The sequence below is a fragment of the Roseofilum sp. genome (assembly GCF_982964205.1).
In genome coordinates this window covers 1-51,459 of the sequence record NZ_CEZBFX010000023.1, presented here as the reverse complement: position 1 = coordinate 51,459, position 51,459 = coordinate 1, and the positions used below count along the sequence as shown (strand labels likewise).

Annotated in this window: 42 protein-coding genes and 1 tRNA gene; 21 read left to right on the top strand and 22 right to left on the bottom strand. The window is 45.4% G+C overall.

The window, feature by feature from the left end; genetic code table 11:
- Window positions 1-84: 84 nt before the first annotated feature.
- A complete protein-coding gene (locus tag AC3A14_RS08615) occupies window positions 85-1,986 on the bottom strand; it encodes a sensor histidine kinase (protein WP_318732073.1) in 1,902 nt (633 codons plus the stop codon).
- A 78-nt stretch (window positions 1,987-2,064) separates the two neighbouring features.
- Window positions 2,065-3,555 carry an FAD-linked oxidase C-terminal domain-containing protein gene (locus AC3A14_RS08610; RefSeq protein WP_318732072.1) on the bottom strand — a complete coding sequence of 497 codons (1,491 nt, stop codon included), beginning with the start codon at window positions 3,553-3,555 and terminating at the stop codon, window positions 2,065-2,067.
- Window positions 3,556-3,822: 267 nt separating this feature from the next.
- Between AC3A14_RS08610 and AC3A14_RS08605 the strand changes: the two genes are divergently transcribed.
- Genes AC3A14_RS08605 through AC3A14_RS08595 form a run of 3 tightly spaced genes read left to right on the top strand, consistent with a single transcriptional unit; the run spans window position 3,823 to window position 6,658 of the window.
- Window positions 3,823-4,374: a DUF4344 domain-containing metallopeptidase gene (locus tag AC3A14_RS08605; protein ID WP_318732071.1), complete on the top strand. Its 552-nt coding sequence runs from the start codon at window positions 3,823-3,825 to the stop codon at window positions 4,372-4,374.
- 48 nt (window positions 4,375-4,422) lie between these two features.
- A complete protein-coding gene (locus AC3A14_RS08600) occupies window positions 4,423-5,205 on the top strand; it encodes an ABC transporter ATP-binding protein (protein WP_318732070.1) in 783 nt (260 codons plus the stop codon).
- A gap of 40 nt (window positions 5,206-5,245) precedes the next feature.
- The gene (locus AC3A14_RS08595) at window positions 5,246-6,658 is read left to right on the top strand and encodes an MlaD family protein (RefSeq protein WP_318732069.1); all 1,413 of its coding nucleotides are present in this window, start codon (window positions 5,246-5,248) and stop codon (window positions 6,656-6,658) included.
- Between the two features lie 91 nt (window positions 6,659-6,749).
- Here AC3A14_RS08595 and AC3A14_RS08590 read toward each other — a convergent pair whose 3' ends face one another.
- The gene (locus AC3A14_RS08590; RefSeq protein ID WP_318732068.1) at window positions 6,750-7,046 is read right to left on the bottom strand and encodes a DUF3288 family protein; all 297 of its coding nucleotides are present in this window, start codon (window positions 7,044-7,046) and stop codon (window positions 6,750-6,752) included.
- A 159-nt stretch (window positions 7,047-7,205) separates the two neighbouring features.
- Here AC3A14_RS08590 and AC3A14_RS08585 point away from each other — a divergent pair, with 159 nt between their 5' ends.
- Window positions 7,206-7,835 carry a hypothetical protein gene (locus AC3A14_RS08585; RefSeq protein ID WP_318699915.1) on the top strand — a complete coding sequence of 210 codons (630 nt, stop codon included), beginning with the start codon at window positions 7,206-7,208 and terminating at the stop codon, window positions 7,833-7,835.
- 106 nt (window positions 7,836-7,941) lie between these two features.
- Window positions 7,942-9,729 carry a peptidoglycan D,D-transpeptidase FtsI family protein gene (locus tag AC3A14_RS08580; protein WP_318732066.1) on the top strand — a complete coding sequence of 596 codons (1,788 nt, stop codon included), beginning with the start codon at window positions 7,942-7,944 and terminating at the stop codon, window positions 9,727-9,729.
- 14 nt (window positions 9,730-9,743) lie between these two features.
- Here the strand turns inward: AC3A14_RS08580 and AC3A14_RS08575 are convergent, their stop codons facing one another.
- The gene (locus AC3A14_RS08575; protein WP_413039031.1) at window positions 9,744-10,514 is read right to left on the bottom strand and encodes an HAD-IA family hydrolase; all 771 of its coding nucleotides are present in this window, start codon (window positions 10,512-10,514) and stop codon (window positions 9,744-9,746) included.
- A gap of 187 nt (window positions 10,515-10,701) precedes the next feature.
- On the opposite strand from AC3A14_RS08575, the gene AC3A14_RS08570 reads away from it, so the two are divergent.
- Window positions 10,702-11,712, top strand: coding sequence for a potassium channel family protein (locus tag AC3A14_RS08570; protein ID WP_413038566.1), 1,011 nt, complete (start codon window positions 10,702-10,704; stop codon window positions 11,710-11,712).
- A 14-nt stretch (window positions 11,713-11,726) separates the two neighbouring features.
- Here AC3A14_RS08570 and AC3A14_RS08565 read toward each other — a convergent pair whose 3' ends face one another.
- The 3 genes from AC3A14_RS08565 to AC3A14_RS08555 all read right to left on the bottom strand — a co-directional run bounded on the left by AC3A14_RS08565 (window position 11,727) and on the right by AC3A14_RS08555 (window position 13,923).
- The gene (locus AC3A14_RS08565; protein ID WP_318732064.1) at window positions 11,727-12,347 is read right to left on the bottom strand and encodes a J domain-containing protein; all 621 of its coding nucleotides are present in this window, start codon (window positions 12,345-12,347) and stop codon (window positions 11,727-11,729) included.
- 220 nt (window positions 12,348-12,567) lie between these two features.
- Complete coding sequence (locus AC3A14_RS08560; protein WP_318699910.1) at window positions 12,568-13,164, bottom strand: ATP-dependent Clp protease proteolytic subunit; 597 nt, start codon at window positions 13,162-13,164, stop codon at window positions 12,568-12,570.
- Between the two features lie 69 nt (window positions 13,165-13,233).
- Window positions 13,234-13,923 carry an ATP-dependent Clp protease proteolytic subunit gene (locus tag AC3A14_RS08555; protein WP_318732063.1) on the bottom strand — a complete coding sequence of 230 codons (690 nt, stop codon included), beginning with the start codon at window positions 13,921-13,923 and terminating at the stop codon, window positions 13,234-13,236.
- Window positions 13,924-14,125: 202 nt separating this feature from the next.
- Between AC3A14_RS08555 and AC3A14_RS08550 the strand changes: the two genes are divergently transcribed.
- Window positions 14,126-14,686, top strand: a complete 561-nt coding sequence (locus AC3A14_RS08550) for a 3'-5' exonuclease (protein WP_271942915.1) — start codon at window positions 14,126-14,128, stop codon at window positions 14,684-14,686.
- 6 nt (window positions 14,687-14,692) lie between these two features.
- The gene (locus AC3A14_RS08545; protein ID WP_318732062.1) at window positions 14,693-16,108 is read left to right on the top strand and encodes a 2-succinylbenzoate--CoA ligase; all 1,416 of its coding nucleotides are present in this window, start codon (window positions 14,693-14,695) and stop codon (window positions 16,106-16,108) included.
- A 17-nt stretch (window positions 16,109-16,125) separates the two neighbouring features.
- On the opposite strand, the gene AC3A14_RS08540 is transcribed toward AC3A14_RS08545, so the two are convergent.
- The 3 genes from AC3A14_RS08540 to AC3A14_RS08530 form a co-directional block, all read right to left on the bottom strand.
- On the bottom strand, window positions 16,126-16,464 hold the full coding sequence (locus AC3A14_RS08540; protein WP_318699906.1) for a hypothetical protein: 339 nt from the start codon (window positions 16,462-16,464) through the stop codon (window positions 16,126-16,128).
- 143 nt (window positions 16,465-16,607) lie between these two features.
- Entirely contained in the window at window positions 16,608-17,987 is a 1,380-nt protein-coding gene (gene mnmE / locus AC3A14_RS08535; protein WP_318732061.1) for a tRNA uridine-5-carboxymethylaminomethyl(34) synthesis GTPase MnmE, read from the bottom strand.
- A 162-nt stretch (window positions 17,988-18,149) separates the two neighbouring features.
- Complete coding sequence (locus tag AC3A14_RS08530; RefSeq protein ID WP_318732060.1) at window positions 18,150-18,605, bottom strand: hypothetical protein; 456 nt, start codon at window positions 18,603-18,605, stop codon at window positions 18,150-18,152.
- A 320-nt stretch (window positions 18,606-18,925) separates the two neighbouring features.
- Here AC3A14_RS08530 and cobS point away from each other — a divergent pair, with 320 nt between their 5' ends.
- The 3 genes from cobS (at window position 18,926) to AC3A14_RS08515 (ending at window position 23,177) form a co-directional block, all read left to right on the top strand.
- On the top strand, window positions 18,926-19,684 hold the full coding sequence (gene cobS / locus AC3A14_RS08525) for an adenosylcobinamide-GDP ribazoletransferase (protein WP_318732059.1): 759 nt from the start codon (window positions 18,926-18,928) through the stop codon (window positions 19,682-19,684).
- 118 nt (window positions 19,685-19,802) lie between these two features.
- Window positions 19,803-22,460: a DUF3769 domain-containing protein gene (locus tag AC3A14_RS08520; RefSeq protein WP_318732058.1), complete on the top strand. Its 2,658-nt coding sequence runs from the start codon at window positions 19,803-19,805 to the stop codon at window positions 22,458-22,460.
- A 27-nt stretch (window positions 22,461-22,487) separates the two neighbouring features.
- Entirely contained in the window at window positions 22,488-23,177 is a 690-nt protein-coding gene (locus AC3A14_RS08515; protein ID WP_318732057.1) for a hypothetical protein, read from the top strand.
- A gap of 110 nt (window positions 23,178-23,287) precedes the next feature.
- Here AC3A14_RS08515 and AC3A14_RS08510 read toward each other — a convergent pair whose 3' ends face one another.
- The 7 genes from AC3A14_RS08510 to AC3A14_RS08480 form a co-directional block, all read right to left on the bottom strand.
- Window positions 23,288-25,987 (bottom strand): EAL domain-containing protein, encoded by a 2,700-nt coding sequence (locus AC3A14_RS08510; RefSeq protein WP_318732056.1) that lies wholly within the window; start codon window positions 25,985-25,987, stop codon window positions 23,288-23,290.
- Window positions 25,988-26,434: 447 nt separating this feature from the next.
- Window positions 26,435-27,478 (bottom strand): META domain-containing protein, encoded by a 1,044-nt coding sequence (locus tag AC3A14_RS08505; protein ID WP_318732055.1) that lies wholly within the window; start codon window positions 27,476-27,478, stop codon window positions 26,435-26,437.
- 2 nt (window positions 27,479-27,480) lie between these two features.
- Window positions 27,481-29,133: a two-component system response regulator gene (locus AC3A14_RS08500; RefSeq protein ID WP_318732054.1), complete on the bottom strand. Its 1,653-nt coding sequence runs from the start codon at window positions 29,131-29,133 to the stop codon at window positions 27,481-27,483.
- A gap of 114 nt (window positions 29,134-29,247) precedes the next feature.
- The gene (locus AC3A14_RS08495; RefSeq protein WP_318732053.1) at window positions 29,248-30,342 is read right to left on the bottom strand and encodes a hybrid sensor histidine kinase/response regulator; all 1,095 of its coding nucleotides are present in this window, start codon (window positions 30,340-30,342) and stop codon (window positions 29,248-29,250) included.
- 44 nt (window positions 30,343-30,386) lie between these two features.
- Window positions 30,387-32,156: an EAL domain-containing response regulator gene (locus AC3A14_RS08490; protein ID WP_318732052.1), complete on the bottom strand. Its 1,770-nt coding sequence runs from the start codon at window positions 32,154-32,156 to the stop codon at window positions 30,387-30,389.
- Complete coding sequence (locus AC3A14_RS08485) at window positions 32,134-33,270, bottom strand: hybrid sensor histidine kinase/response regulator (protein WP_318732051.1); 1,137 nt, start codon at window positions 33,268-33,270, stop codon at window positions 32,134-32,136. The genes AC3A14_RS08490 and AC3A14_RS08485 overlap by 23 nt, the downstream gene beginning before the upstream one ends.
- A 13-nt stretch (window positions 33,271-33,283) precedes the next feature.
- Entirely contained in the window at window positions 33,284-35,440 is a 2,157-nt protein-coding gene (locus tag AC3A14_RS08480) for a PAS domain-containing sensor histidine kinase (protein WP_318732050.1), read from the bottom strand.
- Between the two features lie 249 nt (window positions 35,441-35,689).
- Between AC3A14_RS08480 and AC3A14_RS08475 the strand changes: the two genes are divergently transcribed.
- The 4 genes from AC3A14_RS08475 (at window position 35,690) to AC3A14_RS08460 (ending at window position 39,296) form a co-directional block, all read left to right on the top strand.
- Window positions 35,690-36,757, top strand: coding sequence for a CAP domain-containing protein (locus tag AC3A14_RS08475; protein ID WP_318699892.1), 1,068 nt, complete (start codon window positions 35,690-35,692; stop codon window positions 36,755-36,757).
- Between the two features lie 305 nt (window positions 36,758-37,062).
- A complete protein-coding gene (locus AC3A14_RS08470; RefSeq protein ID WP_318732049.1) occupies window positions 37,063-38,007 on the top strand; it encodes a glycosyltransferase family 2 protein in 945 nt (314 codons plus the stop codon).
- A gap of 3 nt (window positions 38,008-38,010) precedes the next feature.
- A complete protein-coding gene (gene ispE, locus AC3A14_RS08465) occupies window positions 38,011-38,958 on the top strand; it encodes a 4-(cytidine 5'-diphospho)-2-C-methyl-D-erythritol kinase (protein WP_318732048.1) in 948 nt (315 codons plus the stop codon).
- Between the two features lie 35 nt (window positions 38,959-38,993).
- A complete protein-coding gene (locus AC3A14_RS08460; protein ID WP_318732047.1) occupies window positions 38,994-39,296 on the top strand; it encodes a DUF3082 domain-containing protein in 303 nt (100 codons plus the stop codon).
- An 88-nt stretch (window positions 39,297-39,384) separates the two neighbouring features.
- On the opposite strand, the gene AC3A14_RS08455 is transcribed toward AC3A14_RS08460, so the two are convergent.
- From AC3A14_RS08455 to AC3A14_RS08435, 5 genes are all read right to left on the bottom strand, one after another.
- Window positions 39,385-40,179: a ParB/Srx family N-terminal domain-containing protein gene (locus AC3A14_RS08455; protein WP_318732046.1), complete on the bottom strand. Its 795-nt coding sequence runs from the start codon at window positions 40,177-40,179 to the stop codon at window positions 39,385-39,387.
- Window positions 40,180-40,298: 119 nt separating this feature from the next.
- Window positions 40,299-41,948: an adenylate/guanylate cyclase domain-containing protein gene (locus tag AC3A14_RS08450; RefSeq protein WP_318732045.1), complete on the bottom strand. Its 1,650-nt coding sequence runs from the start codon at window positions 41,946-41,948 to the stop codon at window positions 40,299-40,301.
- 93 nt (window positions 41,949-42,041) lie between these two features.
- Window positions 42,042-43,031 carry a hypothetical protein gene (locus AC3A14_RS08445; RefSeq protein WP_318732044.1) on the bottom strand — a complete coding sequence of 330 codons (990 nt, stop codon included), beginning with the start codon at window positions 43,029-43,031 and terminating at the stop codon, window positions 42,042-42,044.
- A 13-nt stretch (window positions 43,032-43,044) separates the two neighbouring features.
- The gene (locus AC3A14_RS08440; protein WP_318732043.1) at window positions 43,045-44,376 is read right to left on the bottom strand and encodes a diacylglycerol/polyprenol kinase family protein; all 1,332 of its coding nucleotides are present in this window, start codon (window positions 44,374-44,376) and stop codon (window positions 43,045-43,047) included.
- A gap of 91 nt (window positions 44,377-44,467) precedes the next feature.
- Window positions 44,468-45,391: an NAD(+) kinase gene (locus AC3A14_RS08435; RefSeq protein ID WP_318732042.1), complete on the bottom strand. Its 924-nt coding sequence runs from the start codon at window positions 45,389-45,391 to the stop codon at window positions 44,468-44,470.
- 305 nt (window positions 45,392-45,696) lie between these two features.
- Here AC3A14_RS08435 and ndhN point away from each other — a divergent pair, with 305 nt between their 5' ends.
- The 6 genes from ndhN to AC3A14_RS08405 all read left to right on the top strand — a co-directional run bounded on the left by ndhN (window position 45,697) and on the right by AC3A14_RS08405 (window position 51,230).
- Window positions 45,697-46,164, top strand: a complete 468-nt coding sequence (ndhN, locus tag AC3A14_RS08430) for an NAD(P)H-quinone oxidoreductase subunit N (RefSeq protein ID WP_318699883.1) — start codon at window positions 45,697-45,699, stop codon at window positions 46,162-46,164.
- Between the two features lie 68 nt (window positions 46,165-46,232).
- Complete coding sequence (locus AC3A14_RS08425; RefSeq protein ID WP_318732041.1) at window positions 46,233-46,856, top strand: VWA domain-containing protein; 624 nt, start codon at window positions 46,233-46,235, stop codon at window positions 46,854-46,856.
- A 56-nt stretch (window positions 46,857-46,912) separates the two neighbouring features.
- A complete protein-coding gene (locus tag AC3A14_RS08420; RefSeq protein ID WP_318732040.1) occupies window positions 46,913-47,656 on the top strand; it encodes a salt stress protein, Slr1339 family in 744 nt (247 codons plus the stop codon).
- Between the two features lie 152 nt (window positions 47,657-47,808).
- Complete coding sequence (ldpA, locus tag AC3A14_RS08415) at window positions 47,809-49,005, top strand: circadian clock protein LdpA (RefSeq protein ID WP_413039090.1); 1,197 nt, start codon at window positions 47,809-47,811, stop codon at window positions 49,003-49,005.
- A gap of 99 nt (window positions 49,006-49,104) precedes the next feature.
- Complete coding sequence (locus AC3A14_RS08410; protein WP_413039091.1) at window positions 49,105-50,913, top strand: R3H domain-containing nucleic acid-binding protein; 1,809 nt, start codon at window positions 49,105-49,107, stop codon at window positions 50,911-50,913.
- A 230-nt stretch (window positions 50,914-51,143) separates the two neighbouring features.
- Window positions 51,144-51,230 (top strand) — tRNA-Ser (locus AC3A14_RS08405).
- Window positions 51,231-51,459: the final 229 nt, after the last annotated feature.

Genomic DNA, 51,459 nt, shown 5'->3' with positions numbered 1-51,459 from the left:
TCAAGTTGAAACCAACATAAATCCCTATGAGGGATTGAAAAAAGATGGGACAAAGATAGAGAAGACAGAAGTGTGATAACCCACTCATTTACTGCTACAACAGCACAAATCGCTGTAAGTTGATGGTAAGTGGAGATAAAACTCACTGCCTTGATTTAAGGTTGAATGATAATCCAAAATACCTTGATGTTTATTGACCACAATTTGATAACTGGTTGCCAAGCCTAACCCTGTCCCTTTACCTACTACTTTAGTGGTAAAAAATGGATCGAAAATTCGTTCTCTAATCCGATCCGGAATCCCCACTCCATTATCTTTGATTGTCACTTTAATTCCCCCGGATTTTAGGACTTCGGTTCTAATCTCAATTGTGGGTTGTTCCACATCTTTGTCTGACCATTTTCCTTGTTGCATAGCTTCTTCAATCGCATCAATTGAATTGTTCAAAAGATTAAGAAAAACTTGATTGAGAAGCCCAGGATAGCACTCAATTAAAGGACATTCTTGATAGTCTCGAATCACCAGGATTTTTTGACTACTTACTTTGGGATTTAAACGGTTCACTAGAATACTTAATGTAAGATCTAAATGCTCATTCAGATTGACCAATTTACGACCTTCTTCATCTAAACTAGAAAAAGTTCTTAACCCTTTCACTAACTGTCGAACTCGCTCAGTACCTGATTTCATCGAATTCAACAACTTGTGCAAATCTGGCTCTAAAAAATCCCAATCAATTTCCTCTAGCTTTTGAGTAATTTCTTCAGGAGGATTAGGCGTATAATCTTGATAAGTTTTAACCAATTCTGTTAGATCGTTAAAATATTGATGGGCGTAAATCAAATTTCCATGAATGAAATTGACTGGATTGTTGAATTCATGGGCAACTCCAGCGACCAACTGTCCCAAAGAAGACATTTTTTCCGTTTGAACTAATTGTGCTTGAGTCCATTGCAATTCAGCTAAAGCTACGCTTAACTCATGGGCATTTTTATCTGATTTTTCTTTGGCTTGACGCAGATAATTTTGTTCCCAGTTTTGCGCTCGCCAGACAACGAATAGCATCAACAGGACAACGGCAACTATCATAAACGCCAGAATATTTAAAGGTCGCAAATCTTGGTCAATATTTTGGCGAGGGATAACTAAAGCAACAGAAAAATTGGCTTCTTTTAGGGGTACATAGGCAAGATAGTATTTCCGATCTAACCAATTGACTAAATTAATTCCCTGATTCCCATTAACCATTTGTTGTGCTAAGAGCCTTAGTACTGGATCTTTATTTTTGAGTAATGAGGTAGGTTCATTGCTTTCAAATCCAAAGATTTCCAGATCGCGAGGAACAATGGGAAGCCCCTGAGAATCCAGCATAAATGCATAACTGTTTGGGCCATAGGATAACTGCTCAATGACTTGTGTTAAACGTTTTAGGGGGACTGGAGCAGCGATCGCCCCTTGTGGCTGATAATCTAAAGGTTCATCTGGAGCGATCGGAGCAATGACCATAATCTGCAATAACCCTGTAGAACGGGAAATGAGAGGATCGGAAACATTCACTTTCCCCTGCATGGCTCGCTGGAAATACAGGCGATCTTGAGCCTGATTCGTCTTCCCTTGACTGGTATGAAAACGTCCTGTTTTCTCAAAAAAGGCTCCAAGATTAAACGGCTCAATTCTTTCGGCTTCTTGGACTAAATAAGGCTTAATCCGATCCCAATCTAATGAGCGAGCCGTGGGACTGTTGGCGATTGTTTCGACTTCTGTCTTGCGCTGACTAATCCATTGATCGACCTCTTGTACCCCATCCTTAACCTCTTTCAGGGCATGATTCTGAAGTTTCTTGAGCAGAGCATCATAAGCTCTTTGATAAGTGTAGTACCCAATAATAGCGGAACTGGCGATCGTCGCCATGACGATCGCCGAAATGAAAATACGATGCCTACTGAATGCCGATAATTTGATTGCAGAGCGGATCATAGTGAACATAGAGACAATACTCGGTATCGCTGAGGCGATCGCGAGCCATAAACATTAACATACTTACCCTAGGAATTCATTTTAGACCTAAAATAGATCCACTTTGAGATTCTCCTGCGCCAACTGAGATTTTAACTGAGCCGCTTCACCACAACTTTTGGGAGTTGGAAACAACTTACCAGGATTTGCCAAACCGCGGGGATTAAACACACTTCTCACCCATTGCATCGTTTCCAGATCTACGGGTGTAAACATCTGTTCCATATAACAGAGTTTATCAGCCCCAATACCATGTTCTCCTGAAATACTGCCCCCCACTTGCACGCAGATTTTGAGAATTTCTCCGCCTAATTTCTCCACCGTTTCTAAAGCTCCAGGGATAGAATTATCGTAGAGCAATAGGGGATGAAGATTTCCATCTCCGGCATGAAATACATTCGCCACCGGATAGCCATAGATTTCACTCAGTTTCTCAATTTCTCCCAGAACATAGGGCAATTGAGTTCGAGGAATGACCCCATCCTGGACATAATAATCCGGTTTAATCTTACCCACCGCCGCAAACGCTGATTTACGACCTTTCCATAATTTTAGACGTTCCTCTGGATCGGTCGCTGTTTTGATCTCTCTGGCTCCATTTTGGCGGCAAATTTCGGCAATGCGTTTAGCATTTTCTGCCACTTCTACCTCTAACCCATCTACTTCAACTAACAGAATGGCAACCGCATCTCTGGGATAACAATTGCTGGCCACCACATCTTCAACCGCATTAATACTAAAGTTATCCATCATTTCCATACCAGCCGGAATAATACCGCTACTGACAATATCAGAAACCGCAGCTCCTGCGGCTTCAATACTGGTAAAATCAGCGAGCAGGACTTGAATGGCTTCGGCTTGCTTAATAATCCGCAATCGAATTTCTGTGGCAATGCCTAGGGTTCCTTCCGAACCAACAAACAATCCTGTTAGATCATATCCAGGCATTTCGGGTACTTCTCCACCCACATCAACGATAGAACCATCGGGAAGCACCAGTTTTAAGCCAAGAACGTGGTTGGTGGTGACTCCATATTTGAAACAATGGACTCCTCCTGAGTTTTCCGCTACATTCCCACCAATGGAGCAAATAATTTGACTGGAGGGATCGGGGGCATAATAGAACCCGGCACCACTGACTGCTTCGGTTACCCAGTTATTAATGACAGCCGGTTGCACCACCACTTGTTGATTTTCCAGGTCAATATCTAGGATATTACGCATAAATGCCGTAGAAATTAAGACTCCATTTTCTACGGGGAGAGCGCCCCCAGAGAGTCCCGTGCCTGCGCCCCGTGCTACCCAGGGAAGTTGGTAGCGATCGCATAATTTGACGGTTGCTGCCACTTCTTCCGTATCCCGCGGCAGTAATACCAGTTTCGGCCGCACCCGATAACTGGTCAATCCATCACATTCATAGGTTAGAAGTTCTTCCTTGCGCTGAATGACGCTTTTACGGCCAAGGACTTGTTCAAAGTCACGAATAATACGTTTCCAATCTGAGTTAGTGCGGGAGACTTGGGGAGGCGAACTGAGCATGGAGATCCAGAAAAAAAAGTCACTGTTTCTACTTTAACCAAGATCGAGGAGTTGTTGTTGCCTTAAAATAATTCTTTTGGTCTCTCTAGAGACTGTTGTTATTCGTAAAGCGATCGCCCTTTTGTCACGGTTTGAGATGCTGACGTTTCCGCGATCTGCGACAGGGAACGGGGAAGAGGGAACAAAGTTAAGTCCTTTATTGATGCACCAGACGCTGCCACTATACTCTATATAGCCTCTATTCCATCGAGGGATTGCCCTCACCCCATGACCAATGTCACTAAATTAATGATGAATCCTGTTCATAGAGTATGCCAGCAGAGCTATCCGTATTTAGCAAAAAGTGTACTCTCATTAGCTTTATCAGGCGGTTTAAGCAATTGCACGATGGGCAACACAATTATATCTGATGCCTATGACTCCCCATCTCAGATCGAAGATAGGGGTGACATTATTATGAGTTATGAGGAAACCGACGACGAAGTATGGGCGAATATCCGCACCGCATTGATTGAGACTGAGTTTTATGACGATCTGGCAAGTGATTTAAACGAAATACTTGTATTTCCAACAAATATCACTGTTGTTTTCACCACTTGTGATGAAGCGAATGCTTATTACGATCCAAATGCAGTGACCATTACGATATGTTATGAGTTGATCGATGAATTTCTATCAATTTTCACAGAAAATAGTGAAACTGAAGAGGATTTTGCAGATGCAGTTATTGATGCGAGTTTATTTACCTTAGGCAATAGGCAATTACAAGACTATCCCATTCCCGACATTCTTCACACTGTGCATCACATTGGCAAATAGCCCTTAATCGAGTATACTGCCAAAAGCCAGCCAAATTATGCATATTTCATGGGTGAACCCTTAATTGAACTGCGCGGTATTTACCAAACCTTTGGTCAAAGCAGGATTTTAGATAACCTTAACCTGACGATCTACAAAGGAGAAGCATTAGGGATTATCGGGCCCTCTGGGACAGGGAAATCCACGATCCTAAGAATTATTGCGGGTTTACATCAACCGGATACTGGCGAAATTTATGTCTCGGGACAAAAGCGCGAAGGGTTAGTGGGAGATATCCAAGACCCGATTACCATTGGTATGGTCTTTCAACAGGCGGCCTTATTTGATTCGTTAACTGTGGCGGAAAATGTCGGATTTCGACTCTATCAAGAAGGCAAAATTCCTCAAAAACACATCCGGGAAATGGTGGAGACAAAACTGGAATTAGTAGGATTATCGGGAATTAGCGATCGCTTCCCCGCTCAACTTTCGGGAGGAATGCGCAAACGAGTCAGCTTTGCCCGCGCCATTATGGAAAATCCCCAAGATGCCCAAGACCATCCCGAAGTCCTGCTCTACGATGAACCCACGGCTGGACTCGATCCCATTGCCTCCACCGTAGTGGAAGACCTGATTCGCTCCCTCAAAGAGAAGCAAGGAGGGTGTAGTACCTATGTGATGGTCACTCACCAAGAAAGTACCATTCGCCGCACCACAGATCGGATCGTCTTCATGCATCAGGGTAAAGTCCAATGGGATGGCAAAATCGAAGAAATTGATGACACGGATAATCCCTATATTCGTCAATTTGCCGCCGGGAGCTTAGAGGGCCCGATTCCCGTCATCAGTTAAGATAAAGCGGGTACGATCTTGTAGGGAAGCGAAAACCATCATGCGTCAACGGACAATTCGAGAAGGTTCAGTTGGGTTACTTATCTTAGTTGGGATGGGACTTTTTGGCGGTCTGATCCTTTGGTTACGCGGAGTAACTTTTAGCAAACAAATTTACTCCGTAATTGTGGAATTTGACAATATTGAAGGAATGCAAATTGGGGCAGAAGTTCGATATCGTGGGGTCGAAGTGGGTTCCGTGGCAGCGATTAATCCAGGATCAAATGGGGTTGATGTCACGGTCAATATTCATCAAGGGGATTTGGTGATGCCCAAAAATGCGCTCATTGAAGCCAATCAATCCGGTTTAGTTGGCTCCACAACAATCGATATTATTCCCTTATCTTCTGTGCCAGCAAATATGACTTCTGCTCAGAGTCAGGAGTGCGATCGCACCGTGGTTATTTGCGAAGGAACTCGACTTTCTGGCCAAATTGGAGTCAGCTATGTTGAACTCCTACGCAGGGGTTTAGATATGGCAGAACTCTTTAGTTCGGAAGAATTTTATACTCGTCTGATGTCTACCCTGGACGGAGCGACATCTGCGGCTGAAAATTTTACAGTTCTGAGCGCTGAACTAGCAGAACTAACGACCCTAGCTAAGGGAGAAATTAGTACGATTTCTAATGCAACTGAATCCGTAGGCGCGGCAGCGGATCAAATTCGTCAATCCACCCTGCAAGCAACTACCCAATTTACTGAAAGTAGTGCCCAACTGACTAGACAAGTGGAAAGCACCAGTGCCGAACTAAAAACTGCACTACAAAATATGAATGGTTTGATTGCTCAAAATCGAACTAATATTACTAGCACCTTAGCCAATTTAGAGCGCACATCCGAGGAGATGAAAATTGCGGTATCTACGTTGACCCCGATTCTCAGTCAAGTCCAACAAGGAGAGTTGATCAATAACCTAGAAACCCTTTCAGCCAATGCTGCCCAAGCTTCTGCTAACTTAAAGGATTTATCCGATGACATTAATAATCCTACGACTTTGTTGATGCTCCAGCAAACCTTAGATTCAGCTCGATCAACATTTCAAAATGCCCAAAAACTCACCTCAGATATGGATGATTTGCTCGGCGATCCCCAATTTCGCCAGAATATTCGTAATTTGGTGAATGGTTTGGGTCAATTGGTTTCTTCTACAGAACGTTTAGAAGAACAAGCGGAAATTGCCCAGGTTTTAGAGCCGATTAAAACCCAAATGCAATCTCCCAAGCTTCAGCAACAGTTGCCACAAGTTGAGGCATTCAATGCTCCAGAGTTAACGGACTGGGACATAGCCCAGGATATGGACTCTAATATCAAAGTAGATTTTAAGATTGAACCCAAAACCCTTTTTGAACTGAATCGAGAGTTTCCCTCTGCGGATTTTTCCCCTTCTACACCATCACTGGATTTCAATCCATAGGGAGATATGGGGAATGGACGACACAGAGACACGGAGATCACCTATTCCCTATTCCCTATTCCCTATTCCCTAGCGCACAGCGCACAGCGCTCTAACTCCAATCTTCTTGTTGATTGCCTCCTCGTTTATACACCAATCCTTGGATATGAATGGTACGGGTTCGCTCAAATAAGGCTTCCTCATTCAAGTTCCACTGTTGCATGGCGCGGTTTAAATCCTGTTGTAGCGCTCTAGCACCTGGAAAGTCTTGGTAACGAATTCTCAGACGCGCCAATTCTACTAAATGAAAATCTGTCGGTTCCCCAGAATGTTGGAGCAATTGATCCACAATCAGGCGATCGCGATCCTCACGCGGATGCTTTTGATCCTTTCCAGATTCACGATCCATAACGCTCTATCCTGAACTTCAATTAACCGGCAAAAGGGAGACAGTACTATCCCATCTAAACCATAATATGACTAAACGGAATCCTTGACCTATGAGTTAAGCCATTGATTCTGAGCCTCGAGCATTAATGTTAAACTACTCCCAAATTTATTCAATTCCATGGTTGCTCTCAAATCCTTTCCCGATTCCTCCCCTCGTCGCCAACCTCGTTTACACAACCCGAATCGTTCCAGACTGCGGTTAGTTTCTTCCCAACCTCAAGCTCCTAAAATAGCACCCACTTCGCCATCGGCTAGTTCTTCTAGAGTGCCTTCACAGATGGCTCGAAATGACCACTTTCAGCAACAGGTTGTCGATAAAGCCACGTCAGTTCAGGGATTAACTCAATCAGGAACCGTTAAACGCTTAGATCCAAAACATAACCAATTACCAAAGAGTGTAGTCGCTCTACGGGCGATCGAAAAAGTCCTCTTTTTTTGTACCCTAGGTTTAGGTGCAGCTACCATGGGAATTTATAGTCTAACGGTGCAAACGCAGCAAGAATGGATGAAAAAATACGATCATCTGCAAAATCTAGAACGTTATGAGCGTCAATTAGTTACGGCTAGTGAAATCTTAAAAAATCGGATGGCATCCCAAGCAGAAACCGAAGATACCGGTTTAGTTCCTCAAAATCCAGAGACTACGATTTTCCTTGAGCCGGTGGAACAACGTTCGGTTCCTGCTATTTCTGAGTCTTTGCCTAATTTAGCACCGGAACCGTTACCCTCTAAACCTTGGGGATATTAAGCCTTCCAATTAGAAGACCTAATACCATGAGTCTATGAAGTTATACTTAACAAGTGGCTTAGAGCCACTTGTTTTTCAGGGATTGATTTAATTTATTTCAGAAATTATGGCCTCAACTTTTCGGCCGAGCAAACGTAAAGCGATTGCCACGGGTTCTTTCCCTAGAAAGCCGGGCAGAAAAATGGCTGCTGTACCTCAGATGCGATCGGTAGTCGTCTGGGGGGTGCTGATTGCTGGTTTATTGGGACTCAGCCTAAAATTATTAAGCTTACAGGTCATTCAGAGTGCTGAGTTACGCCAAAAGGCACAACAGCAACAACGCAGTCAAGAACAGAAGGCGACTTCCCGTCGGTCTATTGTCGATCGCCAAGGACATTTTTTGGCAGTCGATCAACCCCGATTTACCTTATACGCCCATCCCATCATGTTTAAGCGACCTATGCCAGAGATTGCTAACGCACTCTCTGGTATTTTAGGTATACCGGCCAATCAAGTCATGCAACGCTTTTCTGAAGGGCCGACAGGAATTCAGATTCAGTATAGTGTGCCGGAAGATGCTGCCCGTCGGATTCAAACTCTATCTCTTGATGGCTTAGAGTTCAATGCCTATCAAGAGCGGATTTATCCCCAAGAAGATCTGGTCTCGGAAGTGGTGGGATATGTGAATATGGAGCGGATGGGACAATCTGGAATCGAAGCTGCCTATGAAAATATTCTAGAGCGCTCTAGTGAGTGGGTCGAAGTGACGCGCACGGGAGAAGGCGATATTTTACCCAATCAAGGATCGACTCCCTTGTTGAATATGGATGCCCTGCAATTGCAATTAACCTTGGATACCCGGCTGCAACGGGTTTCCCGGTTAGCCCTTTCTGAGCAGATGAAACAATATCAGGCCAAGCGGGGTACGGTGATTGTGATGGATGCATCCGATGGGTCGATTTTGTCATTGGTGCAATATCCGTCATTTGATGCCAATACTTATTGGAAAGCCGATTTAGGCTTATTAAAAAACTGGGCAATTACCGATTTATATGAGCCAGGATCGACGTTTAAGCCGATTAATGTGGCGATCGCCTTAGAAGCAGATGCGATTGAACCTGACGATCGGTTTTACGATCCAGGACAGATTTATATCGGTGAATGGCCGATTCAGAATTATGACTTTGATGCGAATGGAGGTAGAGGCGTATCAAGTCTAACCGATATTATAAAATATTCCAGTAATGTCGCCATGGTTAGAGTTGTCCAGCAGATGAAGCCAGAAGTCTTTTATGACTGGCTGGAAAATCTGGGACTTTCAAGTGTTATGGGAATTGATTTACCAGGAGAAACCGCGAGTTACCTCAAACCGAAAGAACATTTTGTCAATATAGCTGTTGAGCCTGCTGTTGTCTCCTTTGGTCAAGGGTTATCCTTAACTCCCCTGAAACTGGCCCAACTCCATGCCACTTTGGCCAATGGGGGATTTTTAGTCACTCCTCATGTAGTTAAAGGACTTAGGGATGTGCAAGGACAATTGCACTATACTCCAAGTATTGAAGCTCCCCGCCGAGTGTTTTCTCAAGAAACAACTGAAGCTGTTTTAGCTATGATGGAAGCCGTAGTGGATGGGGGAAGTGGAAAAGCTGCCCAGATCCCCAATTATAGAGTGGCAGGTAAAACTGGAACGGCTCAGAAGGCTTATGCTGGTGGTGGGTATTATGAATCAGCAAAAATAACCAGTTTTGTTGGTATTTTGCCGGATGGCCCCTATGTGGTCGTTGCAGTGGTTGATGAACCGAAAAGTGCAGGGGCTTTTGGGGGTACGGTATCGGCTCCAATTGTAAAATCTGTAATGGAAGCTCTCATTCCAATGGAGAAGATTCCTCCGTCCACTCATCGACCTAATGAATAATGGGTATACTGCTTCTAAGGTTTAATGGATATGACCTGCTGATGGAGAAAGTTTAAAGTTGCTAGGGTCGTATACGTATAAATTCCCAGATCGCCGCGAATGACGGTAAACGGAGCATCCGGTTCGCCTAGATCGCTTAAAACGGCGATCGCCCCAGGAAAGTCATGATTTTGAGTATATTCATTTTGGGTTACTAACGTGGGTAAACCGACTTCAGTCGCTGCTTGCACCCCCGCTTGGGAATCCTCAATCACCAAACACTCTCTAGGCGATAAATTCATTTGCTCTAGAACATAATGATAAATATCAGGCGCAGGTTTTTTCTGGGGTACAATATCACCGGCTGCAATCAATTCAAACGTAGTTGGGTGAAAAAACTTCTCCAATAAGGCCATGGTATTGGGTCGGGCGCTAGTTGTAGCGATCGCCAATCGTATATTTTTTCTTATAGCCTCTTCAATTAACCGTTGAACACCCGGTCGTAAGGGAATCGAACCTTTGGAAAGAAACTGTCGATAATACTTCGTTTTATGGCGATGTAATTGGGCAGCCCATACTTCCAACTCCACTGGAGGCTCAAACTGGGGATGATACCGGCGAACATAAGAAACCAGGCGCTCTTTTCCTCCCGACACTTCTAAAAGTGGCCCATAAAACTCAGCAGACCATTGCCACGGTAACCCGGCATTAGAAAAAACCTGATTAAATGCTACACGATGACCATCCCGTTCTGTTTCTGCCAGGGTTCCATCCACATCAAAAATAATCGCTTTGAGTTGCCCCATTTCACCCATCACTTTCCCCACTTTATACAAACCTTAAGTTTCCGATTAATTTTACACCACAAGTGTAAGATATTATTGGACTGTAAAGATCGGTGGCATATAGGAAAGTGGGGGCATAACCCATTGCCTATTACCCATTACCCATTACCCATAAAACGTGTCTTCCATCGAACAACAGTATCAGCGAATGCAACGGGAACTCCTGGTCGGTGTTCTTGCCCTAGGATTCGTTTGCATATGGGGAACCATCGGCTATATGGTTCTAGAAAAATGGTCTTTTCCTGATGCCTTTTATATGACCATTATTACTCTAACAACGGTGGGTTATGGCGAAGTAGAGCCAATGGAATCACGGGGGAGAATCTTTACCATCGCCCTGATTTTTTTTGGAGTGATTAGCATTGGGTATATTGTCAATCGGTTTACAGAAGCCTTCCTGCAAGGCTATTTTCAAGATGGAATACGTTTGCGACAAAAACAGAAAGTGCTGAAAAACTTGATCAACCATTATATTATTTGCGGTTTTGGTCGTACTGGGCAACAGATTGCCCTAGAATTCCATGAAGAAGGCGTTCCCTTTGTAATTGTTGACTCTTCACCAGAGGCTCTAGAAGCGGCTCAAAGTTTAGGGTATCTTATCCTCCAAGGAGATGCCACCTTAGATGATACGTTGCATAGAGCAGGCATTAATCAAGCGTGTTGTTTGGTTGCTGCTCTACCTTCTGATGCACAGAATCTCTACACGGTTTTATCAGCGAAAAGTCTCAATAGCCAAATTAGGACGATCGCCCGCGTTAGTACGGATGAAGCAGCACTGAAACTCTATCGAGGAGGAGCAGATGCCGTCGTTTCTCCTTATACGACGGCTGGACGCAAAATGGCGACTGCTGCCTTACGACCTCAAGTGATGCATTTCGTTGATGGTATGATCACGGGCAAAAATCGCTCCTTATTGATTGAAGAATTCGGGATTGATAGCGATCGCTGTCCCTATATTGGCCAATCGCTTCAACAAATGCAACTGCGATCGCGCTCTGGTGTTCTGGTCCTCGCCATCCGTCGCCAGGATGGAACCGTGATCGGAGCGCCAACGGGAGAAACCCTATTACTCCCCCAAGATTTACTCATTTGTATGGGAACCTCGGAACAAATTCGGCGCTTAAAACAACTGCTCTCTCCCCTGAATCCTCACAATTAATTCATCATTCATGATTACACTTGTTGATGGGAGGATTGGACTCCCAACCGGTTGAGGTCTTGTTCAACTTCTAGGCACAAACGGCGGTTGTGGGGGTCCGTGCGTCTGGCTCTTTGCAGATAGAGTTGCGCCTTTTCGAGTTGATTTTGTTTGAGTAAATGTTGACCGTAGGATTGATAAGTAATCGCCTGCCATTGACGCACTTCTGGATCGATGGGGAGGCGATCGCGCAGAGCTTCCACTAAGGCGATCGCCCGGGGAAAACGCTTCGTTTTTAAAAACTCTCGTAATTGCTCATAGGCACTTTGCTTTAACCGTTTATCCTGGGGGTTTAAGGGAGGAATTTTCACCTTCCGGGGAGCAGGCGCAGGGGAGGGAGTAGGCGTTACGGTGGGTTCAGGGGAAGAGTGAGAAAACGCTTCAAATCCTATTTCTGTATTGGCTACCTCAGAAATTTCTTTTAAGAGAATTTCGTAGGCTTGCGTGAGTTGAATAAACTTCTCCTTGGCTTGTCTATCTCCCGGATTAACATCAGGATGACATCCTCGCGCCAAACGTCGATAGGAAGCTTTAACCTCCGCAAACGAGGCCCCTGGTTTTAAGCTCAAAACTCGGTAATAATAGGCAATATCCATCCACAAACAGTGAAAATAAAAACACTCCTCATCCTCTCAAATTGAGGATAACAGACTATACAGCATGTACAGCATATATAGTATTTTTGAATAGACCTCTTGCATCAGTGAGCAGAAAAGGAATAGTAATGCAGTCATCCTATATTCTGATTGACTATTACCTATTGCCTAACTTCTACCTAGCTTCTGCAAGAAGTCTACTCTGTTATCCATCACTCAACTAAACCCGGTCTACGATCACCTTATCGATGAGACCATACTCTTTCGCTTCTTCAGCAGACATGAAATAATCGCGATCGGTATCCTTTTCAATTTTCTCTAGGGGTTGTTTGGTGTGTTTCGCCATTAGTTCATTCAACTGGGAGCGAGTGCGGAGAATTTGTTGAGCTTCAATTTGAATATCCGTCGCTTGTCGTCTCCCTACACCACCGAGGGGCTGGTGAATCATGATCCGAGAGTGGGGCAGTGCCAACCGTTTACCTGGACTCCCCGCCGCCAGTAAAAAGGCTCCCATGGAAGCGGCTAACCCCACACAGATGGTGATCACTTCTGATTTAATGTGCTGCATGGTATCGTAAATGGCCATGCCTGCGGTCACCGAACCACCAGGAGAATTAATGTACAAGTAAATGGGCTTATTCTGGTCATCGGAGTCTAAATAGAGCATTACCGCTACCAGTTGGTTGGCTAAACTATCCGTAACTTCACGGCCGAGAAAGATGATCCGCTCTTGATAGAGGCGATCGTAAATATTAATCCACCGCTCATAAGGACTTCCAGGGAGACGATAGGGAACACTAGGAACACCGATAGGCATAAGAAAATACCAAAAAATGAACAACAAAACAAAAGGATAAACGTCAATCAACGTTCAATTGCCCAAGGGTTAAGAACTCAGGGCAGGCATGGGTTGGGGAAGATCCTTGCTACTGGTTAATACTTTATCAATCAATCCATATTCTTGGGCTTCTTCAGGAGTTAGGTAGAACATGCGATCGGTATCTTTGGCAATTTTCTCTACAGTTTGGCCCGTATTTTGGGATAAGATCGAAAGCAGGGTCTGTTTATTGTCGATCACTTCCTTCGCCCGAATTTGAATATCCGTGGCTTGCCCTTGTGTACCTGTGCGCGGTTGATTGAGGACGATGGTAGCATGGCCCAGACTTGCGCGACAGCCTTTAGTCCCTGCCGAGAGGATCATCGATGCAGTTCCCATGGCTTGACCAATGCAAATAGTATGCACAGGAGGTTTAATGTAACTGAGGGTATCGCAGATGGCGAAGGCTTCGGTTTCAAAACCAACGGCTTCTCCTCCATACCAGGAGGTTCCAGTGGAGTTGATGTAGAAGTAGATCGGTTTTTCGGGACTGTCAAACTGTAGATACAACAGTTGGGCGATAATCAGTTCGGTGACATCGATACCAACTTGTTGTTTGACTTGATCGTCGGAAAATAGGGGCATCCCTAAATAAACGATGCGCTCCTTGAGGAGTAAGGAGGCTAGATCTGGGGGGGGTGTTCGATAATAGGCATCTCCGTAATAGGGAGATTGTACGGCCTTAATCGGTGTATCCATAGACTAGGATTGCTATTGAATGGCTATTTGTTAATATTTCTTATCCTAGCGCGATCGGGCGTTACGCGCTGGTAATGGGGATGGGGAGATGGAGAGATGGGGAGATGGGAAGAGTAAACAAAAGAGGTATAGGATGGGAAACTAGAAACCCAGTTTGTGAAAAGATTAGATCCTAGATTATTGGATAACTCACTTTTAAGGTATGCCTAAACTCGATCGCATTGTTGTTATTGATATTGAAGCCACCTGCTGGCGTAAACGATCGCCACCTGGCGAACACCATGAAATTATTGAAGTGGGAATTGCTACGGTTGATTTAACCTTGGGTAAACCTTTAGAAAAGGATAGTATTTTAGTTAAACCGACGCTTTCTAAGGTGAGTGAGTTTTGTACTCAACTGACTACATTAACTCAAGAGCAAGTGGATACGGGAGTGAGCTTTCGGGAAGCGTGCGATCGCCTGCAAAGTGAGTATCACACTCATAAGCGAGTTTGGGCAAGTTATGGTAACTACGATCGCACTCAGTTTGAGAAGCAATGTGAAATGCTGGAAGTGCCCTATCCTTTTAGCACTCGACATATTAATATTAAAACTCTCTTGACGGTTCTCCACGGTTTACCGAAAGAAGTGGGGATGGCGCAAGCCTTAGACTTGCTGAATCTTCCTCTGATCGGAACCCACCATCGAGGGATTGATGATGCGTGGAATATTGCCCATATTCTGGCCCATTTAATGGCAGCCTATAGGAATGGTAATGGGTAATCGGTCATGGTTGAGACGGCGATCGCTGATTTAGTCCAATCCTTTCATCTGGTTTGTCCCCAGGGCGATCGCCTTTATCCCCTATTCTGGGAAAAATATCAGCATTTGGGCCAATATGCCATTCCTCCCAGACTGCTGCTCAATGAATCTGAACCCGTTCCTTTCCTGGCTGGCTTTTTCGCTGCTATTGCTACCCAAACCCCGGTTTTTCTCGGTAACCCCCAGTGGAAAGCTCCAGAATGGCGACAAGTGTGGGAACAGGTTCAACCCCAACTGGTGTGGGGAACTGTCCCCTGTTCCCCAATAGAAGCACCGCCGCCGCCGTCATTTCCTGGTACTGTAATGATTGCGACAGGAGGATCGTCGGGAAAGATTCGCTTTGCAATGCATACTTGGGGAACCCTAAGCGCCTCTGTTGAAGGGTTTACCCGCTATTTTAACGATTCAAGATATATTCATTCCCCTCAATCGCCCTTAAAAAAGGGATCAAAGTCCTCTTTTACAACAGAGGAGTTTGTGCTATCTGATGCTATTGACTGCTGTTGCACGCTTCCCCTCTATCATGTCAGTGGACTGATGCAAGTGATGCGAACCTTGCTCACAGGAGGAACTCTAGCCCTTGTGCCGTATCTGTCTCTGACGGGTTTCCTTCCTTTTAATCCGCAAAATTATTTTATTTCTCTGGTTCCTACCCAACTTAAGCGCTTGTTATCCAATTCTTGCTCTTGCTTATCTCAATTTCGGGCGGTTCTGTTGGGAGGAGCGCCGGCTTGGCCAGAATTATTGCAACAGGCAAAACAGGCTAAAATACCTGTGGCGCTCACCTATGGCATGACGGAAACGGCTTCCCAAGTGGTAACCCTGAAACCGGATCGCTTTTTTGCGGGTAATATCAGTTGCGGTCAACCCCTACCCCATGCTCAGATTACGATCCAAGATGAGAAGGGGAACCCCTTACCCACGCTGCAACCGGGACGAGTGGCGATCGCCTCCCCATCCCTCGCTTTAGGGTATTTTCCCCATCCCTTTCCCGGCGATCGCTCCTTCTTAACAGATGATATTGGTTATTTTGACAGCGAAAAATATCTGTATATTCTCGGTCGCCACAGTCAGACGATCGTGACTGGGGGAGAGAAGGTTTTTCCCCAGGAAGTGGAAGCGGCAATCCGGGCAACACAATTGGTTCAGGATGTGGCAGTCCTGGGTTTTCCTGATGCAGACTGGGGGGAACGGGTAACGGCGGTGTATGTGCCCCAGGATGAATATGTAACTTCAGATACTCTAAGAGAGGCGATCGCACCCCATCTCAGCCGTTATAAGCAACCCAAGACTTGGGTTGCAGTTAAGAAACTCCCCCGATCTCCCCAAGGCAAGCTCAATCGAGCTGCCTTGCACAAGCTAATCGCACGAATCAACCATTAATCATTGTTAACTATTGATTATTCATGGACAGGCGCTTGGGCATACTCTTGGGTATAGACTTGCTGCCACAAATACTTAACATAAGATTTTGTGGCAGGTAGCAGTTGACCTTGAGTTGCCAAATCAGTAGCTGTGCGGTCTAAAATCCGTAAATCAATAGCACTGAGCCGTTTCCGTCTGCTGGTGGAAGATAGGAGCCACACCAGTTTGTACATGGTGCCAGGATCTCTGGTCAAATTCGGATTTGACCACGCTAAGGCCAAGGTACTCTGGCGATCGCAAGCCGATAATCTCTCGGTCTGATCCCAGTATCCTCGCTGACGGAGTTGCTGGTAAAACGATTGTTCAATTGTCATAGGGCAATTCCCCTCTAGCAATCCCCTGTGGCAACTTGACCCAGGGTACTTATGGATTATCTTAACAATTTATTAATATTTTAGCAAAAAACCTACATGAATAGAGCCATCATAAGATGGGGTTAATGCAACCCTTCATGTCCCTATTTCCCGATACAAAACTGACTAAATATCCGATCTAATACAGATTCAGTAACTTCTTCTCCCGTGACTTCACCCAAGGCTTGAATTGCTCCTCGTAAGTCAATCGTCCAGAAATCGAGGGGGAGCTGTTCGGCAATGGTAGCTTCAACTTGTTCTAGGGAGACTTTAGCGCGGGTAAGGGCGGAAGTTTGGCGCTGGTTAATGGCAATATCAAGATTGGCTGCTTGCAAGCTCCCTCCATTAACAGCCGTGATCATTGCTTCTTCTAGATCTTCAATGCCTTGTTTGTGGGCGGCTGCGGTTTTGACGATCGCCACAATATCGGCAGGCAAACCAGAGGGCAGATCGCCAACTAAATCGATTTTATTGAGGATGAGGATCGTTTTTTCGGGGGGCAGTTGCTCGTAAATAGCTCGATCTTCCGCCGTCCATCCGGCAGCAGCGTCGAGGGTAAACAGAATCAGATCGGCTTTTTGCGTGGCTTGGCGCGATCGCTCGACACCAATTTTTTCTACGCGATCGCCAGTTTCCCGAATGCCTGCGGTATCTAAAACTTGGATCGGAATTCCCCGCACCACTAACTGGGTTTCCACAATATCACGGGTGGTTCCCGGTAGATCGGTAACGATGGCGCGATCGCTCTGACTCCAAGCATTGAGTAAACTCGATTTTCCCACATTGGGGCGACCGACAATCGTCACCTTTAATCCACTGCGGAGCAGTTCCCCCTGATTAGCCGTGGCTAAAATATCCGTTAATTGATCTAATACTTGGTTGATTGCACGGATGATGTATGGTTCATCCAAAGGGGGAAGATCGTCTTCAAAATCAATCCTCGCTTCAATTTCCGCCAACAGATCCACACAGGTGTTGCGTAGCTGACGAATGGGAGAAGCTAACTTTCCCTGAATTCCGGCTAAGGCTAATTCCGCGGCTTGAGGCGATCTCGCCCCCACCAAATCTGAGATACTTTCCGCTTGAGTTAAATCAATACGTCCATTGAGAAATGCTCTGAGGGTAAATTCGCCCGGTTGCGCCAGTCGAGCGCCTTGCTCTAAGCAAAGTGTCAGCACCTGTTGCACCACCATGATGCCCCCATGACAGTGAAATTCCACCACATCTTCACGGGTGTAGGAGCGGGGCGCTTTCATAATCATCAATAAGGCTTCATCCACCGTTGAACCCGTTTGCGGATCGCAGATATAACCATAAAGGATACGATGGCTCTTCCAAGGCTGATTTCCAGGAGCGTCAAAGAGCAATTGAGCCATCTCTAATGCTTGGCTTCCCGATAGTCGAACAATTCCCACGCTACCCGTTTGCGGCACAATAGCAGTGGCGATCGCGGCGATCGTCTCTCTTTCTGGGGGATGATTCATCTTTGGATTCCCTTGAGAAAACGCTTACTTGAACTCGCCAATTATAAAGTTACCAAAAAACGAATAGAATGTGGCATTGAATTTACGCTGCCAGAACCGAACGCGTATGTAGAATCTCCAGTCACCCTTTAAATCTTTGTCACTTCAACCCATTTCCGAATCTTAGGCTAAGGGTTCGTCATCGTCCATTTGTACATCTAAATTAGCCGCTAAAACTTCTGCCATCATCACTTCTAGAGCAGCCGTATTTAAGGAACTAACCGGTTGGTTTTGCAGGGGATTAGAGAGAGGAATTAACCGCAGGATACGATTTTCTTGAACTAAATCAAAATAGGTTTCTTGGTCGTCAGATTCTTTCAGTTCTAAATAATCAAAGCTTTGAATATTTAGATATAACGTATGATTCGCCAGGATAGTCGATCGCAGTGGATCGGTAAACACTTCTTGGATATACGCTTCGCCAGTAGCTTGGGTTTGCCGATCGAACAGTTCAACATAACGGACACGATGGAGATCCCCAATCACTTTCTGAATATCCTGTGGATTCACAACGATCCCTCTGTTGAGAATACAAGGAGCAGGTAACCGTGTATTGCCAGGTAATTGATCGTAACTCATGGGAAAAACTCTCTAATTTCAAAAGAGGACGACAAGACTACTGACGATTTGACATCCCAAGACTGCACCCTAAGATAGAATGGCCTATTGAAGTAGCCTATGAGACAATTCTATCCTAACTCTTTGGCCGATACTTGCCAGATTCTACGGATTTTTTGATCGAATTAGAAGTATCGATCGCGTAAGTAAAATGGCAGCTATCTAGTCGCCGTTTTTCTGATGACACTCACCTCTGAATAGAGGGAAAATGCAGATAAACGACCAAGAAAACAGAGTAGATGTCTATTGGCAGATTAACATAGAGCATGGGGGGAGTGGCAATGATATGGATCTGGCGAATCAGTGGGGCAATTGTTTTTTATACAAGTGTACCGATTCCTCGCTCTTGGCCCTTAGAGTTTTCCGGAATAGCCAGGTTTGCGACTCTAGTAGGAATGCTGATCGGGACAATATTAGGGGTGATGAATTGGTGTTTATGGTCTGTAGGAATGCCCAATTTTACCCGTAGTTCCGTAATTATTGCCCTCTGGGTTGCCATCACTGGGGGATTACACTTAGATGGAGCGATGGATACGGCTGATGGTTTAAGTGTGATGGATCGCGATCGCCGTTTAGAGGTGATGAGCGATAGCGTGACGGGGGCATTTGGAGCGATGTCCGCCATCCTGATTCTATTACTGAAAACGGCGGCTATGAGTTCCTTAGCCCCCCAACACCTGTGGATAGCGATCGCCATTCCTGCATGGGGAAGAGCCGGACAACTTTGGGCAATTTGGCGCTATCCCTATCTCAAACCGACGGGAAAAGGAGCTTTTCATAAAGCAGCGATTCAATCCTATAAAGATGTTTTACCATCCTTGATTCTGCTCATTGCTCTGAGTGGTGGACAAGCAGCGCTCAATCCCCAACAGAGTATCGAGATTCTCAGCTTAACATTAGGCTGGGCGGCGATCGCCGGAGGAAGCGCATGGTGGTTCAATCATCAACTCGGAGGACATACCGGAGATACCTATGGTGCAGTCGTGGAATGGACAGAAGCATTGAGTTTAGTTTGGGCGATTTTGATAGGCAATCGGTAATATAGCGCGCGTCCCCGTGTCCCCGTGTCCCCGTGTCTTCGCATCCCCGTGTCCCCACGTCCCCGCGTCAGCCTGTAGCGCTATACTGGGCAAGGTGTTGGAGTGAATCATCGAATCTATGCCCTATCCTGTCCCCCCTGAATTGCCGCCAGTTGTTCATGCTATTCCCCATCAAAGCATCAGTGCCACCGAGCCAACTGAAGGGATAGATTGGGTTGCTCCTGCACCAATGGCTATTGTAGAAAGTCCTGCATTGATTCCCCCAACCCCCCTAAAACAAGAGGTGCAGCAGGAGCAAGTCCTCCTTGAAAAGAGGAATGTTCCCCAAGCCAACAGGAAAGGGGGATTGAGTGGACTCGACAAGAGCGAACAATGCTGTACTTTAGAGACTGTATATAGTCCTGAACTCATTTCAGCTCCAGAAGGCGCTGTGGTTAAACCAGAACAGTTGAGTTGGGTTGGTGGAGAGACGCTATCACCCATTGCCCCTCCGGAACTCTCTTCTCCAGAAGATGAACGCTTAGTTGCCAGTACGGAGGCTTCAGCGTTAGGAGGTCGGTTATCGGTAAGTTGGGAGGAGAAGGTTGCACCGGTTGCCGATGCTTATGGAGTTAGCGATCTGAGTCTGGAGCCAACAGTTGAGCCAGAATTACCGCTGATTGAACGTCACTCCCCATGGCAAACTACACCAGTTTCTGAGGCAATTGAAGAAGCCTTATCGGAAAAACGGGAAGCGATCGCCCAAACCCCTGCATTGGATGCTCTTCCTGCTTCCGAAATTTCGCCCCTGAATGACGATCGGCCCTCGCTATCCACCGATGAACCCGAGTCTAGCTCAGAAACGCCCATCCCGATTGAATCAGCCGAACCGGAAGAGATTGAGATTCCGATCGCCCCTCCAGGACAAGACGCGGTAATTGAATTAACCGCCGATCGCCAGGAGTTTGATGATGAACGGCAAATTTTCACGGCTGAGGGCAACGTGGAAATGCTCTTGGATGATGCAATTTTGCGATCGGATAAGCTACAGGTTAACCTGATTAACCGCTTGGCTCTGGCAGTAGGCAATGTATCTTTAGTCAGTGGCGAACAAATTTTATTAGGCTCTCGCTTTCTCTATAACTTTGTCCAAGGGACAGGAACCATTCAAGAGGCAAGGGGCGTAGTCTATATTCCCACCGCTGGAACGGATTTCGATTTTAGGGACGATAACCCCGATTCCCAACTTCTTCCTCCAGGAGAAAGAATTCTCCTCGATCAACCCCCTACGGATGTCACGGATGCTGGAGGTGTGATTATTAATGTCGGGGGTGGAGGGAGCGCTGCAACTACCAGCGTACAACAAGGGGGACAGGTCCGACGGGTGCGGTTTGAGGCAGAACAGTTGGATTTTACGCCCGAAGGTTGGCAAGCCACGAATATTCGGTTTACGAACGATCCCTTTTCCCCCCCAGAGTTAGAGGTACGAGCCGATCGCGCTCAATTAACGCGCATTTCTCCCCTAGAGGATGAAGTGTTAATGACTCGCCCCCGGTTGGTGTTCGATCAGCGGGTGGGGGTTCCCCTCTTGCGAAATCGCCTGATTATTAGTCGAGAAGAGCGCGATCCGGCGATCGCCACTTTAGGGTACGATAACCGCGATCGTGGAGGCTTGTTTATTGAACGCAGTTTTGAAGTTATTGAAACTCGCCGGTTTTCCCTGCGTTTAGCTCCCCAATTCTTGGTTCAACGCGCTTTAGGATTCTCGAGTGATAACCGAGATGCAGACAGTGTATCCGAGGAAGACTTACAAACCAATTCTTTCTGGAGTTGGATCGGTTTAAGAGCATCTTTGGATGCCAGGTTAGCCCCTCAAACCACGTTCCAAGCCAATGTCAATTTAGCCGGATTCAATAATACGGGTGATACAGCCAGAGCAAATGTGCAATTACAACACCAGATTGCCAATCATACCTTGAGTGCTGAATATACCTATCGCAACCGGTTTTATAATGGCTCCCTAGGGTTTCAAACCGTCGATCGCAGTGTGGGAGTTGTGTTTGCTTCTCCCATTCTTTATATTGCCGATACGGGAATTGCAGTCAATTATCAAGCCAGTTTCCAAAATATCTATGCGCCAACCGATCGCCTAGACTTATTAGATCCGTCAGATTTAAGTGACGATCGAGTGTCCTTAAATCGGACCCAAATGAGTGCCACTGTGCGTCGTCCCTTTTCCCTTTGGAAGGGGGAACCCTTGCCTCCTACTCCCACAGAGGGACTCAAATATACTCCTAAACCCGTCATTCCTTATGTACAATTTTTAGCTGGATTGACTGGAACAGCGGGATTTTATAGCAATGGCGAGAGTCAATCCTATTTACAGGGGTTAATGGGGTTTCAAGGTCAATTTGGCCATTTCTCCCGCTCCTGGTTAGACTACACTGGATTTAGTATCCTCTATTCCCAATTTATCCCCACTGGAGAATCCCCCTTTCGGTTTGATCGAGTAGCTGATGTGCGGGTTCTGCAACTCGAAGTCAATCAACAACTTTATGGCCCTATTCGCATCGCTGCCCGTGCTGGGTTTAATCTAGATACAGGAAAAACCATTAGTACGGATTATATGATTGAATATAGTCGTCGCACCTATGGCTTGACCTTTCGCTATAATCCAGATTTGGGTTTAGCAGCTCTTGGATTTCGCTTAGGTGATTTTAATTGGAGTGGCGTGAGTGAGTCTTTTTCCAGTCCGAATATTCGCCAAGCTACTCCAACCGTGATTCAATCTTTTTAATTTTAATTCCCTATTCCCCATTCTCCCATGATCGCATCAGCAAACCCATGGATTATTTTTCTGGAGAGCGTATCGGTTGGGCGAAGTGTCTCCGAAATGCGATCGCTCTCCTATGTTCCGGCTTTGCTGATTTACTATAGCTTTGATTTAGATCGCTATCGCGTGGAAGAATGTATACAGCACTGGCTCGATCGGTTTAAGGGCGATTGGCTGCGGTTGGCGATCGTAGAAGCTTTATATCAAGGCAGATATAAAATAATTTCGATTGAGCAAATTTTGAATCTTTGGGCTAGACGGGGACAACCCATCTGTCACTTTAATCATGAGTTTGAGAAGATTGTCTGTAGTAAATTGCCAGAAGAGTTACTGCCTTTAGAGTATCTCAATCTCACTCTGGAAATGCGCCCTCCTGTTCCTGAGTTACTCCCCCAAGTTGAAGCGCAAGAGGAGCGGTTGCTCAATGAAGTTTCTGATGAGAGTGGACTAGAACAGAATTTACCCACACTGACTGATTCGATTATTGAAGAAGTCGATATTGAAGAAGAAGAAAAAAGCCTGAATTCAGAGTCTGAAGATCCAGCGATCGCCCTTGAGTTAGACTCTGATGGGGTGAATGGGCGATCGGATCGACTCCCCATCGATCGATTTGCGCCTCGTTTACCCACTTCTGAGTTTTATTTGAAACTTCAAGCCTTCGCCCAAGACTCTCCCAGTTGATGCATAAAGTGCTTTGCACTGCTATGAAAAACATTTGTAATCCTTCTGTCACTTTCGGAGCTTGCGATCGCTGTATTCTCTATTCCCTAGTGCTTCGCACTAGCACTGTACTACCATTGTGGATTTTTCGCCAACAACGCCGTTGCCCCTGAAGCATCTATCGGGCGTGATAACCAATACCCTTGACCATAATCACAACTAAGCCTTTGAAGCAACTCAAACTGATCTCCCGTTTCAATTCCTTCGGCTACCACTGTCAACCCTAATTTATGGGCTAAAATAATGATCGTTTCAATAATTTCCCAACTCTCATGATCTAGAGCCGTCCTCTCCAAAAACGACTTATCAATTTTCAAGGTATTCACTGGCAAATTATGTAACCGTGCCAATGAAGAATAACCTGTCCCAAAATCATCAATACTCAACTGAATTCCCGCTTCTCTAAGAGTTTTCAGTAAGTCTAAGGCTATGTCTTCATTTTCCATCAATCCACTTTCGGTGATTTCCAACTTCAAATAACGATGATCTAAATCCATTTCATCGAGTAAGGTTTGGATCTGACTCACGAGCTGGGGATTATGTAACTGCAAACTCGATAAATTCACCACCATAGTCACCTCCAAACCATGGGGAAACTTATTTTGCCACTCTCGCAACTGATAACAGGCTGTTTTTAAAATCCAATCTCCTAAAGCCATAATCAATCCTGTTTCCTCAGCCAGAGGAATAAAATCGACTGGGGAAACCATGCCACGGGTAGGATGATACCAGCGCACTAAGGCTTCAAATCCACTAATTCGACCGGTGCTAAAACAAACAATAGGTTGATAATAGAGACGAAAATCGCTTTGAGCTTCCAATTCCGATCCCCATTGCTCCGAGGCATAAGAAAAATGTGCAGGAGAACAATTAGAATTGTTGATCGAACCCGACCAATTTTCCTGTTGTCGCCTAGCGCGATTAATCGCTCGTCGTAGATCGAGTTCGAGTTCTAATCTTTGGATTTCTGCATGGTGGAGATTTTGGTCAAAAATAGCATAATGATTTCCCTCTTTAACCTTAGCTTGGTACATGGCAATTTCAGCATCCCTGAGCATACTTTCCGCCTGGGAATAGATATTAACGGAAACTTGTTCAAAATCAGAATGAACGGCTGATAAAGCGACCCCGATAAAAGCAGTCATTGCTGATAAATTTTCTTCGAGTAAACCGATCGCTTCATCTGGCTCAATTGGGTTAGTGAACAACCCCTCAGACACCGAAGTATGGGAGAGGGTTTGATAAATCGTTTGAGCCACATCGATCGCCTGGGAGGAATAGGAAAGAGCATGAACCAATACCGCAAATGTATCCGTATCTAACCGAGCGATGGTAAATTGAGTCGGTACAGACGAGATCTCAGAACGAGGAGAAAAATGGGCAGAATGGGGAGACAAAAGGGGGTGAGGGGAATGAGCCATCGATCGCTTCAATGCCTCTTCAATGCGACTAGAGATCGCCACCTGCAACTCATTGCTTAACCGATGTCCCGAATCCGGATTAACCACCTTAGAGCGATCGATATAAATAAAAAATACCGCAAATAAAGGCGGCTGAGATTGTTCGCGAGTACGGGAGAGTACCCCCTCCAAGCGATCCATAAACAGAGCATAATTAGGTAAACCCGTAGCTAGATCGTAAAACGCGGACTCAAATAACTGCTTTTCCTGTTCTACCAACATCGCCTTCATCTTCAATCGATCTTGAAGTGTCACTAATAACAGCGTTAAACCCAACAACACCAAAGGTGAGACAACAGGTAAAAGATAATAAAAATGAAAAGCACTATAACCAATACTTAGCCATACTCCCCCCAAACCCAGCACAACGATAATTTGGTTACGGAATGACCAAAATACAAGCGTTGCACTCAAACCGATCGCCCCCGCGAAATAGAGTAAGTTGATCCAAACTGGATGCAAAAATGCTCCCACCTGTTGTAATCCATTATTCGATAAGGCATTACTCACCACCGCCGCATGAACATAAATGCCACTGGCTGGAGGGTTAATATCAAACGGCGTTAACACGGGATTAAACCCAGTCACATTCGCGCCTACAATCACAATTTTGTTCCGGAATTCCTTGATCGGCACTCTCCCTTCAATGGCCTCGAACAATTCATATTGGGGCAAATGGTTCACCGATCCGGGCCAATTAATCCATAGGGGTTCAGAGCCCTGCCGATCCAACTCCAGAGGCCGATCCATCACCTCATTGGCCACTGCCACTCCAAGGGCCGGGATCTGCCCCAATTGGGGGACTACTATGCGCGTTAAGCCATCAGAATCTTGACGACTCACCACATGCCCCATGACCACAGCCTCGGCTGCCAATTCTGGAATCGGATCTTTCTGATTCCCTTGCTTATCCCAAGATACTGGCAGTGCCACGGGAACTTGACGCATCGCTTGAGCCAACTGTAGATCGTCGGGGGAGCGATCGTGCATTAAAATATCCAACACGACCATCCGGGGCTGACTGGGGGCTAAACGCTCTAAAAGGGTGGTATAAATTTGCCGGGGACTATCAGAGTTTTGCCGATTTTTCAGTGTCGTTTCATCAATACCCACGATGACCACTTGGCTATGCCAAGATTCTTCTCCCCGTAACTGAAACAAACCTCGATAGGCTAACTGTTCGAGTTGCTTGACCAGACCGATACCCTCTAGTCCCATTAAGACCAGTGCCGCAAAAGCACCTCCAATCCAGCGTTGCCATCCTGGAGTTGAAGTCAAGGGGTTGATCGGGTGGTTTTGACGGTTCAGCATTTTTGGCTCAATTGAGAGGGGTTGATAACACCGTTTGACCCTGGAGGTGAGTGGTCATCCTCCCAAAAGTCTGTGGGCAACTTTTAGAGGCAGGCAAGTGTGTCCGGAAAACAATCAAGAGATGGAAAAGGCATTTTTCAAACAACACCTTTGTGCCCAAAGTCAGCCATGGAAGAATGACTCTTCTGTTAGATTAACGCGATTCCCTAGGGCTAATCGGGATAAAGAATGGCTTAGGGGATTGAATAATGCGTTTCTCCTGATGGAAATAGTCAGAAATTTGTTGCAGTCCGAAGATACTTAGTTTGGGTAATCGATGCTCCCTTGGGACTGTATAGCGCTGGGCGGTAGAGAGTAGGGAATAGGGAATGGGGAATAGGGAAAACCCTTGTAAGCGACTGCCGACTGCCGACTCCCTATTCCCTACTGTACTCCAAGGCTAGGAATTTAAGGATTAACCTGATAGGGCGATCTCACTTCAGGTGCTTGACCGGTTTTGACTAAGCCTTGATAGATGAGGGCTGTCACTTCTGCACGGGTCGCCGGTCGGTTGGGATGGAGTTGCCTAATCTGGGGATAATTGATCGCCATCTGATGTTGAGTGGCGATCGCTACTTTTTCTAAGGCATAATCGGCGATTTCTTCTCGGTCTTCATAGCTCTCTAACATTTGGACGATATCTACCTCTGGTACTTCTGGTAATAAATTAGCCAAGCTCACCAGTACTTCAACTCTCAAAATCGGCTCTTCTGGGTGAAACCTATCCTCTGGATAACCCCCCATAAGCTGGGGAATAGTCGTCGCTACATATTGAATGGCACTATAGGCCCAAAAATCTTGGGGCACATCTTGAAAAAGGACGCGCTTTCGTACCTGAGGCAGATCAAAGCTTTTCTGGAGCAGACTGGCAAATTCGGCGCGGGTGACTGGGGTATCTGGGCGGAATGTACCATCAGGAAACCCAGATATCAGATTACGCTCAACTAGGGCCACAATAAAGTCTTGGGCCCAATAGTTGACGGGAATGTCGGTAAAAGAAGTCTGTACTGGGGATGACTTAAGAACTCGACTAAAGCGCATTTGTCCCATTTCCCCATTCTGACGATAAAACAGATACAATTCCCCATCGGGGTTAATCTGGTAGCGATCGACTTGCCCTAATCGCTCTAAAAACTGGTCTTCTTGGTCAGACAGGTTGCCACAGGCTTTAAACGTGCGTCCAAACGGGTCGGCCATCATGAGGCGTTCGCCGTCTATTTGGTAACTAGAAAAATAATCATTACATCCCCCAAATCCACTTACCTTGCCTTCTTTGAACATCAAGGTAATCGGACGTTGAGAAAGGGGGCGTTGAGTCGTATTCCCTTGAGTCCAATCGATCCATTGCCAAGCAGTGGTTTCTAGGGATGGGGAGAATTGGGCAATATGCAGACCGGGGCTTGTGGCCCATACCATTAGGGTCGCGATCGGCATGACAGGAAATAGAGACATAATTAGAACCGTTGCAGTAAACGCCTTTTGAGCGCTTTGATATCATAGGACTGTTGATATTGGATTAAATCACAGTTATGGCGCTGTAAAAACCGTTGTTGTTCTTGGGTGGCAATTTCAGGGGCGATCGCCTTCAATTTCCAGTTATGGCACAGTTGAATCATGGCTTTAATCAGAGGTTGATTTTGCTGAAGGTGTTGCATGGCGCTACCATCAAGTTTGAGAGCATCGACGGCAAGAGAGTCTAACTGATTGAGAAATTGGTTTTTTTGACCTAGATCTTTCAGGGTAATTGAGATTCCCTTCTGCTTCGCTAATCTCAAGGTAGCCGCCATTTGGTTTTGATTTTGAGCGACCAATAGGGTACTGGCAGCAAATTCTAAATCTAGACGTGAAGTGGGGAAACCATGGGTTTGACAGGTGCGATCGATAGTTGCGAGTAGGTCTTCATTAAAAAGCTGTTCAGACACCTGAATGACCACGCGTAGGGGTTGTTTCCTGTTTTGGATGGTTTTGATTTGTTGACAGGCTTGGTCTAAAATCCATTGGTCTAACACCAAGTTTAATCCGCAAACTGTGATTAATTGGGACAATTTGTTTTCAGGAATACCCCCCATCAGGGGATGTTCCCAGTGCAAGAGCGCAACGACGGAAACACAGTGGCGTTTCTTAATCTCGATTCTGGGTTGGTAGCGGATTTGAAAGCGGTTGGCACTCCAAGCTTGATAGAATTCTTCTTCGAGTTTTAGGTCTCTGGTTTGGTCGAGACCAAATAAGGGCGCAACGTAGATACGATAATGATTACCGCCCATACTTTTCACGTTACCGAGGGCGATACTCGCTTGCCGTTGCAGTTCGTCAAAATTGGTGGCTAAGGGATAGAAACCGATCCCCATGCTGGCGGTCACGATCGCCCGATGATAGCCGATGATCGCCGGTTCATTAATCACCTCTAAAATCTCTTGAGCGCGCTCCGTCGCCACACTTTGATCGGCTACTGGGGGTAACATCACGGCAAATTGCCCCCCGTTCCCTTTAGCTACCTGACCTCCCAAAGGCTGGATCAACTGGGTGAGGCGTTGGGCGATTACTTTTAAGATCTGCTCGCCTTGACGATGACCCATGGCTTCCTGAATACGCTCTAAGCGATCTAATCCAATTAACATCAAGGGAACCAGGGAACGAGTCAGATCGCTTTGGGCTACTGCTTGAGTAAAAAACCCTTCCGGTTGGCTAAACGCACTGATTTGAGGCAGTCCGGTGAGCGGATCGTACTGTTCCAGTTGGGCAGAGCGGGATAAACGAGCGGCGATCGCCTCTAGCAGTTCATCAGGGGTAAAGGGTTTGATCAGATAATCATCAGCTCCTAAATTCATGCCCGTCCGCAGGTCTTGTCGTTCACCTTTGGCAGTCAGAAAGACAAAGGGAGTGGTTGCCGTCGCCGGATTTTGGCGTAAGGCATTTAAGACTCCATACCCATCAAGTTCAGGCATCATTACATCGCAGAGAATTAAGTCTACTCGATGGGCAAAAGCCAGTGCTAGACCGATACGACCATTCTCAGCACTCAAGGTTTCAAAGTCCTCAGCTTCGAGAAATTCGACCACATTACTGATAATTTCTGGATTATCTTCAATTACGAGAATGCAAACCATTTCAATTCAAAATAGGGAATGGGGAATGGGGAATGGGGCATAGGGAATGGGGCATAGGGAATGGGGCATAGGGAATCTCCGCGTCTCCCCATCCTCCGCACCCTCTCCATCCCTCTATGAACCGGTGGGTAAGGTAATAGTAATTCGGGTTTCCTCGTCGGGGATACTGGTAATACTTAAATCACCTTGATGAATTTGGGCGATCTGTTTGGCGATCTCCAGTCCTAAGCCTGAGCCTTGTTGCTCATAGAGTTTACGATTAAATTGCATATAGGCTCCAATTTGCTCGATTTGCTCTGGAATCATTCCCCGTCCTGAGTTAATTACGCTTAAGATGAGCTGGTTATCTTTTACCTTTGTCATTACCTGAACTGGGGTTCCAGATGGAGAAAATTTAAAGGCGTTATCAATGACTTCTTGTACCAGTTTCTGTAATCGAGACGCTTCTATCTGGACGGAACTATCTTCTAACTCATATTTAAGATCGGTCGTGCGCTCAAATTGGTCTGCTTTTAAGATAATCACTTCTTCAACTGTATCTCGAATTGAGGCAGTAGATTGGGATCGCCATTGGTTGAGGCGATCGCTATTTTTGCTAGTCAATTCCAACTCAGCGTACAAAAGAAAATTCTGAATCAAGCCGTGTAATCTTTTTCCCGATACTAGAATCTGCTCGGCCATCTCGCGGATCTCTTCGGGTTTTAAGTCTTCTGCTTCATAACTCATCAGTTCCGCAAACCCCATAATTCCATTCAGAGGAGTGCGTAATTCATGGGGAAGCGATCGGGTAATACTCTCGCGCAACTCATCCAATCTTCCTTCAGACGCTTGTTTAATCAGGGCTTGTTTATCTAAACGACTGTTAATCGCTTTGAGTAATTGATCGGGTAAACAGGGTTTGGTTAAATAATCATCCGCCCCTAACTCCATCCCTGAGCGGACATCATTTTTTTCTGCTTTTGCTGTTAAAAAAATAAAGGGAATCATCGCCGTTTTCGGATCGGCGCGTAATTGCTCTAATACTCCATAACCATCCAATTGGGGCATCATCACATCACAGAGAATCAGATCGGGGATTTCGGCTTTAGCGATCTCTACTCCAATACAGCCATTTTCTGCTCCTAGCCCTTCAAAATCCTCCGCATCCAAGAGATCGAGAATATTTTCGCGAATCATTTCCTCATCTTCAATCACTAATACTTTAACCATCCGGATTATCTCCTTTCACACTCCAGTTTTTTTCTAGTTTACTCTCAATCTTTGATATATTTATCCCAATCTTTACCTCGCTTTTCCAGCAGTAACTTGGGGAGTCTTTTTTCTGGGTTCAAGATTTGTGCTTCAAATTCCTCCTTCCCTAGGGGCTGACTGAAATAATAGCCTTGAATGATTTCGCAGTTTTGAGCCTGTAAAAATCTCACTTCCGGTTCTGTTTCCACTCCTTCAGCTACGACTTGCAAATCCAGGGAATGTGACATTTTGATAATCGCTGCTACCAGGGATTGTTGTTTCATATTCATTTCAATTCTTTTAATAAAACAACGGTCTATTTTTAAGGTATCAAAAGGAAAATCCTTCAGATATTCTAGAGACGAGTATCCGGTGCCAAAATCATCTAAGGCGAGTTTAACCCCAATAGACTTGAGGGAATTTAAGATTTTCAATGCTTCTAGTTTCTGTTCAACTAAGGCATTTTCTGTTAATTCTAATTCTAGAGTGCCTGGGATATAGCCCATTGAGATCAAAGTATCTAAAAGCCATTGGCGCAAGGGAATGTGGGTAAGTTGGCGGGGAGATAAATTAACGCTCACTTGAAAGTTGGGGTTGAATTGCTGCCAGTTTTTCCCTTGTTTACAGGCTTGCACCAGTACCCATTTACCGATCGCATCAATCAATCCTGTTTCTTCAGCGATGGGAATAAATTTAGCCGGAGAAATCCATCCCCGCTCTGGGTGTTGCCAGCGAATGAGGGCTTCTGCACCAATCACATTACCGGTGTGCAAGCTGACTTGGGGTTGATAATGGACATCAAGTTCTTGGCGCTCTAGGGCGTATCGTAGATCGGCTTCTAGGTTTAGGCGATCGCTCGAACCGACGTAAAAGGTGGGAATATAGAATTGATATTTATTACCTCCCTGTTCCCTGGCTTGATTAAGGGCACGACTGGCATTTTGGATGAGAGGATTGATATCTTGCCCATCCCTGGGATAATAAGTGATACCAATACTGGCGGTCATAACCAGATTTTCCTCCTCGATCGCAAAGGGTTGAGAGAGCTGTTCGAGCAGAGTTTGCATCTGTGCCATCACTTGATGCCGGGAGAGGTGTTCCCCTAAAATGGCTACAAATACATCATCACTCAGGCGAGCGAGAATCGTTGAAGTTGAGGGATCGAAACTCTCCCAGATGCGTTGAGCCGCAACTTGCAGGAGGCGATCTCCCACATCATAACCGAGGGTATGATTAATCCGCTCAAACCGATCTAAACCGATACATAACACTGGGATCAGTTGCTCTTGCCCAGCAACAAGGGTGGAGCTATTTTGCACCAAGGTTTGGAAGAGATCCCGTAAACGGGTACGGTTGGGAAGATGGGTTAACAAGTCTTCCGAGGCTTGACGCTGAAGTTCTTGTAAATAGTGGGCATTCAGACTCGCCTTTTTATCCAACCGGGCAGCAACAGCCCTGAGAATTTCATTGGGCAGACACGGTTTCATTAAATAATCATCCGCCCCTAGCTCCATTCCATAACGAAAATCTAGGCGATCTCCTTTTGCCGTTAAGAAAATAAATGGAATATGGGAAAGAGCTGGATTTTCTTGTAGTGTCGTTAATACCGCATAACCTGTTAACTCCGGCATCATCACATCGCATAAAATCAAATCAGGTATCGCGTTTTGGGCGATCTTCAACCCTTCGCGACCATTTTCTGCACCCAGGACTTCATATCCTTCTGATTCCAACAATTCAAGAACATTTTCCCGAATTGCTTCATCATCTTCAATGACCAGAATTTTTGCCATAGTCAGTCTCTGATAAGTTTAAAGGTAAAACCACGGTGAACGTGCTACCGACTCCCACCTCACTTTCTACTGTAATCTCTCCCTGCTGTAAATCAACAGCCCGCTTAACAATTGCTAATCCTAACCCCGTTCCGGGGATATTTTCCACCTCACTACCGCGATAGAAAGATTTGAATAAGTGTTCTTGCTCGGACAGACTAATCCCCATCCCCCGATCTTCTACTTTTAAGATCAAGTTTTTATCCTCATTTGCCAACTCGATGATTGCATGAGAACCTTTTGGTGAATAGTTCACCGCATTTGAGAGTAAATTATAAACAATATGTCCCATTAATTCTGGATCTAAATAAACTTTATGAGTATGGAGAGCATCCGTTTTGAATTCAATCTCTATGTTGGTTTTAGAGGCGGTTTGAATTTCCTCAATCATTTGGGTACATAGAGTTTGAATATCTAGCCCTTTGGGTTTAGGATTTAATGGTTCAGGATCTGCCTGCCCAATAACTAAGATATCTTCGAGAATGTGAGTCATACGCTGCACACCAGACTTGATCCGATCGAAATGAATTTGTTTTTTATCTTCTGTCCATTTATGACTATATTTTTCTAATAATCCTGCCGAAAATAAAATCGTTGCTAAAGGAGTACGAAACTCATGGGAAACCATCGTAATAAACCGAGATTTTAAGTCTACTAACTCTCGCTCTTTGGATAGATTTTTTTCCATTTTGATTTCTACCTGAGCGCGAGCCAGGGCAATATCTAAAGTGGTATTTAAGTCGCGCTCTTCAAAGGGTTTGACGATATAGCCAAAGGGGTTGGTTTTCTTCGCTCTCTCTAGGGTTTTCGGATCGGTATGAGAGGTTAAGTAAACCACAGGTGTTTTAAATTCATGGATGATTTTTTCTCCAGCTTCTATGCCATCCATTTCCTCTTTCAGTACAATATCCATTAATACTAAATCTGGCTTAACTTCTAGCATTTTTTCTAAGGCTTTTTCCCCCGAGTTGACTATTCCGACGACTACATATCCCATCCGCTGCAAGCTATTGCAGATATCCATGGCAATAATCCGCTCATCTTCAACGACTAATATTTTTATCAAATTCATCATTTTGATCTGCCTTTTATTTATCAATCCACGGAAAAGTTATTTTGACATAAGTTCCTTGCTCACCCATTAACTTTAAATTTCCTTCAAGTTGCTCGACTAAATTCTGGACGAGTTTTAAGCCTAAAGAATCGATTTCTTCGATGTCAAAGTTTTCCGGTAATCCCCAACCATCATCTTGGACTAAAAGACTCAGAGTTATATCATCCTGACGGATAAATTCTACTGTAATTGTTCCTGATGATTGTTCTACAAAGGCATACTTAAAACAATTAGAAACTAATTCGTTGACAATTAAGCCACAGGGAATTGCTGTGTCCACATCTAAGGCAATGGATTCAAGATTTAAGTCGATCTCGATCTTTTGAGAAGATCGGCTGTAGGAACTGACTAAATTACTGACAACTGTATAAAAGTAATCTTGGGCATTGATTTCTCCCATTTCTTGGGAATGGTAGAGTTTCTCATGAATCAAACTCATGGAGCGGACGCGATTTTCACTATCTTTGAAGAGTTCTCGATCTTGGGGATTTTGCACATAGCTTGATTGTAATCTTAATAAGCTAGCAATCACTTGCAAGTTGTTTTTGACGCGGTGGTGTAGTTCTTTGAGTAAGATTCCTTTTTCTTGTACTGATAATTGGAGTTTTTCATTAAGGTGTCTTAACTGTGCGGTTCTTTTCTTAACTCTAGCCTCCAATTCTTCATTGAGAGATTCTAGAGATTCAGCGGCTTTTCGCTGACTGGTGACATCAGTAAAACAGTGAACTCTGCCCCGAATATAACCACTGAGTTCATAGGGTCTAGAGATCAGTTCAATCATCCGATCGTCAATGAGTTCAATCAGATGTTGATGAGTTTCTGTGGGGTCTTGATAGTTCTGATTGATGAAGTTAATAAAGTCTTCTGGATAGCGCATTTGATCGAGTAAGAAGGCGTTCACTAACTGGGAATCCCTAGAAGATAAGATGTGATCGGGAATGCGCCACAATTGTACATATTGTTGATTATAATTGAGGATATCACCTTCTCGATTTAAGACTAAAATGCCGTCAGCGGTAGAGTCTAATGTGGCTTGTAAAAGGGAGATCGATCGCTCTAGAGCGACTTCGGTTTGTTTGCGTTGGGTAATGTCTTCGGAAATGGAGGCTAAACGATAGATTCGATCGCCAACTGGATGATGCACGGGGAAACATCGGGTGCGAATCCAGCGGGTGAGACCACTCGGGAGCAGAATACGGTATTCTTGTTCCCAAGGGCCATGACGTTGAGCGGGTAAGGTAGCTTGAACGCGATCGCTCTCTTGAGGATGAATAGCACTTAACCAAGATTGGGGATTTTCGTATAAACTTTTGCAGGATTGACCCCAAATCTTTTCGTAGGAAGGACTGACATAAATGACGGCTTGGTTATCAATATCCGTTAACCAAAGTACTTCATTGAGGTTTTCTACCAGGTGACGAAATCGTTCTTCTGAATCTCGCAAGGCTTCAATATTGAGGGTTGTTTCAATTAAACTATTACCCAGAACGACTTGACCGACTACGACCCCATCTTCATTTTTCATCACCATCCCTCTGATGCGGTAGGGAATCGGCCCTGCACGAGTCAGCAGTAGGGTATCAATTTCATTTTGTCCGTCCCGAAAGGCTTGTTGAATATGTTGGGTAATCGCTGCTCGCTCTTCGGGAGGAAAGAGAATCAAAACCGATTCATTCATTAATCGAGTTTGACTTAAACCCGTGACTTTTTCGAGACCCGGATTCCAGCGTTGTAGATAATATTCTGTGTTAATAGAATATAAAATATCAGGTAAGCGGTTAAATTGGCCTTGACGAGCGTTTAAACGTTGCGATCGCTCATAGGCCGATAAGACCAGTCGTAAAAACTCTTCTTCTTTCTCCCTATTCTCTGAGCCTAACTTGCCACAGGCGATCTGATGGATATGGACAACATCAACGACACTGATATCCGAAGCAAATGCCAGTTGTCCTAAAAAAATATTGGCGGATACGGGAACGGTAGGTGCAAGCAAACCTTCTTGCTCATCCGTTGCCAAGCTAGTTCCCGACTCTGTATCCTCGGGACAACTGACTGTTCCTTGAAGATAGGTTCGCAGTTCTATGGTATAACGCTGATGAAATTCAGCTAATGTCTCATCTTTTGAGACCATTCTTCCTCCCCATACGGAACTCCTGCTATCTTATCCTAGCGCAGTGAGGAAGAGCTTTGTACTCTAAAGTAGTGCTTGAGAAAAAGATGGGGAAGAAATTCCCTATACCCTCATGCATCGATCAATGCACGATTCTAGTCTGGTCAAGGCACTAGTGCTAAGATTTATTACACTTTTTGCGATTTTGCATAAAACAGCCGTCATGTTTCTGAGATCTCTATAGAGCCACTCATTCATGAGGTGAATGTTATGAGTCAAGAATTTATTAACCGGGTTGTGGAATTGACGAACTTTCAGCGTAGTCAATTCGGTTTAGCTCCTCTGGTTGTTAATGCACAGTTGACGCAAGCGGCTCAAAGCCATACTGAGAATATGGCCTTTCAGGACTTTTTTAGTCATACGGGCTTAGACAATAGCTCTATTGGCGATCGCATCAGCGCTACCGGATATCAAGCTTCTACAGGAGCTGAAAATATTGCTGCAGGATATCAAACGCCAGAACAAGTGGTTGAGGGATGGATGAATAGTCCTGGACATCGAGCCAATATCCTTAATGCCAATTTACAGGAAATTGGAGTTGGTTACTTTTTTCTGGCTAATGATACGGGTAATGTTAACTACAATTCTTATTGGACACAAGTGTTTGGGAGTCCTCGTAATGGTGTCGTAACTCCCGCACCTGCACCGACTCCGGTCAATCCGACTACACCCTTTACCCTGGGTTCCGATCTCAATGACCAAATGACAGGAACGGTTGGTAATGATACTATTTTTGCTCTAGGAGGAGATGATATTGCTCGAGGGAATAGTGGTAATGATTATGTCAATGGAAACTTAGGCAATGACCAAGTTGCCGGAGATTTGGGTAATGATTCTGTGCGCGGAGGTCAAGGGAATGATTTTGTGAGTGGGGGAGAGGGAAATGATTTTGTTTTTGGCGATCGCCAAAACGATCGGGTTTTTGGTAATAATGGCGATGATATCCTCTACGGCGGCCAAAATGAAGACTACCTCGATGGCGGAGCGGGTAATGATATCCTCTATGGAGACCTGGGATCGGATGTTGTTATTGGTGGCACAGGAAACGATATCTTTGTTCTCCGTCCTGGTGTGCCAGATTTAATCTTTTACAACGATGCCGAAGATCGTATGGGTTTAACTGGAGGCTTATCGTTTAATAGTTTAACCTTCAATTCTGGCAGTGGAGAATTAGCCAACGCCACATTAATTTATCAAGCCGGAACGACCAATGTTTTAGCCATTCTCCCCAATATTGCGCCGAGTCAACTCGATCCCAGAGATTTTATTGCCATCTAAAATTCGGCATTGATGGGTCAATTGGAATCTTTTCATTAATTAAAGGATGGATACTATTACCATTTCTCTTTAATCTTGCAACTAATCTATCCCTGAGAGACAAGGAACCCCAGCCCCTTTTTAAAGCGCATCATCATAGAGAAATGGTATAAGCCAACGAGCAACCCTAATCACACGGAATCGGAAAGATTTTGAGTGCGTGCCCGGTTTAACCTTTGAGGATTGGTCAATCGAGTAAACTTCGAGATAAGCAACTCATTCCTTGCTATAACAGCAAAAATTCCTATATCCATTTCCCAGACATTATGAACGCACCTTTCTTTCCCCAGGTTTCGGTTATTGTGCCGGTGTATAACGGTGAGGAGGATTTACCGGAGTTGTTAGCGGGGTTTCGGAACCAGACTTATCCAAGCGATCGCCTAGAATACCTGATTGTCGATAATGGTAGCAGCGATCGCACCTCGGAAATTCTCCAAAGTGCCGACTTATCCAACCTCAAACCCCTCAGTCAAACCGAGATCCAAAGTTCTTATGCAGCGCGAAACTTAGGCATCAAAACAGCTCAGTATGACATTCTTGCCTTTACGGATGCCGACTGTCGTCCCCAACCGGAATGGCTAGAAAACCTGGTTCAACCCTTTGCCAAGCCAGATATTGGGTTATCGATTGGCGAAATTATCGCGCTTCCCGGTAACACTCTACTCGAACAACACGCCGATCGCCAAGAAACCCTCTCCCAAAAACATACCCTCGCGAACCCCTTTTGTCCCTATGGACAAACTGCCAACTTAGCGGTGCGTCACTCTATTTTCGATCGAGTGGGACTGTTTCGTCCCTATTTAACCACGGGAGGAGATGCAGATATCTGCTGGCGTATTTTGCGCGAAACTGATTGGAAATACGAATTTGTCCCCGATGCAACCGTCAAACATCGCCATCGTCGCACCCTCCAAGAGCTACAAAAACAATGGTATCGCTATGGAAAATCGAACCGCTATTTGCATCAACTCCATGGCGTAGACTTGATGCGTTCCCTAACGCTCAAAGAAACTCTCTATCGGATGACACGTTGGGTGCTCAAAGAAGTCCCCCTCACCAGCGCCAAAATGCTCTTAGGGAAGGCCGATATTGTAGACTTAGTGAATACTCCTTTAGGGTTGTATATGTTCCAAGCCAGAACCCAAGGGCAAATGTTTTCCGAGCTGCCGGAAGATGCCCGCTATATCGAACCCTTCACCCCTAACTCCTAAACTATGCGTTCATATACCTTATTAGCGTGCGCGAAAATTAATTTATATCTGGAGATTGTCGGCGATCGCGCCGATGGTTATCATGAATTGGCGATGATTATGCAAAGTGTGGGTTTGTGCGATCGCCTGCACATCGAACCCTCTGGTACAGATACCATCCGCATCACCTGTAACCATCCCGATGTTCCCAGTGACTCTAGTAACTTAGCCTATCGTGCAGCGGAGTTAATGTGTTCCGCGTTTCCCGAAGCCTTCGCGCAATATGGGGGTGTCAATATTAGCATTGATAAACACATTCCCGTCGCTGCTGGGTTGGCTGGAGGATCGAGTAATGCGGCGGCTGTATTGGTGGGAATGGATTTATTATGGAATTTGGGCTTAACTCAGGGAGAATGCGAACGGTTAGGAGAGCAGTTGGGGTCAGATGTGCCGTTTTGCGTTCGAGGGGGAACAGCTTTAGCGACGGGACGGGGAGAAAAGTTATCCCCTCTGCCGGATCTCGATCGATTGTATGTGGTGTTGGCCAAGTATGAAAGCGTGAAGATTTCCACCGCTTGGGCGTATAAAACCTATCGCAACATCTATGAAGAGTCCTATATTCGCGACCCAGAACATATTGAAGCCTATGGTCAAAAAGTTCACTCCGGGCCGATAGTGAGGGCGATCGCCAGCAAGAATCATGCGATCATTACCGAAGAATTGCGGAATGATTTTGAAAAAATTGTTTTACCTGAATATCCCCAACTCGTCGCGCTCAAACAACGGTTTATAGAAGCTCGGGCACTGGGTACACTCATGTCGGGTTCAGGGTCTACTATATTTGCCCTTACCGAGTCTCAAGCGGAAGCCGACCGCATTAAAAACGACATCGAACAACAATTAAATGACCCCGATCTCAACTTATGGGTCGCTCAGTTTTCACCAACAGGCATTAAAGTGAGTGACGAATAGGTACTCTAGCAATCATGATCGATAATAACGAATCAATGTCTGAACAGACGAGTAAACCGGCTATTTCTGCCAATGTTACCCCAGTGCGCTGTTTAACTGGCGCTCTGATGAGTGGGGCGATTACCTCATTTCTCTATTTCCTCTCCATGTCCATTATCGAGACATTTGCCAATAAGCCGCTCGCGACAAAAAATGCGATCGCCTTAAATATTGGTGCAGCCGTCCGCACCCTCGTCATGGGCATGGGATTATTAGCGACTGGCGTATTTGCTCTGACTACAGTCGGATTGTTAGCTCTAGCCATTCAACTCAGCGTTCGCAAAAGCAGTGCCCATTAATCTCCGTTTGGATGAAACAGAACGTATTATCAGCGCTCATTAGTGGTATTAGTCTACTCTCTACTCACTATTTCCTAGCGCAAAGCGCTTATCGTTGCAGTTTTTTCGCGATTCCTTCTAAAGACAACTCTTGAGGTCGAGGAATATTACAGACGGAACTGTTGCCGTAGCTATATTCAGGATCGTGAATCATGGCGAGGGTTTGATAGATATGAGAACGGTTAATTTCTTCCGGTAAAGTTAAACCGAATTCTTTTAAACAATCCGCTAATTTGAATTGGTAGAAAAATATTTTTTCGCCCTTCGGTCGCTCAAAAAATCCCCAATTAAGTGCCATGCCAACTGCGGCACGATAGGGATCGTTTTTCAATTCACCGAGGTTACGGGGCAGATCTTCAGGACTAATTGTATTTCCGGGGGTTCCTAGATAGGTATAATTATTGGCTTTCATGGCTGACCAAAAATCCGGTTTATTTCGCCAATCTTGAATAATTTCGATGTTTACCCTAATATTGGGATTGCCCTGATAATATTCCCAAATTGAACTCATGGTGTGGTGAGAGTCAACCATATAAAATTGATTCCCCGGGCCTAAAACAACTGGTACTTTGCGCTGATTTACATAGTCTTCAACGGTTGCATATTCAGAAGATTCTCCGCGATCGATGACGTTTAAAACCGCGACTTGATATTGCACTTGATATTTACCCACCACGGGTTGTGTGGGATGCAAATCGGCGATCGCGATCTGGCATTCCAGAGTCGTTCTCAGTTGAGGAGGACGAGAGGGACAAGGGGAAATTCTAGCGTCTGCGGATGGAGGAAGAACGATCGATAAACCCAAAACGGCTAGAGTCAGACAGAAGAGCCAGAATTTTTGCACAGGTCAAACTCACCAAAAAATGCATACTCGTACAGGGTAATGGCGAGACTTTAATCTGTCAAATCAATTGAATCTTAAAATCGTCAAATCCAAAATGAAAGGGTAAAACCCGGTGTTCCCTATTCCTCACTCTCTTCCTCTACATTGAGAGTATCTTGATACGGCAATTCTTCCCAGAGAACACGATAGACTTGTAGAGGATCTTTTTTGCCTTTAACTTGTACAAGAGGTAAACATTCTACAGGAATTTGATGCTGGTTCAATTGGGCAAAAGTGCTAGCAGAAATGAGGATTTCATTGGCTTTAGCTTCACTACAAATGCGACTAGCTACATTCATTGTATCGCCAATATGGGCATATTGAATCAGGCGTTCTGTGCCAATGTTTCCGGAAGCCACTCGTCCCGTATTTAAACCAATGTGAATATGAATGGGATGATGGTTGCGACGTTGGCGCTGGATATTCAGCCGTCTAACAGCCCATTGCATGGAAATGGCTGCTTTGACTGCACGTTCTGCATCATCTTCTCTTTGATAAGGCGATCCCCAGACGGCAACTAAGGCATCGCCAATATATTTTTCTAGGGTTCCTTTATAGGGGAAGACAATTTCTTCGACCATCATACTGAAATATTCATTGAGCATCTCAATGACTGCGCGGGGAGACATGAGGGAAGACATTTGTGTAAATTGACTGACATCGGAAAATAGAGCTGTAACTTCTGTGTCTACAATTTTGTTCAAGTTGCCTTCTTCCCGTAGTTTACGGCTGACAGCTTTGGGAAAAAACCGTTCTAGCTTGTCCCGGAGAACGGCTTCGGATTCCATTTTCTGATAGAGTTGACTATGATCGATCGCGATCGCCGCCTGGTTCGCTAAAGCAGTTAAAAATTCTACATCTTCATCGGAATAGACATTAGCCAAGGATAAATTATCCACATATAAAACCCCAATGACCGTATCGCGAGGCTTGAGGGGAGCACAAATTGAGGCATGAATGCATTGACTAATGACCGAATCAGAATCACTAAACCGACGATCCATTTGGGCATCTGCCGTCATAATAGTTTGTTGTTTTTCACAAACATAATTCGTGATTTTCTTACTATAAAATTGATAGTCTGCATGAATACCGACTTGAGAATGTATCGCTTTAACTTGCAGTTTTTCGGTTTGGGGATCGATCAACAAAATAGCAGCGCGGTCAATCTGCATTAAATCCAACAGAATTTCTAAGATTTTTTTGAGTAACTTATCGAGTCTTTTAGGATAAGAGAGCTGTTTGCTCACTTCTAACAAAAGTTTGAGTTTATCTTCTTTCCGTTTTTGCTCATCCTGTTCTCGCAATTTGAGTACGGTTAAGCATTGTTCTTGATCGGACAATAACTCAGGTATTCCCACGTTGCCTCGATCGAGGGAAAACTCTTTAATAATAGTGCGCTGTTCCTCTGGATCTAAACCCGTTTCTTCTTCAACAACGTCCAGTTGTTCTCGATATTGAAAGCTAATTTTACCGCAGCGAATAATATCTTTATCTTTGAGTAATTTACTGTCAATTTGACTTTCATTAATAAAGGTATGATTACTGCTATTGAGATCGCACATCTCCACCCCACTTGGTGTCCAGTGAATTTCGGCATGATGGCGAGAAATACTGGCGTGACTAATCACGATCGTGTTATCAAGCGATCGCCCCAGGCTATTGATTCCCCAACGCAGTTCATATAATTTTTCATCCTGACTATGGGGAGCGTAGATTAAGTACGGCATAGTGTTTTCATGCGGGATGATAAGGGATAAAATAAAGCTCAGAACAGACTTTAATCAAGTTTGAGGTGAATTTTATACTCAAGTATAGGCGATTTAAATAGCTTTGGCAAACAGGGTATACTGACGTATGGGTTGGGCATATCGATGGCTGATGTTTAGGGATGAATTACCTTGATACATAAGGGCATGAATTACGGATTTATAGCCTAATTTTTGGGCAATTTGATGACATTGCCAGACCAAGAAACTCCCTAGTCCAGCGTAATCTTTTCGGGGCAAGATAGCAACGGTCTTCAGAATCACAGTCTCAACACGTAAGTTCCGTTGTCTTAGGCAAAAATCCGGAAGAGCAAATAAAAAACCAACAATGGCGTTTCCTTGCTGCGCTAATACTACTAATTCTGGGTTAATGTAGCTACGGACTGGGTTGTACTGCTCGATAAATTCGGACTCCGAGAGGGGTGTATATAAGAAATTTCGCGCAAATGCAATTCTAGAAACATGATAAATTTGACGGAGTTCTTCTTCCCACTTGTCCAAATTCAGGGGGCGAAGGGTAATGTCGAGTTTTTTCAGGCGATCGCCGACTCGCTCTAAGCGGCGATCGCCTTGATTTAAATCGGTGACTAAGGCAGAATAATACCCAGCTAAAGGACTAAATCCAGCCCCTAGAATCTCTTCAACATAGTCTGGAGGATTGTCAGGTTCGAGAAAGAAAACAGGATGCTCTCCTCGATCGGTAATCCAGCGATAATTGCGCCAAGTATTGCCATCAATAGGCGCAACGGCTAAAGTACAATGGTGTTGCCCTAAAATCTCTAAACTACGACTGAATAAAGCTTTAGCACTTTGACGATCTTGGACAGCATAATGGCCAATGAATCCCAGCGTTTCTTGACCATAATTTGGCGTATTTTTCCACCAAAGGGAACAGCGAGCGACTAAGGTTTGATTGTGCAAAATTGCCAGATGTAGATCCGGTTGATGTTGCTTCAATTCAGTTCCACTGAGAGCAGGAATTCCGTCAAGACTGGCTAAGATCTCTAGCTCAGACTCTCGATCAATTAAACGATAATCATACATAGAAAAATCCCCCTTACCCATGACCCATTACCCAAATGTTTAAGCTAATTGCCGATCCCAAAGCAACGATCGCCGATCGCCCAATCCACATCCACGTCTCATCCAGATTCCGGCAACTCCCTTGTAGAAGGGCAAAGACAATGGCGATCGGCCCCATGATAATGAATCCTTCTCCAGCATAGGCGATCGCCTGGCCGTCCCAGCCTTGAATCCATAAAAAAGGGACAAAAATTAACACCCATCCCTTCACCACAGAGCGCCCAATAAAGCGCCAATTCGGCAATTGAGGATGAAATCGAGGTACCGCAATATCAATGATGGCTAGATGAGCCGCAAATGCCAAGGTATAGGGATAAAAACAAAGAGTTTCACCCATGATTTTACCCAGTAATAACCATAAAATCCCGGTTGAGCCAATACTCAAAACTGCCCGCATATCATGGCGACGTTCCTGGTATTGTTGAGTCCAAGGACAGAGTAAAGAATAGGCAAAAAATAGGATAACTGGAGCAATAAACCAGCGCCAATCTGCCAATACCCAAGTTAAATAGCCGAACCAAGCACTCCCTAAAACAGCGCTATCATTGAGGGTCGTTCTGTGTCGCCAATTGAGGGTTAATATGCCCACAATGAGGGTGAGAATGAGACGAAAACTGAGGGAGGGAATATCCATGGGCAGGAATAACTTTAACATGATCAATCCGCCAATGGGAATAAATACATTATCCAAGCCTTGCCAGGAGATCGCCTCTAAAACCATTACTTGCAAGCCTAGAATCACCGCAATTAATAGGCTTTCGGCTCGTCCTGTCTCCGTGAGCAGTAGTAAAGGAACATGGGTACTTAAAAAAGCTACTGTGAAAAAGGCGATCGACCCTTCCGCACTTTTGTGTCCTTCCGAGGTACTATAGGTGTGCAATCCATAGCTCACTCCAATGAGTGCGGCAACTGCATCCCCAAGTGTCAGAAGGAGCATGGGAATCAGATAGTAGACCCAATTCCCTTGGGACAAGGTAAAAACTAAGGCAACCGAGAAGGGAAAATACACTTCTCCCCAGGAGCTACGAGCTACGCCATCCGTCACACTGCCCAACCGTTGATGAAAGTAGGGGATAAACTTAATACTGCATAGAAAGGCGATCGCGCCCATGGCCAAACCGATCGCCGGCAGGGGAGAATCAAATAACCAGGGAAAGCTCAATGTCACCAACCCCATGCCCACATGAAGTAATTTGCGCACCCATTCCGGATGCGGAGAGTGCCGGTGCTGATACTCTCGCAACAGGAGCATCAAGCCTGCGAGAATCGATAAGACGAACAGTACACTCACCCAAGGTGCAAACATGGGAATTGATAGCGCTTCGCGCTAGAGGATAGGGAATAGGCAGGTTCTACCGTATATCAATTGAAAATTAGAACTTAAAAATGATTTTATTTTAATTCTTTCGATGATTATTATCCAACTCAATCCTTGTCCCTGCCCATTGGAGCTTATTGCGGAGGGTGCGATAGTAGGAATGGTTTTCTTCGAGGATGATAAATTTGGCTTGATAATCAGCCATTCGCACATCAACACGATGACCCGGCCAAATGGCTGTACCCATGACTCCATCTGTCCAGAGTTTGGTACTTAAATCGTAGTCTGCCAGGGGCCAAACGCTGACGATGCAGCCAGACGGAATAACAATGGGACGACTCGATAAACTTAAGGGACAAATGGGAGTTACAGTCATGGCCTCCATTCCTTCATGAATGATCGGCCCATTGGCAGAGAGATTGTAACAGGTTGAACCGGTGGGAGTGGAGACCAATAAACCATCCCCTTGATATTGATCGACGACTTCCCCATCGATCTCAATCTCTAGCTTCGAGGTAATCATGCGGTCATGGGAAGCGGGTTTAATGCAGATTTCATTCAACGCCAAAAAGCGATCGCTCACGGGAGGGAGAAACCGCTGATTGCCTTCATAAACTGCTGCTTGGAGCATCATACGTCGTTGTATGGCATAGCGATCGCTTTGCAACCGTTCCCAAACCCGTTGCGTATCATAAAAATTATTCGCCGACTCCGTTAAAAAACCCAAATTTCCCCCAATATTCACCGCCAAAATCGGGATACCTTCGGCTGCCAACTGTCGAGTGGCTGCCAATGCTGTGCCATCTCCCCCCAAAACCACTGCTAAATCAATGGGTTCAGTCGCTGAAGCCAAAAACACAGGATACGGATTATCTTTAGCCCCCGATGGTCCCATCAGCACTCGACAACCCAGGACATCTAACTCTTTCGCGCATCGCTGTGCCCATTTACGACTATCTGCGTCTCCAGCTTTATGGGAAATAATGACCTGTTTGAGTTCCACAATTCAATGAATAATTAACCTGAGTTCGGGATAAGCGATCGCTAGAAAATAATGAATACGAGCATCGGGTACGCTCACTTGTGGGAAATTATCAGTCCAATTCCTCCTTATAACTACCAGCTTAGAAGAACTGTTCTGTCCTGTCGATGACTTTTGTCAACTATTTGAACCCACTTGATTAACCATAGTAATTCAATCTCCTTCGACCAGCAGCGATCGCTCCCAGAGTTGAGTCCATCGCCCCACAGTAAAAACGCCTCACTCACGTTAAAATGAACCTGAATTACATCAGGTCAGGTGAGAGAATGGCACTAATTATCACAGGTAAGAAGCTCATTCGCGACTTAGAGAGCGCAGGCGCACTAGGCATGTATGTCCCCCTAGAAGGGGGAGAAGAAGGACGCTATATCCGCCGCGTCCGCGCAGCCGGTTATACGCTACTGTCCCTAGATGCAAGAGGTCTGGGAGATTTATCCGCTTACTTAACCGGAGTGCATGGGGTACGTCCTCCCCACCTCGGTAAAAAGAGCAGTGGTAAAAAAGCCGCTGTTGGTGATGTCTACTTTATCCCGCCCATTATTCAAACCCAACTCGCTCAACTCCCCGCCAAGTCAAAGGGGCTACTGTTGTGGATTATCGAAGGTCATATCCTATCCTCAGAAGAACTGGGTTATCTAGCGGCCTTACCGAGTTTAGAGCCAAAGGTAAAACTGATTGTGGAATTAGGAGGCGATCGCGATGTTCGCTGGCTCCCTCTAAAACAAGCCCTCTAGAAAAAACGGTTGACCCATTACCCATTATCTACCCGCGCCAAGCGCTATCTATCAAGGAGATCATATCTATGGCAGAAGAGATTCTAAAAAACCGCGACTATACTCTGATTATCGATAAAAGTAATAGTATGTCGCTGCAAGATCAACCGGGAGGTAAAAGTCGGTGGCAAGCGGCCCAAGAATCTACATTTAAGGTAGCCCAATTCTGTGAAAAACTCGATCCAGATGGGATTACCGTTTATTTGTTTTCCGCCAACTTCCGCCGCTATGATAATGTCACGGCTAGTAAGGTAGAACAAGTTTTCCAAGAAAATACTCCCTCTGGGGTCACTAAGTTCGATCAAGTGCTTGAACATGCCCTCAATAATTATTTTGAGCGTAAAGCGGCTGGTCAAGCGAAAGAAAACGGAGAAACGTTTTTAGTGATTACCGATGGTATTGAAGGAGAAGCAGAAAAGAAAGGTGCCATTGCCTTAATTCGAGATGCCTCAAGCAAAATTGACCGCGATGAAGAGTTAGCTATTTCTTTTATCCAAGTAGGCAAAGATCCCAAAGTAACCGAGTTTCTTAAGGCTTTAGATGACCGGATGGTTGAAGTCGGTGCGAAATTCGACATTGTGGATACTGTTATCATGGAGGAAATGGAGTCCATGACCCTGACGGATGTATTGATGAATGCGATCTATGATTAGGGTTAGAGATTAGGAGATGATGGATCTCCTAGTGTATTGGGGAGGTTAGGTAGACAATGAGTTCTATTGATGATTTCTTGAATGAGTTGAAGGTTCAACATCAGCAGAAACAGCCCGGAGATCGCCAGCCTCCCCCTCTCGATCGCTTTCCTCAGCAGAACCAAGAGAATGAACCAATGGATGATTTGCTCTCTGATATTAAGTCTGGGTTTGTACATGGGAATGATGTAGAGGGAGAGGAAGTTGGGTTAGATGAGCTTCGCCAACGGTATCAGCAAGGAAAAAAAGCAGCTACTGCGGAGTCTCAAACTTCAGAATCGGATTTAGACGAGATTCGCCAACGGTATCAACCCGAAAAACAATCGCCTACTGCGGACTCTGAAGCTTCAGAATTAGATTTAGAACAGATTCGACAACGTTACACGGTGCAAAAACAACAGGGTTCTGAACACTCGAGTGGTAAAGAACAAGATTTAGAGCAGGTACGTTTAAGGGCGATGCAAATGCGATCGCAACGGGAAGCGCTAAAAGCATCTGCGGCTCAGACAGATGATGTACTCGATAATATGCGCGATCGCTATATCCAAAATCGTGCCATTGAGCGTCAAAAACGAGAAGCGGCTCAACAGGAAGAAAAAAAATGCCGTCAACAACGGGAAGCTCTCAAACCTCGTGCCAGGGAATGGTTGGCACGGCTCGATACCTACTCTGATGAGGGCTTTTGGTTTGATAGCTTTGCTCAAGGATATAGCGATCGCCTAGAAGCTGCTCTGGACTATCTACAAGCTCTGGAAGAATAGGGATAGGGAGATAGGGGGTTTTAATCCGATGATTAAAATTAAATCTCATTAGAGATTATTTGTACTACACAATATTTCTGTTATACTACAAATAATCTCACCTTAACTCTAGACCCCAATTTCAAGCAATTGAGATCTAGACTTTATCTATTGTGATTGTACACTTCCCCATTTTGGCCACAAGGCCTTATCTTAAAAGGGTGACTCAACTGTACCCTGCCCTAAACTCGATCAGGGATCGCCGCTGGTTCAAGCTTATCTGCGGGGCCAGTTACCAACATATCCCTGCTATTCGTAACCTAACGTTGGCTTACACCCTCGCGGGAGCCGACTGTATTGATGTGGCGGCCGATCCGGCTATTGTCGCCGTGGCTCAAGAGGCCATCTTTGCTGCCCGTACACTCAAAACCCAAACTTGGCAACGCCAACTCGGTCAGCCGGGCAAAAACCACGATCCCCTAATCATGGCTAGCCTGAACGACGGAGAAGATCCCCATTTCCGCAAAGCCGAATTTGACCCATCGTCATGTCCTCCAGACTGTCCTCGGCCCTGCGAAGCCGTCTGTCCTGCACAAGCAATTCAACTGGCCATTCATCCAGAAATTGGTGTGATTGACCAACGTTGCTATGGTTGTGGCCGGTGTATCCCCACTTGCCCCCACAACCGAATTGTGACTCGCTCTTACATTTCCACGCCTCAAACCCTTGTTCCTCAACTGATCGAGGCAGGGATTGATGCCTTAGAAATTCATACCCAGACCTCCCATTATACAGACTTCAAGCGTCTTTGGCAAGCGATCGCACCGCACACGGCATCTGTGCGGTTAATCGCCATTAGCTGTCCAGACGGCGATCGTCTCATCGACTATCTATGGTCTCTCCATGAACTCGTTCACCCCCTCCCCTGTCCTGTAATCTGGCAACTGGATGGTCGTCCCATGAGTGGGGATATCAGCTCCGGAACCACCCACCGCACCATCAAACTCGCCCAAAAAGTTATGGAATCCGGATTTCCAGGAGCCTTACAACTGGCAGGAGGAACGAACGACTATACCGTTCCCAAGCTCAAAAGCCTAGGACTCTTGGGAACCCCAGAGACAAACAAGCTTGGATCGACCTCATACCCATTGACCGATCCAAAATCCCCCATTATAGGTGTTGCCTATGGTAGTTATGCTCGTGTCTTACTCTCTCCCATTTTGGAACCCTTGGAGCCATCCGAAACCCAAACCGATCAATCTTTCCAGGGATTGGCCTATCCCCATATAGAAGACCATCCTGACCTTCTCTGGGCTGGGGTCAAGTTAGCCCATACCCTAATCTCTCAACTCAAACCCCCGCCCCCCTAAGCCAATCCTATTCCCCTATTAAATATCAATTTTATGAACGCTTTTGAACTGCCTCGGATACCTGAATCCTCCAACGCTCAAATGCCCAAACAACCCTTGATGGATATGGCCGACGACTTAAAGCAATTGCTCGACATTTTACCGGTGACCATCCGCCACAATTTAGACAACCATACCAACTGCGGTCAACTGATTGAAGTTGTCCTGGATTTAGGTCGTCTCCCAGAGGCTCGATTTCCCAAACAAGCGGCTGAGTATATTACCGACACTCCCGTAAGCCGAGAAGATATTCAATACTGTTTAGATCGAGTCGGTCACTTTGGTGGCGATAACCGGGCAGGTATCGAACAAACCCTGCATCGGATCAGTGCCATTCGCAACCGTACTGGAGACATTATTGGCTTGACCTTACGGGTGGGTCGAGCCGTCTTTGGCACGATTGGCATGATTCGGGATTTAGTCGAGCGTGGACAATCGATTCTAATGCTGGGTCGTCCCGGTGTGGGCAAAACTACGGCGCTGCGGGAAATTGCCAGGGTATTGGCCGATGAACTTGATAAGCGCGTCGTAATTATCGACACCTCTAATGAAATTGCGGGTGATGGAGATATTCCCCATCCTGCGATCGGTCGCGCTCGACGGATGCAAGTCGCTCGTCCGGAACTTCAGCATCAAGTGATGATTGAAGCAGTGGAAAACCACATGCCCGAAGTGATTGTGATTGATGAAATCGGCACAGAACTAGAGGCCTTAGCTGCTCGGACGATCGCTGAACGGGGAGTCATGTTAGTGGGAACCGCTCACGGGAATCAACTGGAAAACCTGATTAAAAACCCAACTCTTTCCGATTTAGTCGGCGGGATTCAAGCCGTTACCCTGGGCGATGATGAAGCTCGGCGACGGGGGTCACAAAAAACGGTTTTAGAGCGCAAGTCCCCCCCTACGTTCGAGATTGCCATTGAAATGCAGGAGCGTCAACGGTGGATTGTCCACGAACAAGTTGATGACATGATCGATGGTTTATTGCGCGGCCGACAACCGACTCCCCAGGTGCGTACCGTCAATGAGCAAGGGGAAGTGGTGATTAGCCATGAAACCACAGAAAATGGGTTAGCCATTCAACGGCCGACGGGTCGCCGTTCTGGTCATCATGGCCAATCTAATCATCTCACTCCAGTGCCTTTATCCAATAGTGCGGTAGGAGAGACTCAAGGGTGGTCAAAAGCTCAGGGAGTCAAGGGTTGGCGCAGTCAGGGTCATATGTTCCCGGTCTCCAATGATTCTAAATATGCTTCTTTTCCGCAAGCAGTTTCCCCAGAGCAAGAGTCGTTTCATCAGATGTTGGAAGATTCCTTGAGTCGCACTGGAGAACAAGAGCGACCCACCGGGCCCAATGGAGAGGATTGGCCGTTGCATATCTATCCCTATGGGATTAGTCGCCATCAATTGGAGCAGGTGATTCGCACGTTGAATATACCGGTATTGCTGACCAAGGATATTGATGGTGCCGATGCGGTGTTAGCGTTGCGATCGCATTTGAAAAACCAAGGGAAACTCAAACAAATGGCCAGATCCCGTCATCTACCGGTACATACGCTCAAGTCGAACACAGTCCCCCAGATGATTCGCACCCTGCAACGACTGCTGGATCTCGATACCTCCCATGTCAATGAGGCGATCGACTTAAATCTCTTTGCCCACAGTGGTGCAGAAGATGAGTTAGAAGCTCTCGAAGAAGCGCGCTTGGCTGTAGAACAGATTGTGATTCCCAAAGGACAACCGGTAGAACTTCTGCCCCGCTCTGGAAAAGTTCGCAAGATGCAACATGAACTGGTGGAGCATTATCGGCTCAAATCCGATAGTTTCGGTGAAGAACCCAATCGCCGTCTGCGGATTTATCCGGCTTGAGGCTTACAGCGCTTTGCTTGCGTTATGGAATGCAGGGTTGACTACTCAAAACCTTGTACACAAGTAGGGGTAAAAAATTCCCTACTACCTGTTGCCTAGCGCTTCACTCTATAAGTCAGGCAGGAGTAAGATCTCAGAACTTAACCTCACTCCTGCTTGACTGATTAAAGCAACTGATGATATAGTTGTAGACTGGTAGGTAAATAACCTACTGCCCATCAGTTTCACCTGGAGAGGTGGCCGAGTGGTTGAAGGCGCGACACTGGAAATGTCGTTTAGTGGAAACGCTAACGAGGGTTCGAATCCCTCTCTCTCCGTCTTACAATACTCTAGCTAGAGATAGACTCTCACCCTCGTTAGCGTTTCCACTAAACGCTCAACACACATTCAACACAAAATAACCATAGCACCTCCAAAAATAAGGTGCAAGAAATAGGTCAAGCAGAACAGAGAAAACTTATAGATAAAAGCATTGCCATGGAATTTCATCCATAAACCAATCACATGACCATCACATAAGAGTTTTCTATAGATTTCATAGAGAAA

What these genes read in the sequence shown, in the direction of transcription:
- ispE (WP_318732048.1), top strand. Translation starts at nt 38,011, where the DNA reads ATGCGTTCATATACCTTATTAGCGTGCGCGAAAATTAATTTATATCTG.
- AC3A14_RS08585 (WP_318699915.1), top strand. Translation starts at nt 7,206, where the DNA reads ATGGTTGCTCTCAAATCCTTTCCCGATTCCTCCCCTCGTCGCCAACCT.
- AC3A14_RS08600 (WP_318732070.1), top strand. Translation starts at nt 4,423, where the DNA reads ATGGGTGAACCCTTAATTGAACTGCGCGGTATTTACCAAACCTTTGGT.
- AC3A14_RS08420 (WP_318732040.1), top strand. Translation starts at nt 46,913, where the DNA reads ATGAGTTCTATTGATGATTTCTTGAATGAGTTGAAGGTTCAACATCAG.
- AC3A14_RS08460 (WP_318732047.1), top strand. Translation starts at nt 38,994, where the DNA reads ATGTCTGAACAGACGAGTAAACCGGCTATTTCTGCCAATGTTACCCCA.
- AC3A14_RS08475 (WP_318699892.1), top strand. Translation starts at nt 35,690, where the DNA reads ATGAGTCAAGAATTTATTAACCGGGTTGTGGAATTGACGAACTTTCAG.
- cobS (WP_318732059.1), top strand. Translation starts at nt 18,926, where the DNA reads ATGATATGGATCTGGCGAATCAGTGGGGCAATTGTTTTTTATACAAGT.
- AC3A14_RS08565 (WP_318732064.1), bottom strand. Translation starts at nt 12,347, where the DNA reads ATGGATATTGCCTATTATTACCGAGTTTTGAGCTTAAAACCAGGGGCC.
- AC3A14_RS08490 (WP_318732052.1), bottom strand. Translation starts at nt 32,156, where the DNA reads ATGGCAAAAATTCTGGTCATTGAAGATGATGAAGCAATTCGGGAAAAT.
- AC3A14_RS08590 (WP_318732068.1), bottom strand. Translation starts at nt 7,046, where the DNA reads ATGGATCGTGAATCTGGAAAGGATCAAAAGCATCCGCGTGAGGATCGC.
- AC3A14_RS08520 (WP_318732058.1), top strand. Translation starts at nt 19,803, where the DNA reads ATGCCCTATCCTGTCCCCCCTGAATTGCCGCCAGTTGTTCATGCTATT.
- AC3A14_RS08515 (WP_318732057.1), top strand. Translation starts at nt 22,488, where the DNA reads ATGATCGCATCAGCAAACCCATGGATTATTTTTCTGGAGAGCGTATCG.
- AC3A14_RS08560 (WP_318699910.1), bottom strand. Translation starts at nt 13,164, where the DNA reads ATGCCTATCGGTGTTCCTAGTGTTCCCTATCGTCTCCCTGGAAGTCCT.
- ndhN (WP_318699883.1), top strand. Translation starts at nt 45,697, where the DNA reads ATGGCACTAATTATCACAGGTAAGAAGCTCATTCGCGACTTAGAGAGC.
- AC3A14_RS08410 (WP_413039091.1), top strand. Translation starts at nt 49,105, where the DNA reads ATGGATATGGCCGACGACTTAAAGCAATTGCTCGACATTTTACCGGTG.
- AC3A14_RS08580 (WP_318732066.1), top strand. Translation starts at nt 7,942, where the DNA reads ATGGCCTCAACTTTTCGGCCGAGCAAACGTAAAGCGATTGCCACGGGT.
- AC3A14_RS08545 (WP_318732062.1), top strand. Translation starts at nt 14,693, where the DNA reads ATGGTTGAGACGGCGATCGCTGATTTAGTCCAATCCTTTCATCTGGTT.
- AC3A14_RS08440 (WP_318732043.1), bottom strand. Translation starts at nt 44,376, where the DNA reads ATGTTTGCACCTTGGGTGAGTGTACTGTTCGTCTTATCGATTCTCGCA.
- AC3A14_RS08510 (WP_318732056.1), bottom strand. Translation starts at nt 25,987, where the DNA reads ATGCTGAACCGTCAAAACCACCCGATCAACCCCTTGACTTCAACTCCA.
- AC3A14_RS08555 (WP_318732063.1), bottom strand. Translation starts at nt 13,923, where the DNA reads ATGGATACACCGATTAAGGCCGTACAATCTCCCTATTACGGAGATGCC.
- AC3A14_RS08485 (WP_318732051.1), bottom strand. Translation starts at nt 33,270, where the DNA reads ATGATGAATTTGATAAAAATATTAGTCGTTGAAGATGAGCGGATTATT.
- AC3A14_RS08595 (WP_318732069.1), top strand. Translation starts at nt 5,246, where the DNA reads ATGCGTCAACGGACAATTCGAGAAGGTTCAGTTGGGTTACTTATCTTA.
- AC3A14_RS08540 (WP_318699906.1), bottom strand. Translation starts at nt 16,464, where the DNA reads ATGACAATTGAACAATCGTTTTACCAGCAACTCCGTCAGCGAGGATAC.
- AC3A14_RS08480 (WP_318732050.1), bottom strand. Translation starts at nt 35,440, where the DNA reads ATGGTCTCAAAAGATGAGACATTAGCTGAATTTCATCAGCGTTATACC.
- AC3A14_RS08425 (WP_318732041.1), top strand. Translation starts at nt 46,233, where the DNA reads ATGGCAGAAGAGATTCTAAAAAACCGCGACTATACTCTGATTATCGAT.
- AC3A14_RS08575 (WP_413039031.1), bottom strand. Translation starts at nt 10,514, where the DNA reads ATGGGGCAACTCAAAGCGATTATTTTTGATGTGGATGGAACCCTGGCA.
- AC3A14_RS08500 (WP_318732054.1), bottom strand. Translation starts at nt 29,133, where the DNA reads ATGGTTTGCATTCTCGTAATTGAAGATAATCCAGAAATTATCAGTAAT.
- AC3A14_RS08570 (WP_413038566.1), top strand. Translation starts at nt 10,702, where the DNA reads ATGCAACGGGAACTCCTGGTCGGTGTTCTTGCCCTAGGATTCGTTTGC.
- AC3A14_RS08445 (WP_318732044.1), bottom strand. Translation starts at nt 43,031, where the DNA reads ATGTATGATTATCGTTTAATTGATCGAGAGTCTGAGCTAGAGATCTTA.
- AC3A14_RS08505 (WP_318732055.1), bottom strand. Translation starts at nt 27,478, where the DNA reads ATGTCTCTATTTCCTGTCATGCCGATCGCGACCCTAATGGTATGGGCC.
- AC3A14_RS08615 (WP_318732073.1), bottom strand. Translation starts at nt 1,986, where the DNA reads ATGTTCACTATGATCCGCTCTGCAATCAAATTATCGGCATTCAGTAGG.
- AC3A14_RS08495 (WP_318732053.1), bottom strand. Translation starts at nt 30,342, where the DNA reads ATGGTTAAAGTATTAGTGATTGAAGATGAGGAAATGATTCGCGAAAAT.
- AC3A14_RS08610 (WP_318732072.1), bottom strand. Translation starts at nt 3,555, where the DNA reads ATGCTCAGTTCGCCTCCCCAAGTCTCCCGCACTAACTCAGATTGGAAA.
- AC3A14_RS08470 (WP_318732049.1), top strand. Translation starts at nt 37,063, where the DNA reads ATGAACGCACCTTTCTTTCCCCAGGTTTCGGTTATTGTGCCGGTGTAT.
- AC3A14_RS08450 (WP_318732045.1), bottom strand. Translation starts at nt 41,948, where the DNA reads ATGCCGTACTTAATCTACGCTCCCCATAGTCAGGATGAAAAATTATAT.
- AC3A14_RS08605 (WP_318732071.1), top strand. Translation starts at nt 3,823, where the DNA reads ATGACCAATGTCACTAAATTAATGATGAATCCTGTTCATAGAGTATGC.
- AC3A14_RS08550 (WP_271942915.1), top strand. Translation starts at nt 14,126, where the DNA reads ATGCCTAAACTCGATCGCATTGTTGTTATTGATATTGAAGCCACCTGC.
- mnmE (WP_318732061.1), bottom strand. Translation starts at nt 17,987, where the DNA reads ATGAATCATCCCCCAGAAAGAGAGACGATCGCCGCGATCGCCACTGCT.
- AC3A14_RS08530 (WP_318732060.1), bottom strand. Translation starts at nt 18,605, where the DNA reads ATGAGTTACGATCAATTACCTGGCAATACACGGTTACCTGCTCCTTGT.